Raw genomic sequence first — 56,863 nt, 5'->3', positions numbered from 1 at the left:
TGATTTGTGTCAAGGATTACCGTTCAATCACAGGCTCCAAGCCATTGAGTGGGGGACATTTTGATGGGTCAGCTTGACCACCTTCTTGAAAAAAACCGGGAATGGGCCGACGGGATCAAAGCCGAAGACCCGAAGTTTTTTGATCGTCTGTCCAGCCAGCAGGCGCCTGACTACCTCTGGATTGGGTGTGCCGACAGCCGCGTGCCGGCCAACCAGATCGTGGACCTGATGCCGGGGGAGTTGTTTGTTCATCGGAACGTGGCCAACGTGGTTGTTCACACTGATTTCAACTGCCTCTCGGTGCTGCAGTTTGCGGTCGAGGTGCTGAAGGTCAAGCATGTGATGGTCGTCGGCCATTACGGTTGTGGTGGGGTGCGGGCCGCTCTGCTGAATGAGGGCTTTGGACTGATCAGCAACTGGCTGCGCCATGTCCAGGATGTTCGGGACCGGCACCAGTCAGTGCTTGATGACATCACCAGCGAACAGGATCGTGTTGACCGCCTGTGTGAGCTGAACGTTGTGGAGCAGGTTGGGCACGTGTGTCAGAACAGCATCGTGCAGGAAGCCTGGAAACGCGGGCAGCCTCTGACGGTACACGGGTTTGTTTACGATCTTGCGGACGGCATCCTGCGGGACATGGGGTTGTCCATCTCCAACGAGCAAGACCGTGAACGCATCCAGCAGAACAGTGTTGAGGAACTGGTGCTAAGGCCGGTCCGGGCCGGGCGCCAGAAAAAGGCATAGCGTCAATTGTAAAATGGCGTAAAAAATCGTGAAGGCCGTCACTTCTGAACCCGTGGCGTCATCACAGTTGGTCACCTCCCGTTTTGGTACATTGGTACCTGCAGTAAGCGAGGAGGTTGACCATGAAAGAACTGATGCAAAAAGCGCTGATTGCCCTGGCAAAGCGAAAGCCCGATAACCTCGAATCAGATGTCCGGACCGATGACCGCAAGGCATCCGGCCCTCGCCATGGCGAAGAATGGGGTATGTCTCCTGAGGACGCCCTGCGGGTCGGAACCGTCGCTCGATACAAGTAACGCTCTCACAGTCGTTTCCTCCCGATCGGCCCTTTGATGCAGCCATTTCCGGCGAGACTCAGGGGCTGATTCCGGTTAGAGTATCCCGTTTCAAGAACCAGTCCCGGGATTTTTCTGCCAATGTCCGCCATGCCCAATTCCCATGAAGCCCTGATCCGGAACCGTTCCCGATTGAACGGCCGTGTTGCCCTGCTCGGCGCCAGCACCCCGGCGCTGCTGGCGGAGCTTCCATCCGGCGGCATGGCAATGAGTGAGCACGCCGGGCAGGCGGCTGCGCTGGCGACGCAAAATCACTGGCAGGTGTGCTTTGGTTATGACGACCCTGAGCTGACGGCGTCAGGCTTTGACACGGTGGTGGTGTTCCTGCCGAAAGCCCGGGCAGAACTGGACCTGAGGCTGTCGCTGGCTCGGTGGCTGGCGGCACCCGGCGCCAGCCTGATCGTTATCGGCGAGAAGAAAGAAGGCATTGCCGGAGCCGTGAAGCAATTCAAGGCAATCGCCCCGGCAGCCACGAAAGTCGATAGCGCCCGGCATTGTCAGGTTTGGGCGGCCTCGGACCTCGCCCCCCTGCCGGATTTTGATCTGGCGGAGTGGATGGCGTGGAACACGGTCAGTCTCGCCGGCTGTTCAATCGATGTGTGCGGGCTACCTGGCATCTTCAGCCAGGGTGAGTTGGATGATGGAACGGCGCTATTGCTCGAAACCCTGGTCAGCTCGCCGCTCAAGGCTGAACGGTTGCTGGATTTTGCCTGTGGAGCAGGCGTGATTGGCGCATGGTATCAGGCCTGGCAGCGCGCGCAGGGGAGTGCCCCGAGCATTGTGGATGGCGTGGACGTGCAGTCTCAGGCGGTGATTTGTGCCCGGGCAACCTATGAGCGCACCGGTGCCCAGGGGAACATCATGGCCTCGGATGGTCTGTCACAAGTGGAAGGGTTCTGGCCTGCTATCGTGACCAACCCGCCGTTTCATACCGGCGTGAAAACAGACACGTCGATGACAGAGAATTTCCTGCGCGAGGTCTCTCGCCACCTGAAGTCGCGGGGAGAGCTGAGGTTGGTTGCGAACAGTTTTTTGCCCTACGAATCCCTGATCAAGCGTTTTATTGGTCCGGTGGAGCGTCTTTATGAGGATCGACGTTTTACCGTTTACCGGGCGGTACGACGCTGAGCCGGTGCCTCTTCGTTTCTCGGGACGCTTAACGAAAAAAGCCCCTGGGGTGAGGGGCAAAAGGTTCGCGTCCAAAACAACGGAGCCAACCGGAAAAGGGATGTTGCGTGAACAGGTCCTAATCTAGGGATAATTTCTAGAATAATCAGCCTAGAATGTCGCGATTGTGAAAATCTTCGTTTTGGATGCCTGAAATGACAACTGCAGTGCTCGAATATCCAGAGGGGCGGCTCAGTCTGTCCCGTCCGGGTGGCGACCCGTCACTCCGGGCCTGGGATGCGGCGGATGAATTGTTGCTGGAGGAGGTTTTCCGGCGAGTGGATGCCGGCACCGAACCAAAAGTGCTTGTCGTTGATGATCAGTTTGGTGCCCTGGCTCTCGGCCTTCACCGGTACCAGCCGGACCTTCTCGCCGACAGCGCCACCCTTTTGGAAGCCCTGGCGCACAATGCCCGGATGAATCCCGGGGTATCTGCCAAGGCCACTGTCATGAGCTGGCTCGAGCCGCCAGAGACCAGCTACGACGCGGTTGTCCTGAGAATCCCCCGTCATGCGGATTACCTTGCCTGGCTCCTGCGTTGGGTAAATGGCGTTCTCAAGGATGACGGTCTGTTGTTCGCTGGCGGTATGATCAAGCACCTGCCCGACCGCAGCGTGGAAGTATTTGCCCAGGCCGTGGAGACGGAAATCGTGTGTCCCGCCCGGAAAAAAGCCCGGGTGGTGGTTTGTCGGCGGGGGGCGGCTGGGCTCGACCCCTGGCCGGGGACCTGGAAGGGCTACGGTCCCGACGACCTTGGTTTCACGGTTGCTGCACTGCCGGCGGTGTTTGCCCGGGAGAGGCTGGATATCGGCACACGGTTGTTGTTGCCCCATGTGAAAGCAACTGTGTCCGGTCTGGTATCAAATGCCCGGGTTCTGGACCTGGCCTGTGGCAACGGTGTCGTTGGTTTGAGTGCGTTGGCGGTGCGGCCGAAGATGGCGGTCACTTTCACTGATGTATCGAGCCAGGCCGTGCTCAGTGCTCGTCGTAACGTTTCCGCAGCATTTCCTGACAGTCCGGCAAGCTTCGAGCATGCGGATGGCATCGCCGGCTCCGCCGGGCTGTTCGATCTGATCCTGCTGAATCCGCCTTTCCACGAGGGTGGGGTGGTTGGAGATCACGTTGCGCTTCGCCTGTTCGCCCAGGCAGCGAAACACCTTTCTCCCGGTGGTCGGCTTCTCATGGTCGGAAACCGTCATCTTGGCTACCACCGAAGTTTGCGCAGGTTTTTCCCGCAGGTTCGCCAACTGGACGCGAGCCCGAAGTTTGTCGTTCTGGAAGCAGGGCTTCAGTAGCGGGTCTCGTTCAGGGACTCTTGGGCGGCTGATCGTAGCCCATGCGAGCGAGGGTATCGACGATGGTTTGGGTCTGGCTGTCGATTTCGATGTTGACCTCATCGCCCTCGGTTGCCTTGCCAAAGGTCGTTGCCCGAAGTGTCTCTGGTATCAGGTGCACGTTAAACCGGTTGCCCTGAACTTCGCCAATGGTAAGGCTGGCACCGTTGATGGCAATGTAGCCTTTGGGGAAAATATAGCGGGTCCACTCGTCGGGAACTTCAAACCAGAGCGTGACGTTATTTTCCGGTCGCAGGATTTCCACAATGGTTGCCGTGGTGTGAATGTGGCCAGACAGAAGGTGACCGCCGATTTCGTCGCCGATCCTTGCCGCCCGCTCGAAGTTTATTTCATCACCGGGTTCAAGCCTGCCGAGCGTGGTCAGCCGCAGGGTTTCCTGCATCGCGTCGAAGTACAGGGCGTTGCCGTCCTGGCGGGTGACAGTCAGGCAGGTGCCATTGATGGCGACTGAGGCCCCGATGGTAACTCCGCCCACCTTGTCGTCCGGCAACCGGATCACGAAGGTGTTCAGCCCGGGGGCCGTGGTGATCTCCTCGACGGTTGCTATGCCTTGAACAATACCTGTGAACATTTTCGGACCTCTTGCCGTAAGTGCCTGGTTACCTGCGGGGTGGGGGCCAAGGATAGCGGGCGGTTACGCCATTGCCAAGTTGGTCCGATCGCGACTGCGGTTGTGACGCTGGCTCAAGAATGGCGGTAGACTGTCGATAACCAAATAGAGCCGCACGTTAGGGCTATTTTACCGCCCATTTTCCGGACAGTTGAGTATGGCTGAAAATCAGAGGACCGCACCGCCCGTTACAGACTCTGGCCAAGGGGCCGTATTGCGTCCGGGCCGGGCTGCCGATCCTCTACCATCGACGGTAAAGGATCCCGCCCAGTCTGCTACGCCCCCGGCAATGCCCGCCGGCGCTCCTGCACAGCCTTCTATCGAAGAGACGCCGCCAGTAGAGACCGCTCCCACTGACGACGAGAGTGCCGTCGATTCCGGCGATTCGGGGCACGGTGAGGCGTCGGATGACGGGGTCGAGCAGACAGTGGCCTATTCCAGGCAGCGCCAGCTCAGGCTGATGCTGCGCCAATGCGACCGGATCCTGCTGATGGACTTCGATCAACTGGCCATGACTGACTGGCCGGATAACTATACCCTGGCCGTTGCTCGCAGGCGGCGGGATCTTTGGCTGTTCACTGCGTTGGTGGCGGCCCTCGTATTCCTGAGCGGTCTGACCGGGTTTGTCCCGGCCTGGGTGGCCGGTACCGGCTTTGGTGCGTTCGTTATTATCCTTTTACTGGGTATTCCTTCGGTACGGCGTATCTATGCATCAAGTCCCTCCTATCTGGAGGTAGTGATGAAGCGTCAGCGTATGCTCCGGGATGCGCGAGCCCATGCCGCTCACCTGGAGGCCAGTGACGGCCTGATCTGGCAGTGTGCCCGCATGGCGGATTTCAATCCGGCTCTGAAGAACACCCGTTTCAGCAATTTGCTCCGGTTGTCCGAGCAACGGGTGTTGGCTCGCCGCCTGACACGGCGGGAGCATGTGCGCATGTATCTGATCTATCTGTTAGAGGCCGAAAAGGCCTACGAGCGCGTGCAGAAAGCGTTTTTCGAGGGGAATCAGCAGGCAATTGATCGTGGCTGGCAGGGTGTGGCCGCAGAGCCGGAGCCGAGAACTTGACATAAGTTGACTTCAAACGTATGTTTCAAACAGACGTTTGCTAGAGGCTTTGATAATAAAATGGCGCAGTCTGATACCGTTGACCGGATTCTTGATGCAGCCGAAGAGCTGTTTGCCGACCGAGGTTTTTCGGAGACCTCGCTTCGCATGATCACCAGTAAGGCTAAAGTAAACCTGGCCGCTGTCAATTACCACTTTGGCTCAAAGAATGCGCTCATCCATGCCGTATTCGCCCGTTTCCTGACACCGTTTTCAGCCACGCTGGAAAAAGCCTTTGATGAACTGGAGGACAGGTGTGAAGGGCAGCCGCCGACACTGAACCAGACTCTTTGGGCGTTGACCGAAAGCGCAGTCCGCATGCCGCAGCGCAACGAGAAGGGAATTTCCATCTTCATGCGCCTGCTCGGGCTAGCCTACACCCAGTCCCAGGGTCATTTGAGAAAGTTTCTCGAACAGGAATACGGCGATCCCTTCAGCCGGTTCATGCGCCTGCTTAAGGAAGCAACGCCTCAGTTGTCCGCAGTAGACCGGTACTGGCGTATTCAGTTCATGCTGGGTGCCACCGCCTTTACCATGTCCAGCAGCGACGCCCTCCGGGATATTCTGCAGAACAAATTGGGTGTGGAAACCACGGTGCAGGAAATTGCAGCCCGACTGGTGCCGTTCCTCGCTGCGGGCATGCAAGCCGAAGACACGATGCTGATCCCTCCCTCCGGAAGCAAGGTCTCGGTTGCCTGAGTTCTGTGCAGTCGGTTAGGCTTCCTTCTGGCACCAGCCCGAAGGGAGCTTAACCGGTTTGAGTTTCGACAGTACTACCGCCCCGCAAATCCATATCAGTCTGGATCGTCAGGTCCTGACCCTGGTCAATCGTACCGGCAAGCTGTTGGCCGAGTATCCGATCTCAACAGCCGTTAACGGCCCCGGTGAGCAGGACGGCAGCGGTTGCACGCCCCGTGGTGAACACTACATTCGCGCCAAGATCGGCGACAACCAGCCCATCTACACAGTATTCCGTGGCCGTCGGCCCACAGGTGAAATCCATTCCCCGGAACTGGCTGGCCAGAATCCGGGTCGGGACTGGATTCTGAGCCGAATCCTCTGGCTCTGCGGTCGCGAATCCGGTAAAAACCGCGGCCCCGGGGTCGATACTTTCCGCCGCTTCATATACATTCACGGCACGCCGGAGACCGAGCCCATGGGCGTACCCATGTCTCACGGCTGCGTTCGAATGCGCAATGTCCATGTCATTGACCTGTTTGAACGGGTAAGTGTCGGCACCACCGTTATCATCTATTAAGCCAGATTGAGCAGAGGGATCCGATGATCGGAGACGTAACAGCCATGGTTAACGGCTGGATTCAGAGTTTTGATCTGCTGTCCCAGGGTTGGCGTGTAGGGATTGTGGTTTTCGGGCTGGTCTTTGGCACGGCGACCGTCGCCTACATCGTCAGCCAGATAATCGGGGCATTGGAACACAAGTTCAGCAACACGAAGAACCTCTGGGACGATGCGGTTCTCCACGCCGCCCGCAAGCCCGCGGTGGCCTTCGTCTGGTTGCAGGGCGTTTACTGGGCGGCGGAAGTTGCTCACCGCTACTCGGACGCTCAGATCTTCAAGGCCAACGAGACGATCGTTGAGGTGGGCTTTATCTGGGTTTTCGTCTGGACGCTGCTCCGGCTCATCAAGGAGGGCGAGAAAATCCTGGTCTCCCCCCTGAAAATGAAAACGCCGATGGATTACACGACGGTGAATGCGGTGAGCAAGCTGTCTCGGGCCGTTGTTATCATCACCGCTGTACTGATCGCCATGCAGACCCTTGGCTACAGTGTCTCCGGGGTATTGGCATTCGGCGGCCTCGGCGGTGTTGCGGTCGGCTTTGCTGCCAAGGACCTGTTGGCGAACTTCTTCGGGGGGTTCATTATTCACCTCGATCGCCCTTTCAAGGTCGGCGACTGGGTCCGGTCTCCGGACCGGAACATTGAGGGGACCGTAGAGCACATCGGCTGGCGCCTGACGACGGTCCGAACGTTCGACCAGAGACCGCTGTATGTCCCCAATGCTGCGTTTACCACCATTGCCGTGGAAAACCCCTCCAGAATGAGCAATCGCCGTATCAGTGAAACCATTGGCATCCGCTACGCGGATGTCAGTCAGATGGCCGATATTGTCCGGGACATCCGGTCCATGCTGGAGAACAACGAAGAAATCGATACCAAGCAGACATTGATTGTGAACTTTGTGGCCTTCAACGCCTCTTCTCTGGATATCATGGTTTACACCTTCACCAAAACCACCCAGTGGGTCCATTTCCACGAGGTGAAGCAGAGCGTCCTGCTCAAGATCAGCGAGATTATCGAGGGGTACGGTGCCGAGGTGGCATTCCCGACACGGACCTTGCATTTGCCGGAGGGCGTCCGGTTGGCGGGGGCCAAAGAGGGCAATGACGACGGAGGCGACGACCAGGCTGAGAATAATGAGCCGGTGGCGCAGCGCAAAGCATCTGGGCGGTCACGCCAGACAGCGCGAGTGGGCGATCAGGAAGAAGCGGGAGACGCAGAATGAGCAAGGCAGCGGAGCAGTATCCTGTCGGGATCATTGGTGGCACCGGACTGACCACTCTCTCGGGGCTGGAGATCACCGGAGAGCGGCCCGTGGAAACGGTCTGGGGAGCCCCTTCGGCGCCCCTGGTTGAAGGCTCTCTGGGCGATCAGCCCGTGGTGTTTCTCTCCCGACACGGCAACCCGCACCGGATTCCGCCGCATCAGGTGAACTATCGCGCCAATCTGCAAGCGCTCTACGAAGCGGGCGTTCGCACCGTGGTGGGCGTGAATGCCGTTGGCGGTATTCATCCGGATATGGGGCCCGCGCACGTCGTGATTCCCGATCAGATCATCGACTATACCTGGGGTCGCCCGAGTACCTTCTTCGAGGGTGACCTTGAGGAAGTGACCCACATTGATTTCACCTGGCCCTACGATGCGGACGCACGCGAGATTCTGGTCGCGGCGGCGGCCTCGCTGGGTGTGTCATTCTCGGACTTTGGTGTGTATGGCGCAACGCAGGGGCCGCGGCTGGAGACGGCTGCTGAAATTCGACGAATGGAGCGTGATGGCTGCGACCTCGTGGGCATGACAGGAATGCCTGAGGCCGTTCTGGCAGCGGAGTTGGGGATGCGTTATGTCTGTCTGGGCCTGGTGGTGAACTGGGCCGCGGGCAAATCCGACCACATCATCACCATGGCCGAGATCGAAGAGGCCATCGACAAGGGCATGTCCAGCGTCAAGGGCATGCTTGAGATGTCGATGGCCGGCCTTGGAAAGCTTACTCCGACGCCTCAATCTTTTTAAAGAACACCAGCACGCCGATCGTGGGGGAGTCCAGGAAATGGATTTCCTCACTGCGCATGCGCCGGGTTTCCCGAATCCAGGTCAGCAATTCCACCGGTGGCGCCGACACGGTTGATTGCACGTCTCCCCCGGTTGCCAGTGATCCCAGATCGCTGCTTCCTGCACCGGTTCCATTGACGGTCCCGGCTGCTGGATCCGCTTGATTTCCTTCATCGGGTAGGGCTGACACGGACTGTGGTGCGTCGTTCTTTGAAAGTTGCCAGTGATTCAGATGCACACCCACATGCAGGTAGCGCTGGCGATCAATGGTGATGGTTCCTTCGATCTCACGGGTATTGGCTCCGTCCAGCCAGTCTCCGACAGCCACCCGCAGCGGCTGGCCCTCGTAGTCCGGGGGGAAAGCCTCGTACCAACCCGCTTCTACCAGTACCCGGTAACGACCACTGCGTTCGAGTCGCTGGGCAGCGCCGTGCAGGTACAACTCGCCTTTGGGTGCCAGGTCCAGTGAGGTTTCTGCTGTGCCATCCAGGCCTACCGCTCGGAGGATCTCTTCTGTGTCAGGTGTTGGCTCGACCTTCCGGTCGGCCATTCGCTCATTGACCGCTTCGGGTTGGACGATGCGTTCAAGAACCACCAGTTCCGCCCGATAGTAGTCGTCGGGGATGGTGCCAGTGTTGGTGCCCGCCTCCTGCGACTGTGCCGTCAGCGAAAATGTCAGCAGCAGGGCCGTGATTACTGTGCGTGCCGCAGAGCGGGCGCCGCAATTACCGTCATTCTGCAAGGGTATTACTCCAAGTGTGAATCGGGCGTTCATGAGGCGTTTGCAGCCGTTTTCGCGGGTGCCAGTTCGCCAAGCATTTCGGAAATGCCGTCGAGTTTACCACCGGTGGACGCGTCCTTCAGCCGAAAACGGAAGCTGTTGGCCCCTTCCAGTCGGTACTGGTCCGGTGAGGATTGCACTTTTTTAACCAGAACCAACGGGTCAACGGGCGTCGATCCGCCAAACTCGAGCCTTGCCCACTCCTTGCCGGCATCGACCTGCACAATGCCAAGCCCTTCGGCCTGCAGTCGCAACTCGGTCTGACGCATCAGGTTCTTGGTAGGTTCCGGTAACAATCCGAAGCGGTCAATCATCTCAACCTGAAGTTCTTTTAATGCTGCTTTGTTGTCGACGCTGGCAATACGCTTGTACAGCATCAGCCGGTTATGGACATCAGGCAGGTAGTCTTCGGGAACCAGCGCCGGAATCCGCAGGTTCATTTCCGTGCCGTGACTCAGTGGCAGGTCCGCATTCGGGGTCCGACCTTCACGGATGGCCTTCACCGCCTCGTCCAGCAGTTGCATGTAGAGCGTAAATCCGATGCTTTCAATCTGCCCGCTTTGCTCCTCGCCCAGCAGTTCCCCCGCGCCCCGGATCTCCAGATCATGGGTAGCGAGCATAAAGCCTGCGCCCAGGTCCTGGGATTCGGCAATGGCGTCCAGCCGCTTTTTCGCATCGGAGCTGATGGATCTCGGTGGAGGTGTCAGCAGGTAGGCGTAAGCCTGGTGGTGGGATCTGCCAACCCGGCCCCGGAGTTGATGCAGTTGGGCGAGGCCAAACTTGTCCGCGCGCTCGATGATGATGGTGTTGGCACTGGGGATGTCGATGCCGGTCTCGATGATGGTGCTGCACACCAGCACATTAAAGCGCTTGTGGTAGAAGTCCGACATGATCTGTTCGAGCACCCGCTCCCGCAGCTGGCCGTGGGCCACACCGACGCGGGCCTCGGGTATCAGACGACGCAGATCCTCAGCGGTCTTTTCGATGGTAGCAACATCGTTATGCAGGAAGTACACCTGACCGCCCCGGAGGATCTCCCGCAGGATGGCTTCCTTGACCATGGCGTCGTCCCGCTGGCGGACGAAGGTCTTCACTGACAGGCGTCGGGCCGGCGGGGTGGCAATGATCGACAGGTCCCGCAGGTGCCCCATGGCCATGTTCAGGGTGCGCGGGATTGGCGTGGCGGTCAGGGCCAGCATGTCGACTTCTGCCCGCAATGCTTTCAGTTTTTCTTTTTGCTGAACACCGAACCGGTGCTCCTCGTCGATAATCACCAGGCCGAGATTCTTGAACCTGACATCGCCCTGCAGCAGTTTGTGGGTGCCGATGACGATGTCCGCTTTGCCCGCTTCAATGGCCTCCAGAGCCTTGCTGGTCTGGCCGGAGCTGCGAAAACGACTGAGCAGCTCGACGTTGACGGCGGTATCGGAGAACCGGTCTCGGAATGACTCGTAGTGCTGCTGGGCCAGCAGTGTTGTCGGGACCAGTACAGCTACCTGCTTGCCGGAATAGGTGGCCATGAAGGCTGCCCGCATAGCGACCTCGGTCTTGCCGAAGCCAACGTCGCCGCACACCAGCCGGTCCATCGGGCGTTCGCTGGTCATGTCCTCGAAGACCGCCTGGATTGCGACTTCCTGGTCGGGCGTTTCCTCGAACGGGAAGTCCGCTGCAAAGGCCCGGTATGCCTCTTTCGGATCGTCAAAGCTGAAGCCCTTGCGGGCCTCGCGACGGGCGTAGACATCAAGAAGTTCCGCCGCGGTATCGCGAATTTTCTCCAGTGCTTTCTGTTTGGCGTGACTCCAGCGCTCGTTTCCAAGCTTGTGCAGTGGCGCATGGTCGGTATCGTTTCCGGCATAGCGGGAGATCAGGTGAAGGCTGGAGACCGGCACATAGAGGTTCGAGCCGCCGGCGTATTCCAGCTTCAGGAATTCGTTGGACTCGCCCTCGACGGTGATGGTCTCAAGGCCCTGGTACCGGCCAACGCCATGATCAATGTGCACCACCGGGGCACCAATTCGCAGTTCAGACAGATCCCGATACCCGGCGTCGTCCGCTTCGGTCGGTTTCTGCCGGCGCCGGCGCTGAAGAACCCGCTCGCCGAACAGGGCGGTCTCGGTAATCAGGGCAATGTGCCGTTCCGGAAGTGCCAGGCCTTGTTCCATCGGGGCAATGGTGATGCCCAGCGTGCACTGTTCGTCGTCCAGGAACGCCTGCCAGTTTTCACGGGTAACGGGCTTGAGCTGGTGGTCGCCGAGATTCTCAATCAGCGCTTCGCGGCGTCCTGATGATTCCGCACAGATCAGCACGCGGCCGGTGAACTCATTCAGGTAGCGTTTGAGTCGGCCCGCAGGGTCTGCCGCCCGTCCGTCCATGGCAACGTCCGGAAGACGTTCACTGGCGCAGTTTTCAGCGCCTGCGCCGGTTGCCGGCTCTTCCTGGGTAGTGACCCTTGGGAAGGCTTTCAGGTGGCCAAAGAGTTCATCCTGCTGCAGGAACAGGCGGGTCGGCGGCAGGATCGGCCGCATCCGGTCGTGGCGTCGGTCCTCATAGCGGTTGCGGGTTTCGGAGTCGAAGAGGCTAACCGCTTCGTTCAGGCTCTCGGCCGTAAAGACCTGGGTCTTGCCGGGCAGGTAGTCAAACAAGGTCGCCGTATCGTCGAAAAACAGCGGCAGGTAGTACTCGATACCCGGTGGTGTGATGGCGTTCGATACGTCTTTGTAGATGGGCGCATCTTTGTCGGCATCGGGAAACTGCTCAAACCAGCGGTTACGGAAGCCGGAACGGGCCTCCTTGTGCCACGGAAACTCGAAGGCCGGCAGCAGTTCTATTTGCTCGATTCGGTCGATGGACCTTTGGGTTTCCGGATCGAAAGTGCGCAGGGTTTCAATTTCGTCATCAAACAGGTCGATGCGATAGGGCAGGTTGGAGCCCATCGGATAGATGTCGAGAATTGCGCCTCGGACCGCATATTCGCCGTGCTCATAGACGTTCTCCGCATGGCGATAGCCGGCGGCTTCGAGTTGCAGGCGCCAGGTGTCGATATCCAGCGACTGGCCCACCTCGAGCAGTAAGGTGTTGCCCTGCAGGTAATTGACCGGCGGCAGTCTGTGCATCAGGGTCCGAGCCGGCACAACGAGCACGCCGTGACGGGTGGACGGCAGGCGGTGCAGGGTGCGAATGCGCCGCGAGGTGATGTCCTGATGAGGCGAGAACAGGTCGTAGGGCAGGGTTTCCCAATCGGGCAGCGACAGCAATTCCAGGCCGTCCCCGGTGATGGCAGCGCCTTCCTCGTCGGCCGGCAGGCCCAGGAAGAATCGCATTGCCTGCTCAAGTCGGATGGCATCGCTGGTGCTGCGAGTAATGACAAGCGTCAGTCCTCGGTGGGCACGGGCACTTTCGCAAATAGCCAAGGCGTCGCTGCTGCCATACAATTGTCCCCACGTACGGTGATCTGAGGGTTTATCCGGAAAGGCCGGAGCAATCAGCGCTTGGGGTGTTCTTGGTGTGGATGCACCTTGGCTCATGGGCAGTCAAGTTCTCCTGCTTTGGGTGACCGGGAGACGGCGAGGCGCGTATTCTAACGCCCGCGCGAAGTGGTGTCATGGTTGCGATGCCGGCCACGGGTTTCGGTTTTGGCGCTCGGCAGGTTGCTGTCGGTTGTGTTTACGAAGGTGTAATTAGTCCGTATTTGCCGTTCCGGTGTTTAAGTTGGATAATGTGCGCCCAAATTTCTTACCAGTGCTATACAGAGGTCCCAGCCGTGAGTCACGAACAGATCAATCAGCACCTGTCTAACTGGACGGAAAGAGAGTCTACTGCGGAAACCATGATTCCGTTGATTGGCCGTCTCTACCGCAAGAATAACGTGGTCACGTCCGTTTATGGTCGCGCCATTATCAACCAGTCCGTGATCGATATCATCCGTGCCCATCGCTTTGTTCGCCAGGTCGAAGACAGTGAGCTGTCCGTTCATGACACCCTGCCTATCCTGCAGGCCATGGATACCCTGGAACTGGGTCGTGCGCACGTTGATATTGGCAAGCTGGCGGTCAAGTTCAAAGAGGAGGGCGGCGATCTCGTCGAGTTCCTCAAGCGCGAAATCGGTCCGGTTGTAGGTCAGTACGCGGCCCAGTCCGAAGAAGACGCGAACAATGACACCAAGGACGTGGTGCTGTACGGCTTTGGGCGTATCGGCCGTCTGCTCGCCCGGATCCTGATCGAGAAGGCCGGCGGTGGCAACAATCTGCGTCTGCGGGCCATCGTGGTACGCAATGGTGGCGCCGAGAACGACCTGGAGAAGCGTGCCAGCCTCCTGCGCCGCGACTCTGTGCATGGGCCTTTTGATGGCACCATTACCGTCAACGAAGAAGAGTCGGCGCTGATCGCCAACGGCAACTACATCAAAGTGATCTACTCTGACGGTCCGGACAAGGTGGATTACACTCAGTATGGCATCAACAACGCCATCGTTATCGACAACACGGGCAAATGGCGCGACGAGGCCGGCCTGGGGCTGCACCTGAAGTCCAAAGGTGTGAGTCGGGTCATTCTGACCGCGCCGGGCAAGGGCGATATCAAGAACATCGTCTATGGCATCAACAACGACTGGATCACCGACGACGACAAGATTCTTTCCGCGGCGTCCTGCACGACCAACGCCATTACCCCGGTACTGAAGGCGATTGACGACGAATACGGTATTGAGGACGGCCACGTTGAGACGGTTCACTCCTACACCAACGACCAGAACCTCATCGATAACTACCACAAGGGCAGCCGTCGCGGCCGCAGTGCGCCCCTGAACATGGTTATCACCGAAACCGGCGCCGCCAAGGCGGTTGCCAAGGCGCTGCCCGAGCTCAAGGGCAAGCTGACCGGCAACGCGATCCGGGTTCCGACCCCGAACGTTTCCATGGCGATCCTCAACCTCAACCTGAAGAAGGATGTCGACGTTGAGGGTGTGAACGAGTACCTGCGCGACATGGCGCTGCATTCAGAGCTGCAGAAGCAAATTGACTTCGTGAACTCTCCGGAAGTGGTCTCCACCGACTTCGTCGGTTCCCGTCATGCGGGTGTGGTTGATGCCCAGGCGACCATCGCCGGTGGCAAGCGTCTCATCCTGTACGTATGGTACGACAACGAATTCGGTTATAGCGCCCAGGTCGTCCGTGTCGTGAACCAGATGGCGGGTGTGACTTACCCGATCTTCCCGAAACGTGCACGCGACTGATCGAAACGCGCTTTAGTTAGTGCGTAACGTCTGCAAAAACCCCGGTAACGAAAGTTGCCGGGGTTTTTGTTTGTGGAAACTGTGGCCTGCGGGGGTTTACGTTCGGGCACAAACCCGTTCCGGTTTCTGGTGGAAATAGGTTTCCTTAATCTCTATAATTGGCGCGATTTTGGGTATGTCTGGCACCCAGTTTCTCATCTTTTCCTGCATCGAAAGTCGGGCCGCTTTCAGGCGGTAACCGCTTTCGTTACTTTGGGGCGACCGTCTGGTGCAAACCGGAGAGGAAACCTGGGTCGCAGGGGCCGGGCGTTACTAATCCATAGAATAGTTTCTGATGATTGGATGAGGCTAATGATCAAGATCAAGAAAGGCCTGGATCTTCCCATCAGCGGCGCTCCCGAACAGACCATTACAGAGGGCAAACCCGTTCGCCACGTGGCGTTGATCGGTTTTGACTACAACGGCATGAAGCCGACGATGGCTGTGAAAGAAGGGGACCGCGTCAAGCGCGGCACGCTGCTGTTCACGGACAAGAAGACCGAAGGCGTTCGTTATACATCACCCGCTGCCGGCGTGGTGAAAGAAATCAACCGCGGTGAGCGTCGCGTGTTTCAGTCGGTTGTCATTGAAATCGATGGTGACGAGGCTGAGACCTTTGCCCGATACAACGACGCTGATCTTGCCGGTCTGGAGCGCCAGCAGGTAGTCGACAACCTGGTAGAATCCGGTCTGTGGACTGCGTTCAAGACCCGCCCCTACAGCAAAGTCCCTGTTATCGACAGCGCTCCCCATTCCATTTTCGTGTCGGTGATGGACACCAATCCGCTGGCTGCGGACCCGACCGTCATCATCGGTGAGAACAGCAAGGCGTTCGAGCAGGGGCTGACGATTCTGTCCAAGCTGACCGCAGGCAAGGTGTTCGTGACCGGTAAACCCGGTTCCGATGTCGCTGTTCCCAAGGCCGATAACATTGAAGTGCACCAGTTCGATGGTGTGCATCCGGCGGGGAACGTCGGCACCCACATTCATCACCTGGATCCGGTGTCCGGCAGCAAGACTGTCTGGTCCATCAATTACCAGGACGTGATCGACATCGCCAAGCTGTTCGAGACCGGTGAAGTGCCGGTTGAGCGCATTGTTGCCATTGCTGGCCCGAAGGCGCAAAAGCCGCGTCTGGTTCGCACCCGTCTCGGCGCCAGCCTGCCAGAACTGCTGGATGGCGAAGTTGCCACCGACTGCGAAGTCCGCGCTATCTCCGGTTCTGTCTTCGGCGGTCGCCGGGGGGACGGTCCCTGTGCATACCTGGGGCGCTTTGCCAACCAGGTGTCGGTGCTGGAAGAGGGCACCAAGCGTGAATTCATGGGCTGGCTCTCTCCGGGTCCCAACAAGTTCTCGGTGCTCAACATCTATCTGTCCAAGCTGACTGGCGGCAAACTGTTCAATTTCACCACCACCACCAACGGCAGCGAGCGCGCCATGGTGCCGGTTGGTGCCTATGAACAGATCATGCCTCTGGACATCCTCCCGACCCAGCTGCTCCGTTCGCTGATTGTTGGCGATACCGAAATGGCGCAGAAGCTCGGTGCCCTGGAGCTGGATGAAGAGGATCTGGCGCTGTGCACCTTCGTGTGCCCGGGTAAATATGAATACGGTCCGATTCTCCGCGAGAATCTGACCCGAATCGAGATCGAGGGCTAATACGATGGCTATCAGACAGTTTCTCGATGGAATCGAGCATCATTTTGAAAAAGGTGGCAAGTACGAGCGCTGGTATGCCTTGTACGAGGCCGTTGATACCATCTTCTACACACCGGGCAAGGTGACATCCACCACGGCCCACGTGCGCGACGGTGTTGACCTCAAGCGCATTATGATCACGGTGTGGTTGTGTACCTTCCCGGCGATGTTCTTCGGTATGTGGAACATCGGTTTTCAGGCCAACAGCTTCCTGGCGTCCAATCCGGATGCACTGGTTGGCGACGGCGGCCTGCGTACAGCCTTTATTCAGGCTCTGGCGGTCACAGGAGCCGGAGCGGGCCTCTGGGACAACTTCGTTTATGGTATGGCCTATTTCGTGCCTATCTACTTTGTGACGTTTGTTGTCGGTGGCTTCTGGGAGGTGCTGTTTGCCACCGTGCGTCGCCACGAGGTCAACGAAGGCTTTTTTGTCACATCGGTCCTGTTCGCGCTGATCTGCCCGCCCACCATTCCTTTGTGGCAGGTGGCCCTGGGTATTACCTTCGGTGTAGTGATTGGCAAGGAAGTTTTCGGCGGTACCGGCAAGAACTTCCTGAACCCGGCGCTGACCGGTCGTGCGTTCCTGTACTTCGCCTATCCTGCTCAGATTTCCGGTGATACCGTCTGGACTGCGGTTGACGGTTTCAGTGGTGCGACAGCATTGAGCTGGGCTGCCAGTGGTGGCCTGGACGCGCTGAAAGAGCAGATTGGCTGGATGCACGCGTTCATGGGCACCATTCAGGGCTCCATGGGTGAAACCTCCACGCTGGCGGTGCTGATCGGTGGTATCATCCTGTTGGTTATGAAAATTGCCAGCTACCGCATCGTTGGGGGTGTGCTGATTGGCATGATAGCGACCTCCCTTCTGTTCAACCTGGTCGGTTCGGACACTAACCCGATGTTTGCCATTCCGGCGCACTGGCACCTTGTCATGGGCGGCTTTGCCTTTGGCATGATGTTCATGGCCACCGATCCGGTCTCAGCGGCGATGACCAACACCGGCCGCTGGTGTTTCGGCATTCTGGTTGGCGTGATGACTGTGCTCATCCGTGTAGTTAACCCGGCGTTCCCGGAAGGCATCATGCTCGCCATCCTGTTCGCCAACCTGTTCGCGCCGCTGATGGATCACTACGTGGTTCAGGCCAACATCAAACGGAGGCTTGCTCGTGGCTAAAGCTAAAGAAACCGTCTCCAGAACGCTGATCGTTGCTCTGGTGTTGAGTATCGTGTTCTCCGTTGTGGTGTCCACCGCAGCGGTAATGCTCAAGCCGGCCCAGATCCAGAACCAGAACCTGGACATCAAGACCAACATCCTGTCGTCGGCCGGTATGCTGCCGCAGGGGTCGAGTGCACAGGAAATCGAAGAGCTGTTCGAGCGTTTCGAGGTTCGTCTGGTTGACCTGGATACCGGTGAGTACGTCGAACCGTCAGTGGTCGGCGTCAAGGACCCGATGAAGTACGACATGTACAAGGCCGCCTCGGATCCGGAGCTGTCCACGGACATCCCCTCCTCCGAAGATAAGGCCGGCATCAAGCGTCGCCCGAACATCGCCAAGGTCTATACCATGAGTGAAGATGGTAAGGTGACTCGTGTGGTGCTACCGATTCACGGTTACGGCCTGTGGTCTACCCTGTATGGTTTCATCTCGCTGGAAGGTGACCTGAATACTGTTGAAGGCCTGGGCTTCTATGCCCACGCGGAGACACCGGGTCTGGGTGGTGAAGTCGACAACCCACGCTGGAAAAAGCAGTGGGTAGGCAAGGAAGTCTATGATGGCGAGCTGACCGAGCCCCAGATTCGTCTGGTCAAAGGCGGCGTCAGCGCGGATGCAGCGGACAAAGAGCACAAGGTCGATGCACTCTCCGGTGCGACCCTGACCAGCCGTGGTGTTCAGCAGCTGGTTAACTACTGGATGAGTGACCGGGGCTATGCGCCGTTCCTGCAAAAACTTCGTGAAGGGGAGGTCTGATCATGGCAGATGCATCAGCCAAACAGGTTCTCTTCGAACCAATTTTTAGTAACAACCCCATTGCCTTGCAGATCCTCGGGATCTGTTCGGCGCTGGCCGTCACCACCAGCATGAACGTGACCATCGTCATGTGTCTTGCGGTTATTTCCGTAACGGCGTTCTCCAACCTGGCGGTGTCCCTGGTGCGGTCCCAGATTCCGGGCAGCATCCGGATCATCGTCCAGATGACGATCATCGCGTCGCTGGTGATTGTGGTTGATCAGATCCTTAAGGCCTACGCTTACGAGATCAGTAAGCAGTTGTCGGTCTTCGTTGGCCTGATCATTACCAACTGTATCGTTATGGGGCGGGCCGAAGGCTTTGCGATGAAGAATGGTCCATGGCTGAGCTTCCTCGACGGTATCGGTAACGGTCTGGGTTACTCCGTTCTTCTTCTGTTCGTGGCGTTCTTCCGGGAACTGCTGGGTGCCGGCTCTCTGTTTGGTGTGTCCCTGATGCCGACCGTAAACGAGGGTGGCTGGTACATTCCGAACGGTCTGCTGCTGCTCCCGCCGAGCGCGTTCTTCATCATTGGCCTGGCGATCTGGGGGCTTCGCACCTGGAAGCCGGAGCAGGTTGAAGACGCGGATTACAAGATGTCTCGCCACACCGCCAAGGAGGCCTTCTGATGGAACACTATATCAGTTTGATCGTTAAGGCCGTTTTCGTAGAGAACATGGCACTGGCCTTCTTCCTGGGGATGTGTACCTTCCTGGCGATCTCCAAGAAAATCGAGGCTGCTACCGGTCTCGGCATAGCCGTTGTGGTCGTGCTGACCGTCACCGTGCCGGTGAACAACCTGCTGTATAACAGCATCCTGCGTGAGGGCGCGCTGGATTGGGCTGGTCTGCCGAACGTTGATCTGAGCTTTCTCGGCTTGCTGACGTACATTGGTGTAATCGCGGCCATTGTCCAGATCATGGAAATGGTTCTGGACAAGTATATCCCGGCTCTCTACGCCGCCCTGGGTGTGTTCCTGCCCCTGATCACCGTGAACTGCGCCATTCTGGGTGCGTCACTGTTCATGGTCGAGCGGGACTATACCTTCGGCGAAAGCCTGGTGTACGGCTTTGGCGCCGGCCTGGGCTGGGCGCTGGCCATCATTGCGCTGGCCGGTATCCGCGAGAAGTTGAAGTACAGCGATGTTCCGGAAGGTCTTCGTGGCCTGGGTATCACCTTCATTACCGTAGGTCTGATGTCCCTGGGCTTCATGTCCTTTTCCGGCATTTCTCTGTAACTCACCCGGTGATTCGGTTTAACGAAAAGGCGAGACCATGAATACAGAAATTATTCTCGGCGTGGTCATGTTCACCGTTATCGTTCTGGCGCTGGTCGCAGTAATTCTTGCGGCCCGCTCCAGGCTGGTAAGCACCGGTGATGTGACTATTGAGATCAATGACGATCCCGAACACACCATGAAGACCGGTGCGGGCGGGAAACTGCTGGGTACCCTGGCCAACCAGGGAATCTTCCTGTCCTCAGCGTGTGGCGGCGGTGGTACCTGCGCCCAGTGCAAGTGTAAGGTTCTAGAGGGTGGCGGTGCGATGCTGCCTACGGAAAAGACGCACTTCACCAATCGCGAAGAAAAGGAAGGCTGGCGCCTGTCCTGCCAGGTTCCTGTAAAGCAGGACATGAAAATCGAGGTTCCTGAAGAGTTCTTCGGCGTCAAGAAGTGGGAATGCGAGGTTATCTCGAACCACAATGTGGCCACCTTCATCAAGGAGCTGGTGCTCAAGCTGCCTGAGGGCGAGGAAGTTGATTTCCGTGCTGGCGGCTACGTACAGCTTGAATGTCCTCCTTACGATATCAGCTTCAAGGATTTCGATATCGAAGAAGAGTTCCACGAGGATTGGGACAAGCACGACATCTGGCGCTACCGGGGTGTGAACAAGGAGGAGACCATTCGGGCTTACTCCATGGCGAACTATCCCGAAGAGAAAGGCGTACTCAAGTTCAACATCCGTATTGCCACGCCGCCTCCCGGTACTGATCATCCCCCCGGAATCATGTCGACCTACGTCTTCAACATGAAGCCGGGTGACAAGGTGACGGTGATGGGGCCGTTCGGTGAATTCTTCGCCAAGAAGACCGACGCCGAGATGGTGTTCATCGGGGGTGGTGCCGGCATGGCACCCATGCGGTCGCACATCTTCGACCAGCTGAAGCGCCTGAATTCCAAACGCAAGATCAGCTTCTGGTACGGTGCACGGAGCGTCCGCGAGATGTTCTACGTGGAAGACTTCGACATGCTCCAGGAAGAGAACGACAACTTCGAGTGGCATGTGGCGCTTTCGGACGCGCTTCCGGAAGACAACTGGGAAGGCCCGACTGGCTTCATCCACAACGTGCTTTACGAGAAGTACCTGAAGGACCACCCGGCTCCGGAAGACTGTGAGTTCTACATGTGCGGTCCCCCAATCATGAACGCCTCCGTGATCAAGATGCTGAAAGATCTGGGTGTTGAAGACGAAAACATCATGCTGGATGACTTCGGGGGTTAATCAGCTCAGATGACATCCTGCATGCTTCGACCCGTCAGGGTAGCCCTGGCCAGCATTGTATTGGTGCTGGCCGCGGCCGCTCTGGCGGGTTGTTCGTTTGAGCCCGAAGAAAAGGTCTGGGAAATCTCCGGCCCGATATTTGGCACCAGTTATCACATCAATGTCGTATTGACCGAAGACCAGTCGCGGCTGGAGACTCTGGCAGCAGGGATCGAGACCGAGCTGGAGAAGGTTGATGCCTCCATGTCCACGTGGCGGCCGGATTCCGAGCTGTCGAAGTTCAATAGTGTGGACGACCAATCGACGTGGATTCCAATATCGGAGCCACTGCTTGAGGTCCTGAAGCGCGCTGACGAAGTGTCAGCGCTGACCGACGGAGCCTTCGATGTTACCGTCGGTCCGGTGGTGAATCTGTGGGGGTTTGGCCCGGAGGCGCGCCCCGAGCATGTGCCGTCCGATCAGGAACTGGAAGCCGTCCTGGCCGCGACTGGTCACGATAAGCTTGAGTTGAGGGAGTCGCCGCCGGCGGTACGAACCTCGGTACCCCAGTACATCGATTTGTCGGCTATTGCCAAAGGCTACGGGGTTGACGTCGTTTCCCGTTACCTCGACAGTGAAGGCATCGAAGCGTATCTGGTGGAAATTGGCGGTGAAGTCCGGGTTCGCGGACGCAAACCGGGCGGTGACGCCTGGCGCCTGGCGATAGAGCAGCCGATGTCGGAAGGGCGGCAGGTGAACCGCGTTATCGCGCTGGAGAACCGCGCCATGGCAACGTCTGGTGACTATCGTAACTATTACGAATCGGATGGTCGGCGTTATTCCCATACAATAGACCCGAAAACGGGTAAGCCGATAGCCCATAATCTGGCGTCGGTTACGGTAATCGCTGATAACTGCATGACAGCCGACGCCTTGGCGACCGGCTTTAACGTGATGGGTTACGAGCGGGCGGAAGCGCTTGCCACCAGGGAGAACATCCCGGCCTATTTCATCATTCGGACGGAAGACGGCTTTGAAACGCATCAGACGCCGGCGTTTTCGTCATTTGTGACTCAGTAAAGGGAGGGCAACATGGGTACCTTTCTTCTTGTTTTGTTTATCGTGGTCCTGCTGGTTGCGGCCATGTCCATCGGTGTGATTTTGGGTCGTAAACCGATCAGCGGTACCTGCGGCGGGATTGGAGCGCTGGGTATCAGTCAGTCCTGCGACATCTGCGGTGGCAACACCCAGAAATGCGAGGAGGAGAATCAGCGTGGCGCCAGCGAGGGCAAAACTGCTGACAGCCTTGCTTACGACGCCAGCGAGACCGGCAAGCACTGATACACGTTCAATAATTAAAAATACCTTTCCACGACGTAGATAAGGAGTCACTGCGCGCATGGCAGAACATCATTACGACGTCGTCGTTATCGGCGCTGGGCCTTCCGGTGAAGGTGCGGCGATGAATGCGACGAAACACGGTAAACGTGTCGCTATCATCGAAGACAAGCCCACCGTCGGCGGTAACTGCACCCACTGGGGCACCATTCCTTCCAAGGCCCTGCGCCACTCGGTCAAGCAGATCATCACATTCAATACCAATCAGATGTTCCGCGATATCGGAGAGCCTCGCTGGTTCTCGTTCCCACGGGTACTTCAGAACGCCCAGAAGGTGATCGGCAAGCAGGTAAAGCTGAGAACCCAGTTTTACTCGCGGAACCGGGTAGATCTGATCAACGGTCGTGCCTCATTTCTCGATAGTCACCGGCTGGAAATCCGGGGCAACAAATCGGTTGAGACCCTGCATTTCAAGCAGGCGATCATTGCAACCGGCTCCCGCCCGTATCTGCCGCCTGACGTTGATTTCCGTCACCACCGGATTTACAACTCCGATACCATCCTGAACCTGTCCCACACACCACGGACGCTGATTATTTACGGTGCCGGTGTTATCGGATCGGAGTATGCCTCAATATTTGCCGGCCTGGGGGTCAAGGTTGATCTGATCAACCCGGGAAGCCGGTTGTTGTCCTTCCTGGATGATGAAATCTCCGATGCGCTCAGCTACCACCTGCGAAATAACGGTGTGCTCGTGCGGCACAACGAGCAGTACGAGAAGGTGGACGGCGATGATCACGGCGTGGTTCTGTCCCTGCAGTCGGGCAAGAAAATCAGGGCAGATGCCTTCCTCTGGTGTAATGGCCGCAGCGGCAACACCGAATCGCTCGGGCTCGACAACATTGGTCTGGTGCCAAATGGCCGTGGGCAATTGGCCGTGGATGAGCATTACCGGACCGAAGTGGAGAATGTCTACGCGGCGGGTGATGTGATCGGCTGGCCGAGCCTGGCCAGCGCCGCCTACGACCAGGGGCGGTCTGCGTCCTCAGACATCGTAAAGGACGAATATTTCCGGTTTGTCTCGGACGTACCCACCGGTATCTACACGATCCCGGAGATCAGTTCCGTTGGTAAAACCGAGCGTGAGTTGACCGAGGCCAAGGTTCCCTACGAAGTCGGCCAGGCCTTTTTCAAGGACCTGGCGCGGGCTCAGATCACCGGGGAAGCTGTCGGCATGCTGAAAATTCTGTTCCACCGTGAGAGCCGTGAAATCCTGGGCATCCACTGTTTCGGGGACCAGGCAGCAGAGATCGTTCACATCGGCCAGGCCATCATGAACCAGAAAGGGGATGCCAATTCTCTGAACTACTTCATCAATACCACGTTCAACTATCCGACTATGGCAGAAGCCTATCGGGTCGCGGCGCTGAACGGCCTGAACCGGATCTTCTGATCCGGGGTCAGCCTGCGGAGAGCGCTTCGCCGCCCGATAGGTTGTCGGCTTTGGAGGAGGGCAGGGATAGCAGCGCCCTGGCGCGGTTATCAAAGAATATCCGGGTGCTGGTCGGATAATCGGTGATGATACTGTCCACGCCCATCTCCTCCAGTTGCAGCATGTCGTGGATCCGGTTGACCGTCCAGGTAGAGACGTGCAGCTCCTTGCGGTGTGCATTTGCCACTAGTTCCTTCGAGCACAGCTTCCAGTTCAGGCACAGGTAGTCACAGCCGAGTCTCGTGGCGATATTCAGCGGCCGCGGGAACTTGCGCTCGGCCACCAGCCCGATCCGGATGCGCTTGTTCCGGCGCCGGATCTGCTTCAGGAACCAGGTGTCTGAAGAGGTAATGGCGGCCGTCTCGTAGAGGTCCCGCCGCTGGATAATCTCGGTGACACGGTTGCACAGGATATTCAGGCGGTGCCGGCTATCTTTTTTGACCTCGAGCTGGAGGTGCTGCAGATCATCGAACTGATCCAGCAGATCCTCAAGGGTGGGGATTCCGATCTTCCGGGGCCAGGAGCTGGTGTTGCGCCGAGCGTCCATATCCGCCAGCTCGGCAGCGGTGTAGCTGCTGACATCGCCTTTCTGGCCGGTAGTGCGGTCCACCGACAGATCGTGCACCAGCACCGGTTTACCATCTTTTGACAGGACCAGGTCCAGCTCAAAGTGGCGAATTCCGTGCCGGTAGGCATGGACGAAACCGGGCAGGGTATTTTCCGGAGCTTCTCCCTTGGCTCCTCTGTGTCCGTACACAATCATTCTGTGGCTTCACCTTTAAGGCGTTGGTAAATGGCTTGTCGTTTCTTCCAGGTGTCGTGGCAGAGCCGGATGTCCTCTAGGTAGGCGGGCAACTCGTTCATCAGAAGGGCCTGGGGCCCGTCTACCAGGGCTTTCTCGGGTTTGGGGTGGAAGTCCACCAGAACCATATTGGCCCCCGCAATGACTCCCTGCGCGGTGGCATGCATGACATCCAGCACGCCGTCCGGTGATTTCTCCCGACTGCCCACTGAGTGGGACGGATCAACGCACACTGGCATCCGGGTCAAGCGTTTGACTGCTGGCACATGGGCGAAGTCGACCATGTTCCGGTGGGGCTGGCCGGCTTCGGTTTTCATCCCCCTCAGGCAGAAAATGACGTTGGCGTTGCCTTCGCTTGCCAGGTATTCGGCGGCATTCAGGGATTCGTTCAGGGTAATCCCGAACCCACGCTTGAGCAGGACCGGGTAGGTGCTCTGGCGGCCGATTGCCTTGAGAAGTTCAAAATTCTGGGTGTTTCGCGTGCCAACCTGCAGCATGACTCCGGTCGGACGTCCGAGCTTTTCGAGGCAGGTATCGATTTCCTCAATATGGCTCTCATGGGTGATCTCCATGGCGACCACCTTGATGCCATGCTTGCCCGCTTTCTCGAAAACCCAGGGCAGGCAGCCTTTTCCGTGCCCCTGGAACGAGTAAGGATTGGTACGAGGCTTGTAGGCCCCCATCCGGGTACAGACTTCGCCATTGTCCTCCAGAGCCTGCATCATCATTTCCACATGCTCCGGAACATCGACCGCACAAAGACCCGCAAACACGTTCAGGTTGGACTGACTGAACTCGACGCCATTGTAGGTAAAGCCGCTTTGGCGGCGATCATCCCGGTGGCGTCCGAGTATGCGGTAGTCATCGGAAATCCGGATCGCACGTTCGACGGCGGGCAGGGCCTCTATTTCTTCCTTGTCGAGGGATTTGGTATCCCCCAGCAGGTAGATCTCGGTCAGGCGCTGGCTGGCGCCCTGGATTTCATGGACCCGAACAGACACCCCCGGCAGGTTTTCCAGATAGTGCATGGTCTGGCGATAGGCATCGTCGTCCAGCGAGGTGTTGGGGTGAAGAATGGCTAACATGCTTTCTCCTTGTCTTAACCGGAACTCTCCGCCCGGTGCCGTGCCTGCATGTACTCCCGGTGATTAAGATGCAGCAGGTCTGCCATGCGGCGTATCAGGTGTTCTTCGTACTTGTCGATGCGGCCGTCCGCAAACGCCACCCGCCAGATACTCTCGAGCAGCACCTGCTTGGCATGCTGATTCAGGTGCTCATTGATCTGGCCGGTGAACTCGTACATGGAGGTCGCGTCTTCGGCATGGTCGAGGGCATCCTCAAGGATCTCCTCTGCCTCCTCCCGGGTTACCTGGTGCGCCTTTACTGCGCAGTCCACGATGGTCTGCAGTTCCCGCTCGTCCTCATTCTGGTCGATCCGGGAAAGCTGCACCATCAGCGCCGTGGCTGCAACCGCGAGCTGATGCGGGTCAGGTTCGGATGCTCCCGTCTCCGGGCCGGCAAACAACTTTTTCAGATGCTCTATCATGATGGGACAGCAAGGCTCCGTTCACATTGAATTCAGGCCGCTTTGGCCAACTGCCGGACGCGGTGTTCCAGTTCAATTTGGTCGGCGGTGAAGCGCCGGATACCGTCCGCGAGCTTCTCGGTTGCCATCGCGTCTTCGTTGGATTCCCAGCGGAACAGGCGCTCGTTGATGGTGCCGGGCCGGTCCGGTGAGCTGGCACCCTCAGCCGACAGTTTGCGAGTCAGATTGGTATTGTCGTCCTGCAGTTCCTGCAGGAGAGTCGGGCTGATCGTCAATCGATCACACCCTGCGAGCATTTCGATTTCGCCGATGTTGCGGAAACTCGCTCCCATGACCACTGTGCCGTAACCGTTGGCCTTGTAGTAATCGTAGATTCGAGAGACTGACAGGACGCCCGGGTCTTCGGCAGCGGGGAAGCTGTCACGGCCGCTGTTGGCCAGGTGCCAATCCAGTATCCGGCCAACAAATGGCGAGATCAGGAAGGCGCCGGCCTGGGCGCAGGCAGCCGCCTGGATGAAGGAAAACAGCAGGGTCAGGTTACAGCGAATGCCTTCCTTTTCCAGTTGCTCGGCGGCACGAATACCTTCCCAGGTGGAAGCGATCTTGATCAGCACCCGGCTGGTATCGACGCCCTGCCTGTCGTAGAGGTCAACCAGACGGCGGGCCCGCTCCAGCGTGCCGGCCGTGTCGAAGGACAGCCGTGCGTCTACTTCGGTGGAGACCACGCCCGGAATCAGATTCAGGATCTCCCGTCCGGCCAGTACTGCCAGCGTATCGGTAGCGACGGTGAGCTGTTCGGCGTCGGAGCCGCCATGACGACGGGCTTCCGTAACTGCCTTGTCCAGCATGGGCCTGTAGGCATCGGATGCGGCCGCTTTCAGCAGCAAAGAAGGGTTGGTGGTGGCATCTTCCGGCCGCCACTTGGCAATGGCGTCGAGGTCGCCGGTATCGGCCACCACGGTAGTCATGGTCTTCAGTTGTTCAAGCTTGTTCGTCATTCGTCCTGTCGTCCCGGCTGATCTGTTATTGATGCATCCGACTCCCGGATGCTGGCTCTATGCCTACAATAACGGGCCGCTCTGACAGGAACAAGACAACAAAAGGTCTGGGGTTGATTAAGCTTCGGCAATGGCAGAGCGTTCCGGTTCCCTGACCTTCTCGAGCGCTGTCTGTATGACTTCCAGTCCGGCCCCGGGTTTGTGGGCATTTTCGCTGATGTAGCGCCGGAACTGACGGCCTCCGGGCACACCGTGGAACAGACCGAGCAGGTGGCGTGACATATGGGTGAGAAATACGCCGCGCTCAAGTTCACTCTCGATAAAGGGATACATGGCCCTGAGCGCCTCATGGCGAGAACGGCTTGGCGCGGCATCACCAAAGAACTCCGCGTCAACGCCCGCCAGTAGCCAGGGGTTGTGATAGGCCTCCCGGCCCAGCATCACGCCGTCAGTACGTTCAAGGTGCTCGTGACACTCGTCAAAGGTCTTGATGCCCCCGTTGATAATGATTTCGAGCTCCGGGTACGTTTCTTTCAGGCGGTAGACCCAGTCGTACTTGAGCGGTGGGATATCGCGATTCTCCTTGGGGCTCAGGCCTTCAAGGATCGCAATCCGGGCATGAACGATGAAAGTCCGGCAGCCTGCTGCCGCGACTTTTTCAATGAACTCGCAAAGGTCATCCCAGGATTCCCGGCCGTCAATACCGATGCGATGCTTGACCGTTACCGGAAGGCTGGTTGCTTCGATCATCGCACTCACGCCCTCGGCCACCTTGTCAGGGTGGCCCATCAGACATGCGCCAATCATGTTGTTCTGCACCCGGTCGCTGGGGCAGCCGACGTTCAAGTTTACCTCGTTAAATCCAAACTGCTCGGCCAGTTTCGCACAATGAGCGAGTTCGCCGGCATTGCTGCCACCCAGTTGCAGTGCCAATGGGTATTCCGCCGGATCGTGACGCAGGAACCGTTCGGTGTCGCCGTGGATCAGGGCGCCGGTAGTCACCATTTCCGTGTAGAGCAGGGTGTTGCGGCTCAGCAAGCGGGCCAGATACCGGTAATGACTTGTGGTCCAATCCATCATCGGGGCCACGCAGAAGCGGCGTGAGGGGCCGGAATTGTGAATAGCGGCGTCCAGTGATGGCGTTGCTGACATGTTGGTAACCTGTTTTCAGCTGATAAACAATATCTTGGGGGTTATTACGGTGATAATGCCTGTGTAGTTTAACAGGCTTGACCGACAGATTTCCGTAGGGCTTTGGCGAAACTGCCAGCTCTTGATCTTTATGAATCCCCGTTATGGTTCCCTCAACTACTATGAAGACGTATTTTCATAAGGGGCGAATCAAAATCGAGACAACCATGAATAACAATTGGCTTATCGGTGTTGACTTGGGTGGCACCAAAACCGAGGTCATCTTGATGGACCGGCAGAGTAAGGAACATTTCAGGAACCGCGTCCCCACCCCCGCAGATGATTACTCCGCTACTCTCGAAACCATACGCGTGCTGGTGCAGGAAGCCGAAGCCCAGGCAGGCTCAACCGCAATCCCCGTAGGCATGGGCATACCTGGCAGCGTTTCCGGTATTACCGGCTGCATAAAGAACAGCAACTCCACCTGGTTAAACGGTCAACCGATGCAGGAGCACCTCTGCAACCTATTGCAGCGGCCCGTCACCCTCACCAACGACGCCAACTGCCTGGCTCTCTCAGAGGCCACTGACGGAGCAGGGAAGAGCCACCACACCGTATTTGCAGCCATACTGGGAACGGGCTGTGGGGCAGGCATCAGCGTGAACGGCCAGATACTCACTGGCCCCAACGGCGTAGCCGGGGAGTGGGGGCATAACCCACTGGCCTGGACCTCACAGGCTGAACTGGAACAACGCCCATGCTTCTGCGGTCGCCGTGGCTGCAACGAAACCTTCGTCTCCGGAACGGGGCTATCGCTCACCCACCGACTGATCACCGGAAAACACCAGCCCGCCCGAAACCTCGTCGATCAGGCTCACAACGGGGACCATCAAGCCTGCGAAACAATGAACCAGTACCTGGAACACCTGGCTCGCGGCCTGGCGGCTGTGATCAATGTGTTGGACCCGGGCATTATTGTGCTGGGTGGGGGGATGAGTAACGCCGAGCCAATATACGAGGACTTGCCAGGTCGACTGTCTAAATATGTGTTCGGTGGCGAGTGCACAACCCCTATCAAGCGGGCGGTTCATGGGGATTCCAGTGGAGTTCGGGGAGCCGCTTGGTTGGGAGGGGAAAACCTTAGCTAAGTCTGGGAGACCTCCCTGAGCAACTTTGATCAATAACAAAAAAGGAAAAGTAACCTTGACCAAGTCCATTTTCATTACCGGAGCAGGTGCCGGAATCGGCCGGGAAACCGCACGTCTGTTCGCTTCAAAAGGCTGGTTTGTTGGCGCAGGGGATCTCGATCAACCGGCGCTTAACGACCTTCAGGCTGAACTGGGTGAGAGTGTATGCTCCATTCATGTTATGGATGTAACCGATGAAAAGGATGTCATTGGCGCCCTGTCGAAATTCGCAGATTGCACCGGTGGCACCATTGACGCGTTGCACAATAACGCGGGTATCTTAAGAGTTGGCCGCTTTGAATGCATTGATATCGCGGATCACAGGGCGGTGATTGAGATCAATGTGATTGGCCTGATGAATGTTTTGCAGGCAGCCTTCCCCTATTTGAAAGCCACGCCGGGTTCAGTGGTCGTTAATATGAGTTCGGCCTCGGCGGCTTATGGGACACCGGATTTCGCCTCATACTCGGCCAGTAAGCACGCCGTACGCGCCCTCACCGAGGCACTGGATATCGAATGGGAAGCGCATGGAATCCGGGTCTGCGATATTATGCCGCCGTTTGTCAAAACCGGTATGGTCGAAGCCAACGCCGGTGCGTCGCAGCTCTTCAGCAGCCTCGGCATCAACCTCAAGCCCGAGGACGTTGCCAGAGAGGTGTGGGAGCAGGTGCGTTCCCCGCGCCTGCATCGGCCCGTCTCGGCCCAATTCAAGGCACTCTGGCCGGTCGCGCGCTCGGCTCCGGCCTCGGTTACACGGGCGGTCCTGAAGAAGCTGCGTCAGGGCTGATGCTTCCGGTTTGTTTATGGGACGGGTGGCTGTCCATTTGTTATGCTGCATAGCTTGCTAATCACGGGGCGGCGCGAGCGTGGCTCCTGACTGCCTAGGAGTTCGCATTCATGCCGGTAATGGTTCAGGCGCTTGTTCCGGTTTTCGTCCTGATTTTGCTTGGCCACCTGTTTCGGCGCTGGGACTTTCCTGGCGGTGATTTCTGGCCCCGTGCAGAGCGCTTTACCTACTACGTTCTATTTCCTGCCATGCTGGTGTTCAAGCTGGGGCAGGCGCGGTTGCCGGCCTCCGCATACACCGACATTGCGCTCCTGGTCTGCGCCATGCTGGTGGCCATGACGCTGGCGCTGAGCATTGCCCAGTGGTTCTGGAAATGGAGTGGGCCGGTGTTTTCCTCGGTTTTCCAGGGTGCTATCCGGTTCAATTCCTACGTTGGCCTTGCCGCCGGTGGCATGTTGCTGGGAGATGAGGGCCTGTCCCTCGCTGCCATTGCCGTCGCCATTATGGTGCCGTTGCTCAACCTCCTTTGCATCCTGATGTTTTCCTTGGTTGCCAGTCAGGATCGGGCCCGGTTCGGGCCGGTGATGAAGGCCATTGTCACCAATCCGCTAATTGTCGGATCGGTGATCGGTGTGGTCTGGAGCTTTTTCGAAATCGGATTCCACCCCCTGGTGGCGGGCATCCTGGCACCGCTCAGCAACCTGGCTCTGCCCATGGGGTTGATGACGGTGGGGGCAGGGTTGCAGATGAAGGCGCTCCGGGGGGCGTCGATGCCGTTCCTGGTGTCATCTGTTCTCAAGCTGTTCGCCTTTCCCCTGATGGCGGCGGGACTGGCCCTGATGCTGGGGCTGGACGGGTTGCTGGTGCAGGTGGTTATCTTGCTGGCGACGCTGCCCACCGCCACTTCAGCCTACATTCTGGCAAGGCAACTGGGTGGTGATGCGCCCCTGATGGCGGGCATCATCAGCGGCCAGACGCTGTTCGCCATGGCGTCCATTCCGCTAATGCTCGGTATTCTCTGGTAAACACTTCAACACGGCGTCGGCAATGCTGAGCTGGAAGTCCTGGTAACCCTTCGCGCTGACTTGAATGTCAGTCGCCAAGGGGTCCCAGGTGCTGAAGGTCACATCCAGGCCCCGCGTGATGGACGTCCACCACTGTTGGTTAAACTGCGGCTCGGTCAGCAGGCACGGATGCGTTGCTTCACGCAATTTGGTCTGAACCTGCGCCACGTGTCGGGCGCCGGGTGACAGCTCCGGATTGAGAGTGAGTACGTCGGCAAGCGGCAGTTCGTAGTGCTCGGCAAAGCGGGTGAATGCACTGTGGTAGGCGAACAGGCTGAGGCCATGTGCCGGTGCCAGCTTTTCCCGGATGGTGGCTTCCGTCTCGGCCAGACTCGCTTCGAAACGAGCCAGGTTTTTGTCCAGAATCTCCTGGTTAGCGCCGTCGAGCCCGGCAAGGGCCTGGTGGATCTGTTTCGCCATGTCCAGCGCCAGCATGGGGTCGAGCCAGATATGTGGGTCCTCACCGTCACCATGCTCGTGGGCATGGGTCTCTCCGGCTTGATCGTCCCCGTGCTCGTCGTGCCCGGCACTTTCTTTGGCATGAGCGTCATCCGCGGTCGTGAGGGCAACGGTGCGGTCCCGGAATTCGTCGCCATTCAGTATGCGGCTCAGAAAGCTTTCGACATCTGGTCCGACCCAGAAGATCACATCGGCATTTTCCAAAGCCCGGCGCTGGGAGGGTCGCATGCTGTAGGTATGGGGGCTGGAGCCGGCCTGAACCAGGGTGCTGGTGGTGACATCGTCCCCCGCAATTGCGTGGACCAGAAGCTCCACTGGTTTGATCGAGGTGACAACTTCAGTCGCGCTGATCCCGCCAGACAAGGTGAGTAGCAGGCCCGCGGCAAGGGTATTGAGCGCTTTGGTGTGGATTCGGAGCATGGCCGGAAGATCCTGTAGCAATAAAATAGAATGTTATAATGTTACATTAAAAGAAAGTGTGGTCCAACAGCTGCGTTGGTGTTGCCTGGTTTGGTTGTCGATACTGGGGAGTTATGCGAAATCCGGAGTGGGTCGGTATAATGCCGGGTTTATTAACGGCCACCGACATTTCAGGAAGGTTTCATGACAGTACGTACCCGAATTGCTCCATCACCCACCGGTGATCCTCACGTTGGTACCGCCTACGTGGCCCTGTTCAATCTCTGCTTTGCACGTCAGCACGGCGGTCAGTTCATCCTGCGTATCGAAGACACCGACCAGGCTCGCAGCACTGCCGAATCCGAGCGTGACATCCTTCAGGCACTGCGCTGGTTGGGGCTGAACTGGGACGAGGGCCCCGACGTCGGTGGTACCCATGGTCCGTATCGTCAGTCCGAGCGCAAGGACTCGTACAAGCAGTATGCGGAAGACCTGGTAACGGCAGGCCATGCCTTCTACTGCTTCCGCACGCCGGAAGAGCTGGAAGCCATTCGGGAAGAGCGCAAGGCTCAGGGTCTGAACCCCGGCATCAAGGGGGATCTGGAGTTGCCGGAAGAGGAGGTGAAGCGTCGCCTGGACGCGGGTGAAGCACACGTGATCCGGATGAAGGTTCCAGACGAGGGAATTTGTGAAATCCAGGACATGCTGCGCGGCACCATTGAAATCGACTGGGCGCAGGTCGATTGCCAGATCCTCCTGAAATCGGATGGCATGCCCACCTATCACCTCGCCAACGTGGTAGACGATCACAGAATGGGCATTACCCACGTGCTGCGTGGTGAGGAGTGGATCAACTCCGCCCCCAAGCACAAGCTGCTGTACCAGTACTTTGGCTGGGATATGCCGGAACTCTGCCATCTGCCGCTGCTGCGTAATCCGGACAAGAGCAAGCTGTCCAAGCGCAAGAATCCGACCAGTATCAATTTTTACGAGCGCATGGGATTCCTGCCGGAAGCTGTGACCAACTACCTCGGCCGCATGGGCTGGTCGATGCCGGATGAGCGCGAGAAATTCACGCTGGACGAAATGATTGAGAACTTCGATATCCAGCGCGTTTCCCTGGGCGGTCCGGTGTTCGACGTGGAGAAGCTGCGCTGGCTCAACGGCCAGTGGTTGCGTGACGAACTCACCGAAGAGCAGTTTATGGAGCGTATGCGCCAGTGGTGGTTCAACGAGGACGCCTTGAAAGCGCTGGTGCCGCACATCAAGGGCAGGGCAGAGGTATTCTCTGATGTTGCTCCGATGGCCAACTTCATGTTCTCCGGCATGCTGGATTTGAGCCCGGACGATTTTGCCCACAACAAGCTGGACGAGACGCAGATCAAGCGGGTCCTGCAGTTCACTCTGTGGAAGCTGGAAGCTCAGCGGCACTGGAGCAAGGAAAACATCTTCGCGGACATTAAATCCCTTGCCAAGGCCATGGAGCTGAAGATGGGGGACTTCATGTTCTCGATCTTCGTTGCCGTTGCCGGCACCCCGAATTCCTGGTCAGTTATGGACTCCATGGATCTGCTGGGTCCCGACATGACCCGTTCCCGTTTGCGCCATGCCCTGGAAGTGCTGGGTGGGTTTTCGAAGAAAGAGACCAAGAGGGTGGAGAAAGAGTACGCCGCATTGGGTGCTTAATAACCGCTTTGGCGAAGAAATGAACGGCTTGAGCAGGGATGTTCAGAAAACTTGAAAAAAGTGCGGTTCAGAGGTTGACGCCCATAGGGCGGATCCTTAATATACGCAGCCGTTGAGGGGCCATAGCTCAGCTGGGAGAGCGCAACACTGGCAGTGTTGAGGTCGGCGGTTCGATCCCGCCTGGCTCCACCAATTTCTAGTCCCCTTCGTCTAGTGGCCTAGGACTCCGCCCTTTCACGGCGGCAACAGGGGTTCGAACCCCCTAGGGGACGCCAATTCGGCTTGACGGTTTAGTCCACCGGATAGCCATCAAAAAAACCGCCTTCGGGCGGTTTTTTTGTGTCTGAAGAAAACACAGGCTAAGGCCCCAGGGATGCTTGGGGCTCAGTGCACCGGTGCTAGCGCGCGGCGATGGCCCCCTTGCCGACGCCCTCGTAGGCTTTGACCCGGATCGTGTCGGTTGGAAATTCCAGTTTCAGCTTGTCCGCGATATGGGCCGCGATCAATTCCACCGTCGTATCCGTATCCAGCATGTAAACTCGATCCTCGGGCAGCGTGAGCGCAAACTCGCCCTGGTTCGCCTCGTATTCGAAGGTGACATAGCGAACGCCGTCGTTGCCCACATGGCGCCTGACTACGTCTTCCTCGGAGCCCACGTAAATGTCGCGCCAAAGCTTGGACCAACGGCGTTCCAGATCGTGATCCCGATGGCCGTTCCGGTCGATCCGGATGGGAGAGCGATGGCCATGGGCAATTCGCTGGCAGTTGCCCAAATGCTTCTTAAGCCCGTGTACGTAATGATAGTAGGCGCCCTCAATTACCTCTTCCCGCAGATTGATCTCCACTGTCGTGACATTTGCGGGCAGGACCGCCTTGAGTTCGTGCTCCAGCAGGCTGGCAACCACAGACGGTACGACTCGCTCGGCCGAAAGCCAGACCACCGCCTCGTCCGGAGAGCGATGGATGATTTCGCTGCCGTCGGTCAGGGCCCAATGAAACGTGTCGGGTTCCTCCTCGTTCCAGGACAGGCCTTCGTATCCGCGGGGAACGACAAGCCGGTGGTCCACGCGCTCGTCAATGACCCGTTTGATGGTCCGCTTCACGTTGCTGAAGTCGAATACCATACCCTGATCATCAAGGTCGCCGCCCAGCACCACGTCCGCAATCCAGCTTTCGCCTACCAGGCCGCGAGTTGGCTCCAAGTATGCGAAATCAATGACGGTGAGGTTGTCCACAAAGAGGTGATTCATTGAAAGTCCGGGCGGGTATGGTTGAATGATGGCGGAATTCTAGCAAAAATCATTGAAACCGGCAGTCTGGTTCTGCTCCAGACTTCACGTAACTGACTAACGAGACGCTTATCATAAACTTCTCCCCGCGCGTAACCGATCAGGAATTTCCGACACTTATCCTTGCTGCAGGCGCCTCGAGCCGTTACGGGCGACCCAAAATGCTGCTTCCCCTGGCGGGACAGGAGGGGATTCTGCTGGACCGGGCCATCGAATTGGGGCGGGTCCTCAGTAAGGACGTCAGGGTCGTTTGTGGGGCCTGGTATCCGCTGATCCGGTTTCGCTGCTCCTCGCAACCGACCGCCTGGCTAAGATCACCGGACTGGCACCAGGGATTGTCAGCATCCCTGGCGACTGGCCTGGCCAGTTTGGGACCCAGAGCCCGGGGAGTCTTCGTTCTGCTGGCGGACCAGCCGCTGTTGGACGTAGATTCATTGAGGGCATTTGGCGAGGCCGCCAGGTTTGTACCAAACCAGCCAGTCGCTGCGGATTACGACGGTCGGCCCGGCGTGCCGGCGTATCTGCCACGATGGCTGTGGCCCGAGGTGATGGAACTGGAAGGTGATTGTGGCGCTGGCCAGTTACTGGCCAGCGTCCGGGCGACCCGGGTTGATATTCCCGGAGTCCACGAAGATGTGGACACCCCGGCGGACTGGCGGCAGATAAGGGTGAGACTCAGCCAAACAGGCCGGATAGCCAGGCAATCCCGACGCTGAATATTCCCAGGCTGACCGCCAGGCCCACCGTGTAGATCTTGGAGGATGCCGAGCGCTGCTGGGCGACGAAGAGATCAATGGTTCGCTGGGCGATATCCTCGGCAGTTTCCCGGGATATCTCATGGGCCTGCTGGATAGCCTCCGACTGAAGGGTTTGCCAGAACTCGGTGTCGATGGTCTGTACGCTGGTGATGTGGTCCTTCAGTTCGGCCATGTGGTCTGCGGTGAACCCGGAATTGCTTTTCAGTTCCCGCTTCAGGTCCGCCAGTTCGCGAGCCAGGTTGAGGTTTACTTCGGCAGCCACTTCGTCCCGGAGGTGCCTGGTGCGCTCCTCGACCAGGTTGGCCATGCCAGTCAGCCGCTCTTCTACGGCTTTCTCCTGCCGGCTTCGGGACTCATCCAGTGCCCGCTTCAGATGGTCAAATTGCTCGTCAAACAGCGAGCTGAGCAGTTCGTGCAGGCGGTTGTTGATGTGGGTTTTGACGGCGGAACGCGCAATCTGCTCGATCAGGTCGCCGGTCAGAGGCACCACATTCGATGAACTGCTGTCCGGAATGGCGACATCGTCTTCGGTTTTCATCGACAGTTCGACAGAGGCATCGTCGGGGATATTCAGCAGATCATCCTCCGGGTCGGTCTCAGCGCAATCGACATCCGGTGGCTCTGGCAGGGTGCCTTCGGTGACGTCACGGTTCAATTGCTCGAGAACCAGGGAAAGGCCTTCGGTCTGTGGCGGCTTGGTGAGGATGTTGTAAACGCCGAAGTTCTTGGCCTCTTCCATGAACGTTGGTGACTTCTTGGAGGTGCACATGATGATCGGAATGGCGGCGGTGTCAGGGTTGCCCTTGATTGCCTTGGTTGCTTCTACCCCGTTCATTCCGGGCATCAGATGATCCATGAAAATGACATCCGGGCGACCGGAGCCGTTCAGGAAATCCAGTGCTTCCTCGGCCGATCCTGCCATGTTCACTTCCATGTCACGACTTTCCAGCAGCTTGCTCAGGGCAAACCGTGCCACCTTGGAGTCGTCCACCAGCAGAGCGTTCTTGATCGCCATGTCACTACCTCAATCGTTTACTGCAAACGCGTATGTGATCGGGCTGATGCCAGTTACCAGCCTTCCAGTTTCGGGCATTGAGTGGCCCGATAGCTCTTGTCCCGATAGCAGACACCGGGTTCGGTTGTGCGGGCGGTGAAGATTTCACCGGCCGCCGTTGTCAGGCGGACCTTTCCGTAGGGCTCGCCGTGTCGGAAGGTTGCCTCGATGGAGCTGCCGTTGGGATTCAAAAGCAGGCCCTTGCCGTGGAACTTCCCTTCAATGTATTCGCCCTCGTACTTCTTGCCATCGGCAAAGACCTCGGCGCCGGTTCCGTGAAATTTACCATTGGAGAATTCGCCCTCGTAATGGCGGCCATCAGGGTAGGTCAGCGAACCGCGGCCATGGAACTCGTTGTCGCGGAAGGCTCCCACGTACAGCATGCCGTCCGCGGTGGTCAGAGAACCGTGGCCGTTCAGGTTCCCGTCTTTCCAGAAGCCGGTCAGGATGTCGCCATTGGCCTTGGTGAGCGTGCCCTTGCCGCCAAACCGGTTGGCGCTGAACTCCCCGGCGTAGCGCGCGCCATCGGCGCCGCGCCAGGTGCCTTCCCCGTCCCGCTGGCCTTCGCTCCAGGCGCCGTCGTAGCGGCTACCATCGGGATACCAGGCCGTGCCTTCGCCGTGGAATTTTCCGTCAACGAAGTGGCCCTCGTAGCGCAGTCCCTCTTTATCTTCGTAAGTGCCGTCTCCGGTTTTCACACCGCCGACCCAGGTTCCCTTTCGGTAATTGACGGTGGTGTAGGCCTCGAGCTTGCCCACCAGAGTCATCTCGCTGCCGGCCTCGAGGGCAACGTTCCGGCTCCAGTCCTTGAATCCGGGTTTACTGATGGTGACATCGTAACGGCCGGGTTCGAGTTCCAGATCGAGTCGGGTGGCGCCATACGCTTCGCCATTGATGGTTACGGTGTCACCCACCACATTTGAGCGTAGAACGAGGGTTCCCGTGGTCGGGGCCGGCTTGGCCGGCTCTGGTTCCGGTGTTGGCGGAACATCGGTCCGGGTTGCCATGGCCGCGGGTGGTTCCGCGACGGCCAGCACGGTTGTTTCCTCCGGCATAGGCGGCACGCTGAATGGCTCTGCCTCCACCTTCGGCCTGCGTGGCTGCTCGGTTGTTTCCGGCTCGGCTATGGTGGCAACCGTCTCGGTTTCGATTTGCTGGGACCCGGGCGCCTGGGCGGGCTCGGCAAAAACATGGGGTTGAGCCGCTTGGGGCTCGGGTTCGTCCGCCACCGTCTTTAGGGTCTGCTCAATGGCAGGAGGCTCTGCCGTCACCAGGGGCGTCCTGTCGGCCCGGACGGAGGCGAATCCGGCAGTAACCAGAAGCATCAGGGCCAGTGCGTTGATGAACAGAAGCGGTCTGAAATCGACCATGGTGGAACCTCTTGAACCTGCATTCTCAGAATTCTGTTTACCTCTGCATCTTAACCAGTGCGTGCAAACTTATGTAACAGAAAGTGTCTGAAGTTAACGAGAATGCAGGCCAAATCACACTTTGTCCGGAAGCTGGTCATGGTTGAGTTGTTCCCACGACCTCATGTACACATCGGCTTCATATTCATAGGGGGAGCGAAATGGGGTTAACACGAAGTCAAAGACCAGGAAAATAAAGCCGATCGACGCCCAGGCGATGGTCAGGGTGCTGATCGTGGTTGCCTGAACTTCGGGGTTGGAATTCGTGAAGTCCTGGAGCAGGGGGATCAGATCCGATGCCATGACCACCGGATTGAAGCTGGCGAGCACAAAGGGAATCCAGAAAGCGATAAAAATCGGGAAGAAGCCGAAGGACCACAAAATCCGCCGAAGCAGATAGATCGCAACTTCGCGCCAGAAACGTTGCCTGATTTCCGGAACCCTGCGGATGCGTTCGAGGTATCTCCGGCGTTCAGCCCAGTACACGGCCACTTCGGGGGCATCCACGGCCTTGGTGTGTGGTGAATAGGTGGTCATGAATTGGGGGGCTACCTTATCGCTTGTGGACTGTGCATGATAATCGATACTCCGTGTTACCCTACAAGTCTCTTATTGTTAAAGACAGGATAGTTCGAATGGCTTCAGAGATCGAGAACGCAGTCCATCCGGCGTTTGAAAAGCTTCGCAGTCACCGGATTGGCACCCTCAATCTGGACGTTGAGGAGTATCGTCACAAGAAGACCGGAGCCCGCCACCTGCATCTGGCAGCGGACAACGATGAGAACGTATTTTTCGTGGCGCTTCGGACCTTCCCCATGGATTCGACCGGCGTTGCCCACATTCTGGAGCACACTGCACTCTGTGGCAGTGAACGGTACCCGGTGCGTGACCCCTTCTTCATGATGATCCGTCGCTCACTGAACACCTTCATGAACGCGTTCACCAGCAGCGACTGGACTGCCTATCCGTTTGCCAGTATGAATCGGAAGGATTTCGACAACCTGCTGTCGGTGTATTTGGATTCGGTCTTTTTCTCCAAGCTGGACCAACTGGATTTCGCCCAGGAAGGCCATCGGCTGGAATTCGATACGCCGGATAATCCTGATACCGACCTGGTCTATCGTGGCGTGGTCTACAACGAAATGAAGGGGGCCATGAGTTCGCCTACCTCCCAGTTGTGGCAGAACCTCAGCAGTCACCTGTTTCCGACCACCACCTATCATTACAACAGTGGCGGCGAACCGGACCACATTGTCGATCTGAGTTACGACGACCTGGTGAGGTTCTATCGTCATCATTACCACCCCAGCAACGCCATTTTCGCCACGTACGGCAACATTCCGGCGAGCGAACACCATGAGCGTTTCGAGGAGCTGGCCCTGAAGCGATTTGACCGTCTGGACATCGAACTGCCGGTGCGGGACGAGAAGCGCATGTTTTCCCCGGTGAGGGTCGAGCAGGGTTATGCCGTGAATGAAGGTGAGGGCACCGAGAAGAAGACTCACATCGTTGTGGGTTGGTTGCTGGGCCACAGCTTCGATCTGCAGGAAAATCTCGAAGGTCAGCTACTGTCTGCCGTTCTGCTGGAGAACAGCGCGTCGCCGTTGATGCGGGCCCTGGAAACCACCGATCTCGGGCATGCGCCATCACCGATGTGTGGTCTGGAGGATTCCAACCGGGAGATGACCTTTGTTTGCGGCATCGAAGGCAGTGAACCGGAAAGACAGAAAGAGCTTGAGACGCTGATTGAGGGCACCTTGCTGAAGGTGGCCGAGGAAGGCGTCAGCGAGGAGCGCCTCGAGGCCATTTTGCACCAGCTCGAACTGCATCAGCGCGAGATCGCCGGAGATCAGTTCCCCTACGGCCTGCAGTTGATCATGAGCGCCATTGCACCGATGGTACACGGCGGTGATCCGGTGGAGTTGCTGGACCTTGAGCCGGTGCTGGAATCCCTGCGTGAGAAAATTCGGGATCCCCAGTATGTGCCGAACCTGATCCGCCGGAAACTGCTGGAGAATCCGCATAGGGTCACTCTGACCCTGCGCCCGGACGAAAAGCTTGAGAGCCATCGCCAGCAGGCCATCCGTGAGGCTCTGGCCCGTCGCAAGGCCGAGTTGACGGACGAGGAGATTCAGCAGATTGTCGAGCGTGCTGCGGCGCTGGAAAAGCGCCAGATGCGCAAGGACGACGACTCCATCCTGCCCAAGGTAGACCTGTCCGATGTGCCGCTGCAGATGCCGGAGCCGGAGTCCCGTTACGACGGCGACATCTCCGCCACGGTTTATTCCCGTGGCACCAACGGCCTGGTGTATGAGCAGGTTGTGGTGCCAGTGCCGGCGCTGACCGAGGAAGAGCTGTTGCTGGTGCCGTATTACACCACGCTGATCTCGGAAGTAGGGTGTGGCGATCTGGACTACCTGCAGATGCAGGATCGTATTTCGGCAGAATCCGGAGGCATTGGTGCTTCCTTCAGTGCCAAGGGAAAGGTCGACGATGTTCAGGATCTGTCCGGATACATTGTCTTCAATGGCAAGGCATTGGCCCGGAACCGGAGCGAACTGACGGCTTTGCTGCGGGACGTGTACACCAGTGCCCGTTTCGATGAGAAAGATCGCATTCGTGAAATCATTGCCCAGATTCGGACCCGACGGGAGCAAGCCGTAACCGGTAGCGGTCATGCCCTGGCAATGGGGGCGGCTGCCCAGGGTATGAGCCCGGGTGCCTGGTTGTCGTTTCGACTTGGCGGCCTCGCCGGTATTCGTGGAACCAAGCAGCTGGACCAGGCACTGAATGACCCGCAGGAGCTGGACGGACTGTGTGCGAAACTGTCGGCCTTGCATGACCGGATTCGCAATCAGAGTCGCGAATTCCTGATTGTTGGCGAGGAGGATCAGTTACCGGCGATGGTGGATGATCTCAAATCCTGCTGGCAGGGTGAAGCCGGTACCGAGATGTCTCCGTGGAAAATCGAACCGGTTAATTACACCACCCGCGAAGCGTGGTTGACCTCCACCCAGGTGAACTTCTGTGCCAAGGCCTACAGTACCGTTCCGGTGGACCACCCCGACGCTGCCGCACTGACGGTACTGGGGGGCTTCTTGCGCAACGGCTACCTGCATAGGGTCATTCGCGAGAAGGGAGGTGCCTATGGCGGCGGTGCCGGCCAGGATAGCGTGAATGGTACCTTCCGGTTTTTCTCCTATCGGGATCCCCGCCTGGCTGAAACCTTGGACGATTTTGATCGGGCACTGGAGTGGTTGCAGACCACCGACCACGATTACCAGGAGCTGGAAGAGTCCATCCTGGGCGTGATCGGCCAGTTGGACCGCCCGCGCTCCCCGGCCGGGGCCGCTCGTCACGCGTTCCACAACAAACTGTTCGGGCGCAGCCCGGAGCAGCGCGCCCGATTCCGCGAGCGCGTGCTGGCAGTGACACTGGATGATCTCAAACGAGTGGCCAGCACCTGGCTGATGCCGGAGAATGCCAGTATCGCGGTTGTCACCAGTCCCGAAAACCGCAAGGTTGCAGAGGAGCTCGGCCTGGCGATTGAGGAAATGTAACGCCGGGTATGGTGGCCGGTGTGATGAAAAAAGAGGGCCTTCGGGCCCTCTTTTTTGTGCATTAACCGGACTGCGTTAGCGGTTACGCTTGAGGCCGGTGGTCACCATGATGCGGGTTGAGATCTCCTCGACCGAATAGGCGGTGGTGTTGAGATACGGAATCCGTTCCCGCCGGTACATCAGCTCGATTTCCTCGATTTCATGCATGCACTGTTTCAGTGACGAGTACCGGGAATTCGGTCGGCGCTCGTTGCGGATGGTGGCGAGGCGCTCCGGTTCGATGGTCAGCCCGAAGATTTTCTGTTTATGGGGCTTCAGCGGCGCCGGCATCTGCTGATCTTCCAGATCCTCTTCGGTAATCGGGTAATTGGCCGCCTTGACCCCATACTGGAGCGCGAGGTACAGGCAGGTGGGGGTTTTGCCACTGCGCGAGGCCCCGACCAGGATCAGGTCCGCTTCATCGTAATGACGTATCCGCGCACCGTCGTCGTTGTCGAGGGCGAAATTGACTGCGTTGATGCGCCGCTCGTAGCTGCCTTCGTTATTGATGGAGTGAGACTTGCCGACGGTATAGGAAGAGGAGGACTGAAGCTCCTGCTCCAATGGGCTGAGGAAGGTCCCGAAAATGTCCACCATGAAGCCGTCTGCTGTGGCAATCACCTCCCGGATATCGCTGTTGACGATGGTGTCGAATACCAGTGGCGAGGCGTTGTCGGTTTCGGCGGCCTTGTTGATGCGCGTCACCATGTCCCGGGCCTTTTCCTCGTCGTCGATGTAAGGCACAGTCACGCGTTCAAATTCGATTTTCTCAAACTGGGCCAGCAGGCTGTGGCCGAGGGCCTCGGCGGTCAGACCGGTGCCGTCGGAAATGAAGAAAGCGGTGCGTTTCATGGTTTATCGTCCGGCTCCGTATTTGGCGGGTTCCCTAGGTAATTGCTGCAGGTTACAGTATCATACACGCCAAGTTCGAGACTCCGCAGTGGATATTGCCCGCTTTTGCCGCTAGATACCGCTGGCCCGGTTATGCTCTTTGCTTCACAGACTCAAGGGAGACGTGCTTTGGAAGATTACATTATCTGGTTTGATCACCTGGGAATGTCCGATGTTGACCGGGTGGGCGGAAAAAACGCCTCTCTCGGGGAAATGATCAGTAATCTCGCCAACGCAGGTGTTACCGTTCCCGGCGGTTTCGCCACGACAGCTCACGCTTATCGCGAATTCCTGGCCACCGATGGCCTGAAAGACAAGATCGACACTGCCCTCGACGCCCTCGACGTAAATGATGTCAACGAACTGGCCCGAGTGGGTGCCGAGATTCGTCAGTGGATCATTGATACCGATTTCCCGGATGTCTTGGAAAATGCGCTCGAAGAGGCCTACGCCAAGCTTCAGGCGGGCAATGAGCATATGGCCGTTGCGGTGCGATCTTCCGCGACCGCCGAAGACCTGCCCGATGCGTCGTTTGCCGGTCAGCAGGAAACCTTCCTGAACGTTGTTGGGCTGCAGCAGGTACGTACGTCTGTAAAAGAGGTGTTTGCCTCCTTGTTCAACGATCGGGCGATCTCCTACCGGGTTCATCATGGCTTCGATCACAAACTGGTAGCACTGTCTGCCGGTATCCAGAAAATGGTGCGCAGTGAGACGGCGGCCAGCGGCGTGATGTTCACGCTCGACACCGAATCCGGTTTCCGGGACGTGGTATTCGTTACCGCGTCCTACGGCCTGGGTGAAACTGTGGTTCAGGGCGCCGTGAACCCCGACGAATTCTACGTCCACAAGCCGACGCTGGCCGATGGACGGCCTGCCGTATTGCGTCGTAACCTCGGCAGCAAGGCCATTAAGATGGTGTACCACCCCAGCCCTGACGCCGGTGAGTTTGTCGAGACCGTGAAGGTTGAGCAGGAAGAGCGGAATCGCTTCTGTATCACCGATGCGGAAGTGGAAGAGTTGGCCAAGCAGGCCATGATCATCGAGAAGCACTATGAGCGTCCCATGGACATCGAATGGGCGAAAGACGGGGACGATGGCCGCATCTACATCGTTCAGGCCCGTCCGGAAACGGTCAAGAGCCGCTCCTCTGCCAATGTCATGGAGCGTTATCTGCTGAACGAAACCGGGAAGGTGTTGGTTGAAGGCCGCAGTATCGGACACAAGATCGGCAGCGGCCCGGTGAAGATTATCACCAGCATCAAAGAAATGGATCGAGTCCAGGCAGGTGACGTTCTGGTTACCGACATGACCGACCCTGACTGGGAACCGGTCATGAAGCGCGCGTCGGCCATCGTCACTGATCGCGGCGGTCGTACGTGCCACGCGGCCATCATCGCCCGCGAACTGGGTATCCCTGCGGTGGTCGGGTGCGGTGATGCCACCGAGCTTCTGAAAGACGGCCAGGAGGTCACGGTATCCTGTGCCGAAGGCGACACCGGTATGATTTACGAGGGTGCGCTGGACTTTGAGCTGCGTGAAAATACCGTCGATTCCATGCCCAATATTCCGTTCAAGATCATGATGAACGTGGGCAACCCGGACCGCGCTTTTGATTTCCAGGCACTGCCGAATGAAGGCGTTGGTCTGGCCCGCCTCGAATTCATCATCAACCGCATGATCGGTGTGCATCCGAAGGCGTTGCTGAACTTCGACGGCTTGCCTCGCGACATCAAGCAGACGGTTGAAAAGCGTATTTCTGGCTACAACTCGCCAGTGGATTTCTACGTGGACAAGCTGGTGGAGGGTATCTCCACTCTGGCCGCCGCCTTTGCACCCAAGAAAGTGATCGTCCGCCTGTCGGATTTCAAGTCCAACGAATACGCCAATCTGATCGGTGGAACGCTCTACGAGCCGGACGAAGAGAACCCGATGCTTGGTTTCCGGGGCGCATCGCGTTACATCTCCGAGACCTTCCGGGACTGTTTCGAGCTGGAGTGTCGGGCGCTGAAGAAGGTGCGTAACGAGATGGGCCTGACCAACGTGGAAGTCATGGTGCCGTTCGTGCGGACAGTGGGCGAAGCGGAGCAGGTCGTGAACCTGCTGGCCGAGAACGGTCTGAAGCGGGGCGAAAACGGCCTGCGCGTGATCATGATGTGCGAATTGCCGGCCAATGCCCTGTTAGCGGATCAGTTCCTGGAGCATTTCGATGGCTTCTCCATTGGCTCCAACGACCTGACCCAGCTTACCCTCGGCCTCGATCGGGATTCCGGTATCATCGCGCACCTGTTTGACGAGCGTAATGACGCGGTCAAGGCGCTGCTGTCCAACGCTATCCAGGCGTGCAAGAAGGCCGGCAAGTATATTGGCATCTGCGGCCAGGGGCCGTCGGATCACCCCGATTTGGCCAAGTGGCTGATGGACCAGGGCATCGATACCGTGTCGCTGAATCCGGACTCGGTGCTGGATACCTGGTTCTTCCTGGCCGACGAGAAGATCGACTGAGCCCATTGCAGGAATAAGGAGAGCGAGACGTGACAGAGATCATTACACCCGACCTGTGTGACGAGTTTCCCGAAGTCCAGGTCCTTGAACCTGGCTTCAATAACTACGGCGGCAACAAGGCGTTCGGGGGCGAAATCGTCACCGTGAAATGTTTTGAAGACAACTCAGTCGTGAAAGAGCAGGTGGGTCAGCCCGGCAATGGGCGGGTCATGGTTGTTGATGGCGGCGCGTCAAAGCGTCACGCTTTGCTTGGCGACATGCTGGCGGAGAAGGCCGCGAACAATGGCTGGGCGGGCCTGATCATTTACGGCTGTGTGCGGGACGTTGATGAAATCGGCAATACCGCCCTGGGCGTTCAGGCGCTGGGTACGCATCCGCGTAAGAGCGAAAAGCGTGGTCTGGGGGATCTGAATGTAGCGGTTACCTTTGGTGGGGTGACCTTCCATCCGGGTCACTACGTTTATGCCGACAACAACGGCATCATCGTTTCCGAGAAGCCTCTGGTCTGAGGCACTCAATGCGGCGGAGCACAGCAGCAACTGCGTTCCGCCCAGTTTTTGCTCAGCTTACCTCGTTAATGGTTGTGCCCAGCAGGTAACCCTCACGATCCTGTTCGCAGCGCAATACCTCGCAAACTGTTTCCAGTGGCGGGATCTGGTCGCCAGTAGGGTGGAGCAGCGTTTTCAGTTCTTCACCCACGGCCACCGGTCGCTTCACGAACAGCTGCATTCCAGCGGCGCTGAGGTCCCGGCAAATGCCGGTAAACTTCTCGCCATTGCTATCCGTCAACTCGATCTCTGAGTTCACCTGCATTCGGTGAAAGTCCCGCTTCTCCGAGTAATCCCGCATGGCATCAGGCCCAGTTGTCGGTTTTCCGTGTTGGTTTAAGCATCGGAATGATCAGCGCCAGGAGTACGCCCCCGAGAACGAGGCCTGCGCCAAGCAACATGAAATCCGATTCCTTGCCGGCTTCCAGACGCTCATTTTCCGCCGTCAGCACTTCCAGGTCATTGCGGATCCTTTGATTTTCTTCACGCAATTCCCGGTTACGGCGCTCCAGCTTGATTGAGTCCGCCGCGATACGCTTGATGCGTTGAAGCTCTTGCTGCAGCTCCTGAGAGCGATCCGACAGTGAGGACTCGGAACTCTGCAGGGAATTGCGTTCCTTGGTTACTTCGGAGAGTTGTTCCTTCACCTGCGACAGCTCGTTTCGGGTCTGCTCCAGTTCGCGATTCGCCCGCTGGAGGCGGTCAGCGGCAATCGGTGTGTCGCTCAGATACTGGCTGGAGACCCAGCCTTCGGTGCCCTTGGGAGTGCGTACGCGCGTGTAACCGGATTCTGTGGTTTCCAGTACCTCCAGCGGAGTCCCGCTCGGAACGGCATTTTCGATGATCCGGAACTGGGTGCCGGCCCCGGCTCGAACGGGCAGGTACAGCTGGTCATCAACCCAGACGGTTTTTGCCTGGGCAACTGCGACGGAAGACACAACAAACAGCACACTGATAAGAAGACGGAAAGGCGTCACTGGATACGATCCCTGAGTTAGACGGTTAAAAAGCAGTCATGAATCAAAGGCGCAATTTTGTCACAGATAATAGGCCATTCAAGCGGACCCGCATTACAATAAACTCATGCGGCTGGTGCCGGCAATTACGGCAGTACGGCCTTGAATGGTTTCACGGTCACTTTCTCGTAGACGCCGGCAGCAATGTAAGGGTCCGCATCGGCCCAGGCCTGGGCAGCTTCGAGGGAGTCAAATTCCGCGACGACCAGGCTGCCGCTGAAGCCGGCTTCACCGGGATCCGGGGTGTCGATCGCGGGATGAGGTCCTGCCACCAGCAGGCGGCCTTCGGCTTTTAGCGCTTCCAGGCGTTCAAGGTGTGCAGGCCGCGCAGACTGACGCATGGGCAGGCTGTTTTCGACGTCCTCGCTGATAATCGCGTAGTACATTCAGCTCTCCATTGTACCGATGGTTGCCGGGCGTAGGCCCGGCAACGGGATGTAATACAGAATCGGTGGCTGGCTGGTACACTGGTGAACAAACGGGTAAGACGACCAGCCAACTGATTCGGGATTTTCTGTGACTATACCGCAAGCCTCCGCTCTGTGCATTGATCTGCATTGCCACAGTACAGCCTCTGACGGAGCCCTGGAGCCTTCCGCACTGGTGAATCGAGCCGTGGAGCGTGGGGTAACCCATCTTTCACTGACCGACCATGACACGATTTCAGGTCTGTCAGAAGCTCGTACAGCTGCCAGTGAGCGAGGCCTGGTAGTGATTCCGGGCGTTGAGCTCTCCTGCCTCTGGAAGAGCCGTACCATTCACATTGTGGGTCTGGATTTTAATCCGGACGATGAGTCGTTTCTGGCAGCTTTGGAGCGTCAGAATGACAATCGGTGGGCGAGGGCGCGCATGATTGCCGACCGGTTGAGCAAGCTCAAAGTTCCAGATCTGTTTGACCGTGCCACGGCCGTTTCGGGCGGCGATGTGCCCGGTCGCCCCCATTTCGCTCAGGTTCTGGTTCAGGCGGACGTGGTCAGTAACACGGCTCAGGCCTTCAAGCGCCACCTTGGGAATGGAAAGCCCGGTGATGTCAAAGCCTACTGGCCGGAATTGGAGGAGGTAGTGGGCTGGATCAATGTAGCTGGCGGCATTGCCGTGTTGGCGCACCCGCGGAAGTATCAGCTGACAGCCACGAAACTGAGGGAACTGACGGCCGATTTCCGTCGCGCCGGCGGCCGGGCGATTGAAGTCTCGACGTCCGGTCAGTCCAGTGGAGATCTGGGTTTCCTGGCGGAACTGTGTCGCCGGGAGGGCCTACTGGCGTCCCAGGGTAGCGATTTTCATTTCCCGGGCGCGCCCTGGTGTGAGCTCGGAAAAATCATGAAAATGCCAGACGGGCTTGAGCCGGTCTGGCATCATTTCACAACGCCTGTGGAGTTTCCCGCGCCGGTCTAGTCCGGCGCGTGGAACAGCAGGTAAAGGTCGGTAAGAGAATCCGGAATGGCATCCGCCATCTGGCGTGACAGTTTGTCGCTGTTGCGGACCTTCTGGAAGTCCTCGTCGTCAAACAGTCCGGAGAGGGTGAGCATAGGCACGAGCAGATCGGCCGTCTCTTCCTCACTTGCTGTTTCCAGCCATTCGTCCTCATGCTCCAGGAATGTGTCCACGAACCCGGCGCACCAGTTTTCCAGCGCATTCATGGGGTCGCCATCTTCCGGTTCCGGAAGCTCGAGTGCCTGCCCCATATCCAGGGCATGAGCCATGTCCTCCGAGAGCTTTTTGACACAGCGGGCGAAGACCTCTGGAACCTCGCCGCCGGGCACCGCCTGGGTGCCCGTGGCGAGGCGGAAGATGTCTTCCGCGCTCAACTTTGCCGGGCCGACGACACTGGCACAGACGACTCCATGCAGGCCGAAGAAGTCCAGGGCTTCGTCTCCCCAGGGTTCGGCAAACAGGATGTCTTCCAGCGCTTCGATGTCGGAATTGGATAGCATTCGTTAGTTACTCCCGGCTTTCTTGGCCTCTTCCGCGGCGCGTTGGCGCTTGCGGACTTCTCTTGGATCATTGTAGGCACGACCCGGGGTCACCGGAACATCAATGGCAGGTTGTTCCTGTGACTTGGCCTCGTCGGCATCGGCAGTTTCTGTTTTGCCCACTTTCTCGCCTTCCTGTTTTGACTCGGGTTCCGGCGTGGTCGTGGGTTTTGGCTCAGGAGCCCTGGTTTCGGGCGCCGTCTGATCAGAAGCCTTCTGCTCAGGTTGGCTCTGCTGCTCAGGCGCTTTGGTTTCCGGAGACTCGGTGCCGGCCTTTGGCTTGGCCTCGGGTGCCGGCTTGGCCGGAGTCGACGGTTCAACGTCGGCCTGCTTTTCCGAAGGCGATATTTGGGCCTTTGCTTCGGTTTCGGTCTTTGCTTCCGTCTTGGCAGGCGCGGCTTGCCCGGTCGTGGCGGCTGATTCGGCGTCCGCCTTGCCGGCTTTGGGGGCAGCGGCTTCTGCGGGTTTTGCCGACGGCTGATCAGTCTCTGCGGCCTTGCTCTTGTTGGCGTCCGACTGGTCCTCTGACTTATCGGCCGACTTCGGCTTTCGGTCAGCACGGGCATTGGTGCCGGCCTCGGCTTTTGCCGATTCAGACTTCCCCGCTGGCACCTCTTTGGCAGTGGTTTCGCCACCCCTGGTCGCCTCGGTCTTTGCCTTAGGCTTGTCAGCCGCTTTTGGCTCAGCCGGCTTCTCCGTCCTGGCTTCTGCTGGTGTCTCCGGCTTGGTCTCTGCCGGTTTCTCAGCGCTGGCTTCTGCGGTTTTTTCAGCTTGCGCCGTGGTTGCTTGAGGCTCGGTTTTGGCCTGCTTCGGCTGATCGGCTTTTTCCGGCGTCGCCGCCTTGGCGCGATCGTTCGGGCGCTCCCCGGTTTGCTTCACGTCCGGCTTGCCAGTGGATTCCAGCGGTTGCTCAGGCTGGGTGTCCTTCTGATGCTTCTCGCTACGTTCGGCTTTACGTTCTGCCGGCGTTGAAGCAGGCGTTTCCGTTGGAGAACCATCACGGCTACGTTGGCGACGGGGCTTGCCACGCTTTTCGCCTCCGGCGCTCTTTTCGGCGCTGGCTGGCTTCTTCGCGGGACCCTGCTGCTGATCCTTCTGCTCGCGAGTCTCCTTCTGTTCGCGTTGGGGTTTGTTGCGCCCCTGGCCGCGGCCTCTGCCTTGGCCGTCTTTGCGACCTTCACCGCCTTTGCTGTCACCGGACTTGTCGGCGGCCGGTCGGCTCTGGTTGGGGCGGTTCTGATCGTCGCTACGGTTGCGTCCACGGCCGCGACTGTCGTCGCCACGGCTCGGCTGTCCACCCTGGCGCCGGTCGCTTCCGGTGCGATTGCCAGCTGAGCGCTGGTCGTCGCGGGCAACCCGGGATTTGCGGCGGTCCTGGCGACCCTGGTTCCGGCGATCTTCGCGCACGGCCCGGTTCTTGTCGCGGGTCTCAGTCGGTTGTTCGTCCTCACCGCCAAAGAAACCGGCGATTTTGCGACCCAGACGGCGGAAAAGTCCTTCTTCCTGAGCCTGAGGCTCGGCAGGCTTGGCGGCCGGCTTGGGTGCGGGGGCGCTCGGTTGGATTGCCTTGACCGCGGCCTGTTCGCGTGCCGGACGCTCGGGTGCCGGAGCCTCAAACACCTCTTCTTCACGCTCGCTGTATTCCTGGGCCACCTGGTGGCTGGAGATATGCTCAGGTGTGGTTTCATCGTCGCGCATGCGCAGGATTTCGAAGTGAGGTGTCTCCATGTGAGGCACCGGCACTACGACGACGCTGACTTCCTGGCGGGCTTCGATGTCGGCCAATTGCTTGCGCTTTTCGTTCAGCAGGAAGGTGGCCACGGACACCGGAACCACCGCCCGGACTTCGCCCGTCTTTTCCTTTGAGGATTCCTCGTAGATCAGGCGCATGATGCTCAGCGCCAGGGACTCGATCCCCCGGATGGTGCCCTGACCCTCGCAACGAGGGCAGACTTCACTTCGGGTCTCGCCGAGTGACGGGCGCAGGCGCTGTCGCGACATTTCCAGCAGGCCGAAGCGGGAAATCTTGCCAACCTGAACCCGGGCCCGGTCAATTTCCAGGGCTTCACGCATCTTCTGCTCGACTTCCCGCTGGTGTTTGGCCGGGGTCATGTCGATGAAGTCGATGACGATCAGGCCGCCCATATCGCGCAGGCGCAGCTGGCGAGCAATCTCTTCTGCGGCCTCAAGGTTGGTCTGGAACGCTGTTTCCTCGATATCGTGCCCTTTGGTGGCACGGGAGGAGTTGATATCGATCGAGACCAGGGCCTCGGTTGGGTCGATGACAATGGAACCACCTGAGGGAAGCTTTACCTCCCGCTGGAAGGCGGTCTCGATCTGGCCTTCGATCTGGTAGCGACTGAACAGAGGGATCTCGTCCTTGTACAGTTTGATCTTGTTCTCGAAGGTCGGCATGACGGCGCGAACGAAGTTGAGGACATCTTCATACACCCCGTTGGCGTCGATCAGTACTTCGCCGATGTCCTGGCGAAGGTAGTCACGTACCGCGCGAATAATGACGTTACTTTCCTGGTGGATCAGGAACGGCGCTTTGCGCTCGCCGGCGGCCTGGGTAATGGCTTCCCAGAACTGAACCAGGTAATCAAGGTCCCACTGGAGTTCTTCCGTGGTTCGCCCGATACCGGCCGTGCGGACGATGATGCCCATGGATTTGGGCACCTGGACGTCGTTCATGGCCTCTTTGAGTTGGGCGCGCTCATCACCCTCGATACGCCGTGAAATACCTCCGGCGCGAGGGTTGTTAGGCATCAGTACCAGGTAGCGCCCGGCCAGGGAAATGAAAGTGGTCAGGGCCGCGCCCTTGTTGCCGCGTTCTTCCTTGTCAACCTGGACAATGACTTCCTGGCCTTCGGATACCACATCCTTGATGTTGATCTTGCCTTCGATCTGGCCGGGGGATTTCTTGAAGTACTCCTTGGAGATCTCCTTCAGAGGCAGAAAGCCGTGGCGCTCGGCGCCAAAGTCAACAAAGGCAGCTTCAAGGCTGGGCTCGACGCGCGTAATGCGGCCTTTGTAAATGTTGGCTTTTTTCTGCTCGCGGGAGCTGGATTCGATGTCGAGGTCGAACAGACGCTGGCCGTCGACCAGAGCTACGCGCAACTCTTCGGGATGAGTTGCATTGATGAGCATTCTTTTCATGGAAAGAAAGGGTTCCTGTCGTTTGATTTTGACAGAAAACCGGAGGGGATCGCATCAGCGAAGCGGGATGTGCGTGCCGCGGGGCTCTTCTACAGCAAGAGCAGGCCGGCGGCCAGACGAATCAGACCCTTATGGGGTGCGATTCTCTTGGTCTGAGACCACCGACTGTCCGACTGCCGGTAGGCAGCGAGAGGTCGTGTGAGGTTCGTGTCTGTTGACGCATGTTATCCGTTTTCAGGTTCACTCAGGTGCCTGGGTCTCACGTCGTATTCGTAAGCTGGACGGCCCGGCCCTGCGTGGCAATGATTCTTCGTGATGTTGCCCGTCGGTTTTCCGCACGGTTTTCCACTTCTCCCGAAGGCAGGTTCACAGCCGTCATCGGTCTGTCCTGGAGCTCCGGGAGCATTTCCTCCGCCGATCCCGATAATGATTGGGTATGCGGCGTTCAAACTCTCGAATAGTGTCGGTATACTTCTGCCGCTCCGGCTTCTGACTGGAGTTCGTCAGGCCGTAGACAAACGGCAGAGCACGCCGGAATATAACAGTATTCGGGTGGCCGTTCAATCCCGTACACACGCCTATTAAGGAATTCCATGTCTCGCAAGCCCGCGACAAGAAAAACCACCCGGAATGAGGGGCCCGAAGCGCATTCCGGTGGCCGGAAGGAGGTGCGCCAGGCGGTTCAGTGGGTCACGGTCGATGAGGACAATGAAGGGCAGCGCGTCGACAACTTCCTTCTGGCGCAGCTGCGCGGGGTGCCGAAAAGTATCATCTACCGGGTGGTGCGTAAGGGCGAGGTGCGCGTTAACAAGGGGCGTGTAAAGCCCGATACCCGGTTGAAAGCCGGTGACCAGGTCCGTATCCCGCCGGTGACCCGGAAGGAAAGGCCGGCGCAAGTGGCACCGGGCAGTCGGGTTCAGGGCGTGATGGAGGCTGCGGTCGTTTTCGAGAACGACCAGATGCTGGTGGTTAACAAGCCGTCGGGCATCGCTGTGCACGGAGGCAGTGGTCTCAGCTTTGGTCTGATTGAGGTGTTGCGCTCCGCGCGGCCGGAGGCTCGCTTCCTGGAATTGGTGCATCGGCTCGATCGGGATACGTCCGGCCTGATTATGGTTGCCAAGAAGCGGTCGGCACTTCGCTACCTGCAGGATGAGTTGCGTCAGAAACGAATCCGGAAGCATTATCATGCGTTGGTCGCGGGCCATTGGTCGGATTCGGTTGGTCGGGTGGATGTGCCGCTTCTGCGCTACGAAATGCCCAATGGCGAGCGTCGGGTGAAAGTGGATGATGCGGGCAAGGACTCGCTGACGCTCTTTCGCTGCCTGGCGCGGTATGAGGGTTACAGTCTGGTGGAGGCGTCGCCGATTACGGGCAGGACCCATCAGATCCGGGTTCACAGTGCCTGGGCGGGTCATCCGATTGCCGGTGATGACAAGTATATGGATGATGTGAGTCTGAAAGCTTTCCGCGCTATTGGCGGTCAGCGGCTCATGCTTCACGCCCGCGCGCTCGAGTTTGCCCTGCCGGTAACCGGAGAGGCGATGCGCCTGGAAGCGCCCTACGACGATGCATTCAACGACGTGCTCAGAAAGCTCGAAGCGCGTAACAGGAATCGATAAATGAAGGTCAAGGTCGTTATTTTTGATTGGGACGGGACCCTCGTGGATTCCGTCGAGCACATTGCTGAAAGCCTGCATCAGGCCGCTACCGATCTGGGGTATCCGCAGCTCGAGCGGGAGGCCTACCGGGATATTATCGGGCTTGGAATGGTGGAGGCGCTGGAAAAGCTCTATCCCGGAATCAGTCGGGAAGAAATGAACGCCATACGCGAAGGCTACGGCCGGTATTTCTTCAGCAAGGTCACTACGCCGCAAAATGTCTTTGATGGCATGGCAGACGTCGTCACCGATCTCCGTGGTTCGGGGTGCGGCTGTTCAGTTGCCACCGGTAAGAGTCGGCGCGGACTGGATATGGCCCTGGTTTCCAGTGGTCTTGGTGACCATTTTGATATCACCCGGTGTGCTGACGAGACCCGATCCAAGCCTGATCCTGCCATGCTTGAGGAAATTATCCGTTTTTACGGAATCGAGCCGACGGAAGCCGTGATGATCGGCGACACCCGGTACGATCTGGATATGGCTCAACGCCTGGGGATGCCGTCAATCGGAGTCGAGTGGGGGGTGCACAAGCGCGACGTCCTTGAGGATTATGCTCCCCACGCCATCGTCGACACTGTGGTCGATCTTCGCCGTGTGCTGGGGCTCTGAAGTTTCAATCAAAATAATGTTGCTGACAGGATGTATGCATGACTGACTGGGATTCCGATAAGACACCTGAGTGGGGTGACAAGCCCGTGGCGCCGGAAGATGGCGGCAAACCTCACGCTGGCCGGAGGGGACCGAACTTGCCACCGGAGAGTGGGCGCGACTGGAAGCTGATTGAAAAGCTGGTGATGTCGCTTCAGTCTGAACAGCGTCGCAGTCGGCGTTGGGGCATCTTCTTCAAGTTCCTGACCTTTGGGTATCTGATTGCCCTTCTGCTCCTGTTCAAGTTCCCGCTGGGCGACACAATCGATACAGCGACCGGCAAGCACACCGCCTTGATCGAGGTGAATGGCACGATTGCGGCTGATGAGCTGGCCAGTGCCGATAATATTGTGGGCGCGCTGCGTTCCGCCTTTGAAGAGAAGAATGCGGTTGCTGTGGTGTTGCGGATCAATAGTCCTGGTGGAAGTCCGGTGCAGTCGGGCTATGTCTACGATGAAATCAAGCGCCTGCGGGCGGAATACCCTGACAAAAAGGTGTATGCAGTGATTTCGGATATCGGAGCGTCCGGCGCCTATTACATAGCGTCTGCGGCTGATGAGATTTACGCCAATCGTGCCAGCCTCGTCGGGTCTATCGGTGTGGTGGCTGGCGGCTTCGGTTTTACCGGCGTCATGGAGAAGGTGGGTGTAGAGCGTCGGCTATACACCGCGGGCGAGAACAAGGCGTTCCTTGATCCGTTTTCGCCGGAGCAGGACGAAGAAGTGGCCTTCTGGCAGGACGTTCTCGAGAGCACTCACAGCCAGTTCATTGAGGCGGTCAAGGCCGGTCGTGGTGATCGCCTTGCGGACGATGACCGGCTTTTCAGTGGTCTGGTCTGGAGTGGTGAGCAGGCTGTGGAACTGGGTCTGGTCGACGGTCTGGGTAGCTCGTCCTGGGTGGCCCGCCAGATCGTAGGCAAGGAAAATCTGGTGGATTACAGTCGGCACAAATCGCCGTTGCAGGACCTTGTCGACCAGCTCGGCGTTGCCTTTGGTGAAGGGTTTGCCGGCCAAATGCTTGAGTCCCGCCTGGAGCTCCGCTAGGCGGGGTATCTGAGGGGCTGCTCAAATCTCGAGTAACGGGTTTCGTCCCCAGTTTCTCAGTATGTCGTTCAGCGCGATCAAAGGCAGGCCTATGAGACTGTTCGGGTCGCGCCCGTCCATGCGGCTGAACAGGGAGATGCCAAGCCCCTCCATGCGGAAGCTCCCTGCGCAGTCGTAGGGTTGCTCCCTGCGAAGGTAAGCGTCAATCTCTTCGAAACTAAGGTCTCTGAAGTGCACCGCAAAGGGTTCGCAGTGGTTCTGGATGTTTCCGGAGCCGGTGTCGAGCAGGGTCAGGCCGGTCATGAACAGTACTTCGTGGCCGCTGCTCTGGCTCAGTTGCCGGATTGCCTGTTCGTGATTTCCGGGTTTGTTAAGCAAGGTGCCGTTTGGCAGGCAGGCGACCTGATCAGAGCCGATTATCCAGTGCGCAGGATAGCTATCGGCAAGGCTACGGGCCTTGGCCTCTGAAAGTCGGGTGGCCAGCTGGTCTGCGGTTTCCCCCGGTTCCGGGGTCTCATCAATGTCGGGGCTTGCGGTCTCAAAGGGCAGGCCCAGCCTTTTCAGCAGGTCCCGGCGGTAGGGTGACGAGGAGGCCAGCAGCAGAGGGGAAGAGGGCATCGAGAGATTCCTTGTCGCGTTTGTTGGTGTCGCACGGGCCAGCTTATCGTAAAATACACCTATCTTCCGCCAACCCCCTGGCCAAAAGACAACGAAGTCTTTGACACCAGCGGGCCGCGCCCCTAAAATTGCGCGCCTATGTCAAAAGCTCCGCACGCCGAGTTGCCCAAGTCCGTCGATCCCTACCGATTGGCGGAACATAACAGCACACTGGAGGGAGAAATCCCCCTCAGTGCGTTGTCTCGTTTCCGGGAAGCAGTGCTGGGTGTTGATGAAGGCGCCGTCTGCAGTGTCAGGCTCTCCTTTTACATGGATGCCGAGCGCCGCCGCATTGCATCAGGAGAGCTGGAGGCTCCGGTCAGACTGGAATGTCAGCGTTGCATGAATGCCATGCAAACGACGCTGGTATCCCGGTTTACTCTGGGGCTCGTGACCAGCGATGAGCAGGCGCAGCAGTTGCCGAAAGATCTGGAACCGTTCCTGACGGATGACTTCAGTGCGGATCTCTGGTCCATGGTTGAGGACGAGCTGTTGTTGGTGCTGCCGGCATTCCCGTTGCACGACCGGAACGAGTGTCCGGCTCGGGAAGAGTTGGAGGCCTATGAGCCTGACAGTTCGTCCGCGCAGCCGGAGGAGCCACGAAAAGAGAATCCCTTCAGCGTGCTGGCGGATCTCAAGAAGACGAAACATTAAGCGGGTGCGGGCTCTGTTCGGGAGTCGGCGCCGTACAACGAACACACGTTCTATTTACGTTAACAGGTCAGGAGCATAATCATGGCTGTACAGAAAAACCGTAAGACCCGTTCCAAGCGTGGCATGCGTCGTTCGCACGACGCCCTGAGCGCTACCGCTCTGTCCACCGACGCGACTACCGGCGAAGTTCATCGTCGTCACCACGTCTCCCCGGAC

General features: G+C 58.3%; 53 protein-coding genes and 2 tRNA genes (1 of these 55 only partly in view). 35 read left to right on the top strand and 20 right to left on the bottom strand.

All coding sequences use genetic code 11. The annotated features are described in order from the left end of the window. Positions 1–63 precede the first annotated feature (63 nt). From can to K0B93_RS04940, 4 genes are all read left to right on the top strand, one after another. Positions 64–744, top strand: coding sequence for a carbonate dehydratase (gene can / locus K0B93_RS04955; protein WP_219866153.1), 681 nt, complete (start codon positions 64–66; stop codon positions 742–744). Positions 745–866: 122 nt separating this feature from the next. Then, entirely contained in the window at positions 867–1,040 is a 174-nt protein-coding gene (locus K0B93_RS04950; RefSeq protein WP_219866152.1) for a hypothetical protein, read from the top strand. A gap of 120 nt (positions 1,041–1,160) precedes the next feature. Then, entirely contained in the window at positions 1,161–2,207 is a 1,047-nt protein-coding gene (locus K0B93_RS04945; RefSeq protein ID WP_219866151.1) for a class I SAM-dependent methyltransferase, read from the top strand. 194 nt (positions 2,208–2,401) lie between these two features. Beyond that, the gene (locus K0B93_RS04940) at positions 2,402–3,541 is read left to right on the top strand and encodes a class I SAM-dependent methyltransferase (RefSeq protein ID WP_219866150.1); all 1,140 of its coding nucleotides are present in this window, start codon (positions 2,402–2,404) and stop codon (positions 3,539–3,541) included. A 10-nt stretch (positions 3,542–3,551) separates the two neighbouring features. Here the strand turns inward: K0B93_RS04940 and K0B93_RS04935 are convergent, their stop codons facing one another. Continuing rightward, complete coding sequence (locus K0B93_RS04935) at positions 3,552–4,172, bottom strand: riboflavin synthase subunit alpha (protein WP_219866149.1); 621 nt, start codon at positions 4,170–4,172, stop codon at positions 3,552–3,554. A gap of 196 nt (positions 4,173–4,368) precedes the next feature. Here K0B93_RS04935 and K0B93_RS04930 point away from each other — a divergent pair, with 196 nt between their 5' ends. From K0B93_RS04930 to K0B93_RS04910, 5 genes are read left to right on the top strand one after another with little or no spacing between them, the layout of a single operon-like run. After that, entirely contained in the window at positions 4,369–5,277 is a 909-nt protein-coding gene (locus tag K0B93_RS04930; RefSeq protein WP_219866148.1) for an MFS transporter, read from the top strand. Between the two features lie 60 nt (positions 5,278–5,337). Continuing rightward, the gene (locus tag K0B93_RS04925; RefSeq protein WP_219866147.1) at positions 5,338–6,015 is read left to right on the top strand and encodes a TetR/AcrR family transcriptional regulator; all 678 of its coding nucleotides are present in this window, start codon (positions 5,338–5,340) and stop codon (positions 6,013–6,015) included. Between the two features lie 58 nt (positions 6,016–6,073). After that, entirely contained in the window at positions 6,074–6,574 is a 501-nt protein-coding gene (locus K0B93_RS04920) for a L,D-transpeptidase (RefSeq protein ID WP_219866146.1), read from the top strand. A gap of 23 nt (positions 6,575–6,597) precedes the next feature. After that, on the top strand, positions 6,598–7,839 hold the full coding sequence (locus tag K0B93_RS04915) for a mechanosensitive ion channel family protein (RefSeq protein WP_219866145.1): 1,242 nt from the start codon (positions 6,598–6,600) through the stop codon (positions 7,837–7,839). Further along, positions 7,836–8,624, top strand: a complete 789-nt coding sequence (locus K0B93_RS04910) for an S-methyl-5'-thioinosine phosphorylase (RefSeq protein ID WP_219866144.1) — start codon at positions 7,836–7,838, stop codon at positions 8,622–8,624. The genes K0B93_RS04915 and K0B93_RS04910 overlap by 4 nt, the downstream gene beginning before the upstream one ends. Here K0B93_RS04910 and K0B93_RS04905 read toward each other — a convergent pair. Together K0B93_RS04905 and mfd are read right to left on the bottom strand one after the other, a co-directional pair. Next, entirely contained in the window at positions 8,599–9,405 is an 807-nt protein-coding gene (locus tag K0B93_RS04905; protein ID WP_228743310.1) for a CsiV family protein, read from the bottom strand. The two genes, K0B93_RS04910 and K0B93_RS04905, sit on opposite strands and share 26 nt — an antisense overlap. Before the next feature lie 29 nt (positions 9,406–9,434). After that, a complete protein-coding gene (gene mfd, locus K0B93_RS04900) occupies positions 9,435–12,968 on the bottom strand; it encodes a transcription-repair coupling factor (protein WP_219866142.1) in 3,534 nt (1,177 codons plus the stop codon). A 236-nt stretch (positions 12,969–13,204) separates the two neighbouring features. On the opposite strand from mfd, the gene K0B93_RS04895 reads away from it, so the two are divergent. The 10 genes from K0B93_RS04895 to sthA all read left to right on the top strand — a co-directional run bounded on the left by K0B93_RS04895 (position 13,205) and on the right by sthA (position 23,691). Further along, entirely contained in the window at positions 13,205–14,674 is a 1,470-nt protein-coding gene (locus K0B93_RS04895; protein ID WP_219866141.1) for a glyceraldehyde-3-phosphate dehydrogenase, read from the top strand. A 351-nt stretch (positions 14,675–15,025) separates the two neighbouring features. Continuing rightward, entirely contained in the window at positions 15,026–16,372 is a 1,347-nt protein-coding gene (locus tag K0B93_RS04890; RefSeq protein ID WP_219866140.1) for a Na(+)-translocating NADH-quinone reductase subunit A, read from the top strand. A 4-nt stretch (positions 16,373–16,376) separates the two neighbouring features. Continuing rightward, the gene (locus K0B93_RS04885) at positions 16,377–17,585 is read left to right on the top strand and encodes an NADH:ubiquinone reductase (Na(+)-transporting) subunit B (protein ID WP_219866139.1); all 1,209 of its coding nucleotides are present in this window, start codon (positions 16,377–16,379) and stop codon (positions 17,583–17,585) included. Further along, a complete protein-coding gene (locus K0B93_RS04880) occupies positions 17,578–18,381 on the top strand; it encodes a Na(+)-translocating NADH-quinone reductase subunit C (protein WP_219866138.1) in 804 nt (267 codons plus the stop codon). The genes K0B93_RS04885 and K0B93_RS04880 overlap by 8 nt, the downstream gene beginning before the upstream one ends. Positions 18,382–18,383: 2 nt before the next feature. After that, positions 18,384–19,049 (top strand): NADH:ubiquinone reductase (Na(+)-transporting) subunit D, encoded by a 666-nt coding sequence (locus tag K0B93_RS04875; RefSeq protein WP_219866137.1) that lies wholly within the window; start codon positions 18,384–18,386, stop codon positions 19,047–19,049. Beyond that, positions 19,049–19,657 (top strand): NADH:ubiquinone reductase (Na(+)-transporting) subunit E, encoded by a 609-nt coding sequence (nqrE, locus tag K0B93_RS04870; RefSeq protein WP_219866136.1) that lies wholly within the window; start codon positions 19,049–19,051, stop codon positions 19,655–19,657. Before K0B93_RS04875 ends, nqrE begins: the two co-directional genes overlap by 1 nt. Before the next feature lie 37 nt (positions 19,658–19,694). Then, a complete protein-coding gene (gene nqrF, locus K0B93_RS04865; protein WP_218634827.1) occupies positions 19,695–20,921 on the top strand; it encodes an NADH:ubiquinone reductase (Na(+)-transporting) subunit F in 1,227 nt (408 codons plus the stop codon). A gap of 9 nt (positions 20,922–20,930) precedes the next feature. Continuing rightward, positions 20,931–21,980, top strand: a complete 1,050-nt coding sequence (locus K0B93_RS04860; RefSeq protein ID WP_219866135.1) for an FAD:protein FMN transferase — start codon at positions 20,931–20,933, stop codon at positions 21,978–21,980. Positions 21,981–21,992: 12 nt separating this feature from the next. Next, positions 21,993–22,241: a (Na+)-NQR maturation NqrM gene (gene nqrM / locus K0B93_RS04855; RefSeq protein WP_219866134.1), complete on the top strand. Its 249-nt coding sequence runs from the start codon at positions 21,993–21,995 to the stop codon at positions 22,239–22,241. 58 nt (positions 22,242–22,299) lie between these two features. Beyond that, the gene (gene sthA / locus K0B93_RS04850) at positions 22,300–23,691 is read left to right on the top strand and encodes a Si-specific NAD(P)(+) transhydrogenase (protein ID WP_219866133.1); all 1,392 of its coding nucleotides are present in this window, start codon (positions 22,300–22,302) and stop codon (positions 23,689–23,691) included. 7 nt (positions 23,692–23,698) lie between these two features. Here the strand turns inward: sthA and K0B93_RS04845 are convergent, their stop codons facing one another. From K0B93_RS04845 to dusA, 5 genes are all read right to left on the bottom strand, one after another. After that, positions 23,699–24,493, bottom strand: a complete 795-nt coding sequence (locus K0B93_RS04845) for a glycerophosphodiester phosphodiesterase (RefSeq protein WP_219866132.1) — start codon at positions 24,491–24,493, stop codon at positions 23,699–23,701. After that, a complete protein-coding gene (locus K0B93_RS04840) occupies positions 24,490–25,617 on the bottom strand; it encodes a 3-deoxy-7-phosphoheptulonate synthase (RefSeq protein WP_219866131.1) in 1,128 nt (375 codons plus the stop codon). Before K0B93_RS04840 ends, K0B93_RS04845 begins: the two co-directional genes overlap by 4 nt. A gap of 14 nt (positions 25,618–25,631) precedes the next feature. Then, on the bottom strand, positions 25,632–26,078 hold the full coding sequence (locus tag K0B93_RS04835; RefSeq protein WP_219866130.1) for a TerB family tellurite resistance protein: 447 nt from the start codon (positions 26,076–26,078) through the stop codon (positions 25,632–25,634). A 32-nt stretch (positions 26,079–26,110) separates the two neighbouring features. Next, positions 26,111–27,076, bottom strand: a complete 966-nt coding sequence (gene tal / locus K0B93_RS04830; protein ID WP_219866129.1) for a transaldolase — start codon at positions 27,074–27,076, stop codon at positions 26,111–26,113. A gap of 117 nt (positions 27,077–27,193) precedes the next feature. Beyond that, the gene (gene dusA, locus K0B93_RS04825; RefSeq protein WP_219866128.1) at positions 27,194–28,228 is read right to left on the bottom strand and encodes a tRNA dihydrouridine(20/20a) synthase DusA; all 1,035 of its coding nucleotides are present in this window, start codon (positions 28,226–28,228) and stop codon (positions 27,194–27,196) included. 206 nt (positions 28,229–28,434) lie between these two features. Between dusA and K0B93_RS04820 the strand changes: the two genes are divergently transcribed. The 3 genes from K0B93_RS04820 to K0B93_RS04810 all read left to right on the top strand — a co-directional run bounded on the left by K0B93_RS04820 (position 28,435) and on the right by K0B93_RS04810 (position 31,206). Further along, complete coding sequence (locus tag K0B93_RS04820; RefSeq protein WP_219866127.1) at positions 28,435–29,355, top strand: ROK family protein; 921 nt, start codon at positions 28,435–28,437, stop codon at positions 29,353–29,355. Positions 29,356–29,410: 55 nt separating this feature from the next. Continuing rightward, a complete protein-coding gene (locus K0B93_RS04815; protein ID WP_219866126.1) occupies positions 29,411–30,181 on the top strand; it encodes an SDR family oxidoreductase in 771 nt (256 codons plus the stop codon). Positions 30,182–30,291: 110 nt separating this feature from the next. Next, positions 30,292–31,206, top strand: a complete 915-nt coding sequence (locus K0B93_RS04810; protein WP_219866125.1) for an AEC family transporter — start codon at positions 30,292–30,294, stop codon at positions 31,204–31,206. On the opposite strand, the gene K0B93_RS04805 is transcribed toward K0B93_RS04810, so the two are convergent. Next, positions 31,183–32,124, bottom strand: coding sequence for a zinc ABC transporter substrate-binding protein (locus tag K0B93_RS04805; protein WP_219866124.1), 942 nt, complete (start codon positions 32,122–32,124; stop codon positions 31,183–31,185). The genes K0B93_RS04810 and K0B93_RS04805 overlap by 24 nt on opposite strands. A gap of 183 nt (positions 32,125–32,307) precedes the next feature. On the opposite strand from K0B93_RS04805, the gene gltX reads away from it, so the two are divergent. The 3 genes from gltX to K0B93_RS04790 all read left to right on the top strand — a co-directional run bounded on the left by gltX (position 32,308) and on the right by K0B93_RS04790 (position 34,064). Then, the gene (gltX, locus tag K0B93_RS04800; protein ID WP_219866123.1) at positions 32,308–33,789 is read left to right on the top strand and encodes a glutamate--tRNA ligase; all 1,482 of its coding nucleotides are present in this window, start codon (positions 32,308–32,310) and stop codon (positions 33,787–33,789) included. Positions 33,790–33,905: 116 nt separating this feature from the next. Continuing rightward, positions 33,906–33,981: transfer RNA gene (locus K0B93_RS04795), tRNA-Ala, on the top strand. Between the two features lie 7 nt (positions 33,982–33,988). Further along, positions 33,989–34,064 (top strand) — tRNA-Glu (locus K0B93_RS04790). Positions 34,065–34,187: 123 nt separating this feature from the next. Here the strand turns inward: K0B93_RS04790 and K0B93_RS04785 are convergent. Next, positions 34,188–35,039: a 6-carboxytetrahydropterin synthase gene (locus K0B93_RS04785; RefSeq protein WP_219866122.1), complete on the bottom strand. Its 852-nt coding sequence runs from the start codon at positions 35,037–35,039 to the stop codon at positions 34,188–34,190. 92 nt (positions 35,040–35,131) lie between these two features. Here K0B93_RS04785 and K0B93_RS04780 point away from each other — a divergent pair, with 92 nt between their 5' ends. Then, complete coding sequence (locus K0B93_RS04780; protein WP_219868031.1) at positions 35,132–35,794, top strand: nucleotidyltransferase family protein; 663 nt, start codon at positions 35,132–35,134, stop codon at positions 35,792–35,794. Here the strand turns inward: K0B93_RS04780 and K0B93_RS04775 are convergent. The 3 genes from K0B93_RS04775 to K0B93_RS04765 form a co-directional block, all read right to left on the bottom strand. After that, a complete protein-coding gene (locus K0B93_RS04775) occupies positions 35,754–36,851 on the bottom strand; it encodes a response regulator (protein WP_219866121.1) in 1,098 nt (365 codons plus the stop codon). The two genes, K0B93_RS04780 and K0B93_RS04775, sit on opposite strands and share 41 nt — an antisense overlap. A gap of 53 nt (positions 36,852–36,904) precedes the next feature. Next, on the bottom strand, positions 36,905–38,260 hold the full coding sequence (locus tag K0B93_RS04770; protein ID WP_219866120.1) for a PEGA domain-containing protein: 1,356 nt from the start codon (positions 38,258–38,260) through the stop codon (positions 36,905–36,907). Between the two features lie 114 nt (positions 38,261–38,374). Next, positions 38,375–38,836, bottom strand: coding sequence for a hypothetical protein (locus K0B93_RS04765; RefSeq protein ID WP_219866119.1), 462 nt, complete (start codon positions 38,834–38,836; stop codon positions 38,375–38,377). Between the two features lie 98 nt (positions 38,837–38,934). On the opposite strand from K0B93_RS04765, the gene K0B93_RS04760 reads away from it, so the two are divergent. After that, a complete protein-coding gene (locus tag K0B93_RS04760; RefSeq protein WP_219866118.1) occupies positions 38,935–41,859 on the top strand; it encodes an insulinase family protein in 2,925 nt (974 codons plus the stop codon). Positions 41,860–41,934: 75 nt separating this feature from the next. Here the strand turns inward: K0B93_RS04760 and K0B93_RS04755 are convergent, their stop codons facing one another. Next, positions 41,935–42,750, bottom strand: coding sequence for a pyruvate, water dikinase regulatory protein (locus K0B93_RS04755; protein ID WP_219866117.1), 816 nt, complete (start codon positions 42,748–42,750; stop codon positions 41,935–41,937). 168 nt (positions 42,751–42,918) lie between these two features. Between K0B93_RS04755 and ppsA the strand changes: the two genes are divergently transcribed. Then, positions 42,919–45,291, top strand: coding sequence for a phosphoenolpyruvate synthase (gene ppsA / locus K0B93_RS04750; RefSeq protein ID WP_219866116.1), 2,373 nt, complete (start codon positions 42,919–42,921; stop codon positions 45,289–45,291). A gap of 29 nt (positions 45,292–45,320) precedes the next feature. Next, a complete protein-coding gene (gene rraA / locus K0B93_RS04745) occupies positions 45,321–45,800 on the top strand; it encodes a ribonuclease E activity regulator RraA (RefSeq protein ID WP_219866115.1) in 480 nt (159 codons plus the stop codon). 52 nt (positions 45,801–45,852) lie between these two features. Here the strand turns inward: rraA and K0B93_RS04740 are convergent, their stop codons facing one another. The 3 genes from K0B93_RS04740 to K0B93_RS04730 form a co-directional block, all read right to left on the bottom strand. Further along, the gene (locus tag K0B93_RS04740; RefSeq protein WP_219866114.1) at positions 45,853–46,140 is read right to left on the bottom strand and encodes a PilZ domain-containing protein; all 288 of its coding nucleotides are present in this window, start codon (positions 46,138–46,140) and stop codon (positions 45,853–45,855) included. Positions 46,141–46,144: 4 nt separating this feature from the next. Then, entirely contained in the window at positions 46,145–46,816 is a 672-nt protein-coding gene (locus K0B93_RS04735) for a TIGR04211 family SH3 domain-containing protein (RefSeq protein ID WP_219866113.1), read from the bottom strand. A 125-nt stretch (positions 46,817–46,941) separates the two neighbouring features. Then, positions 46,942–47,241 carry a YciI family protein gene (locus K0B93_RS04730; protein WP_219866112.1) on the bottom strand — a complete coding sequence of 100 codons (300 nt, stop codon included), beginning with the start codon at positions 47,239–47,241 and terminating at the stop codon, positions 46,942–46,944. Positions 47,242–47,371: 130 nt separating this feature from the next. On the opposite strand from K0B93_RS04730, the gene K0B93_RS04725 reads away from it, so the two are divergent. After that, positions 47,372–48,250, top strand: coding sequence for a PHP domain-containing protein (locus tag K0B93_RS04725; protein ID WP_219866111.1), 879 nt, complete (start codon positions 47,372–47,374; stop codon positions 48,248–48,250). On the opposite strand, the gene K0B93_RS04720 is transcribed toward K0B93_RS04725, so the two are convergent. Continuing rightward, positions 48,247–48,789 (bottom strand): YecA family protein, encoded by a 543-nt coding sequence (locus tag K0B93_RS04720; protein ID WP_219866110.1) that lies wholly within the window; start codon positions 48,787–48,789, stop codon positions 48,247–48,249. The two genes, K0B93_RS04725 and K0B93_RS04720, sit on opposite strands and share 4 nt — an antisense overlap. A gap of 3 nt (positions 48,790–48,792) precedes the next feature. Beyond that, positions 48,793–51,987 (bottom strand): ribonuclease E, encoded by a 3,195-nt coding sequence (gene rne, locus K0B93_RS04715; RefSeq protein ID WP_219866109.1) that lies wholly within the window; start codon positions 51,985–51,987, stop codon positions 48,793–48,795. Positions 51,988–52,580: 593 nt separating this feature from the next. Between rne and rluC the strand changes: the two genes are divergently transcribed. From rluC to K0B93_RS04700, 3 genes are read left to right on the top strand one after another with little or no spacing between them, the layout of a single operon-like run. Further along, entirely contained in the window at positions 52,581–53,606 is a 1,026-nt protein-coding gene (gene rluC, locus K0B93_RS04710) for a 23S rRNA pseudouridine(955/2504/2580) synthase RluC (protein ID WP_228743309.1), read from the top strand. Then, positions 53,607–54,254 carry an HAD family hydrolase gene (locus K0B93_RS04705; protein WP_219866108.1) on the top strand — a complete coding sequence of 216 codons (648 nt, stop codon included), beginning with the start codon at positions 53,607–53,609 and terminating at the stop codon, positions 54,252–54,254. Positions 54,255–54,292: 38 nt separating this feature from the next. Then, positions 54,293–55,336 carry a S49 family peptidase gene (locus K0B93_RS04700; protein ID WP_219866107.1) on the top strand — a complete coding sequence of 348 codons (1,044 nt, stop codon included), beginning with the start codon at positions 54,293–54,295 and terminating at the stop codon, positions 55,334–55,336. A gap of 21 nt (positions 55,337–55,357) precedes the next feature. On the opposite strand, the gene K0B93_RS04695 is transcribed toward K0B93_RS04700, so the two are convergent. After that, positions 55,358–55,954: a Maf family protein gene (locus tag K0B93_RS04695; protein ID WP_219866106.1), complete on the bottom strand. Its 597-nt coding sequence runs from the start codon at positions 55,952–55,954 to the stop codon at positions 55,358–55,360. Between the two features lie 138 nt (positions 55,955–56,092). Between K0B93_RS04695 and K0B93_RS04690 the strand changes: the two genes are divergently transcribed. Both K0B93_RS04690 and rpmF read left to right on the top strand, forming a co-directional pair. Next, positions 56,093–56,647 (top strand): YceD family protein, encoded by a 555-nt coding sequence (locus K0B93_RS04690; RefSeq protein WP_219866105.1) that lies wholly within the window; start codon positions 56,093–56,095, stop codon positions 56,645–56,647. 81 nt (positions 56,648–56,728) lie between these two features. Beyond that, positions 56,729–56,863, top strand: the 5' portion of a protein-coding gene (rpmF, locus tag K0B93_RS04685) for a 50S ribosomal protein L32 (RefSeq protein WP_219866104.1). Its footprint extends 45 nt past the window's final position; the window shows 135 of its 180 coding nt (coding positions 1–135); its start codon is at positions 56,729–56,731; its stop codon lies off the right edge, out of view.

The sequence above is a fragment of the Marinobacter sp. F4218 genome, from assembly GCF_019443085.1.
GTDB lineage: Bacteria > Pseudomonadota > Gammaproteobacteria > Pseudomonadales > Oleiphilaceae > Marinobacter > Marinobacter albus.
The sequence above is the reverse complement of the archived record's forward strand: the minus strand, read 5'-3'. Positions and strand labels throughout refer to the sequence as shown.

Bases quoted from the DNA above. Each gene is read 5' to 3' on its own strand.
- can (WP_219866153.1), top strand. From the start codon at position 64: ATGGGTCAGCTTGACCACCTTCTTGAAAAAAACCGGGAATGGGCCGAC.
- K0B93_RS04950 (WP_219866152.1), top strand. From the start codon at position 867: ATGAAAGAACTGATGCAAAAAGCGCTGATTGCCCTGGCAAAGCGAAAG.
- K0B93_RS04945 (WP_219866151.1), top strand. From the start codon at position 1,161: ATGTCCGCCATGCCCAATTCCCATGAAGCCCTGATCCGGAACCGTTCC.
- K0B93_RS04940 (WP_219866150.1), top strand. From the start codon at position 2,402: ATGACAACTGCAGTGCTCGAATATCCAGAGGGGCGGCTCAGTCTGTCC.
- K0B93_RS04935 (WP_219866149.1), bottom strand. From the start codon at position 4,172: ATGTTCACAGGTATTGTTCAAGGCATAGCAACCGTCGAGGAGATCACC.
- K0B93_RS04930 (WP_219866148.1), top strand. From the start codon at position 4,369: ATGGCTGAAAATCAGAGGACCGCACCGCCCGTTACAGACTCTGGCCAA.
- K0B93_RS04925 (WP_219866147.1), top strand. From the start codon at position 5,338: ATGGCGCAGTCTGATACCGTTGACCGGATTCTTGATGCAGCCGAAGAG.
- K0B93_RS04915 (WP_219866145.1), top strand. From the start codon at position 6,598: ATGATCGGAGACGTAACAGCCATGGTTAACGGCTGGATTCAGAGTTTT.
- K0B93_RS04910 (WP_219866144.1), top strand. From the start codon at position 7,836: ATGAGCAAGGCAGCGGAGCAGTATCCTGTCGGGATCATTGGTGGCACC.
- mfd (WP_219866142.1), bottom strand. From the start codon at position 12,968: ATGAGCCAAGGTGCATCCACACCAAGAACACCCCAAGCGCTGATTGCT.
- K0B93_RS04890 (WP_219866140.1), top strand. From the start codon at position 15,026: ATGATCAAGATCAAGAAAGGCCTGGATCTTCCCATCAGCGGCGCTCCC.
- K0B93_RS04885 (WP_219866139.1), top strand. From the start codon at position 16,377: ATGGCTATCAGACAGTTTCTCGATGGAATCGAGCATCATTTTGAAAAA.
- K0B93_RS04875 (WP_219866137.1), top strand. From the start codon at position 18,384: ATGGCAGATGCATCAGCCAAACAGGTTCTCTTCGAACCAATTTTTAGT.
- nqrE (WP_219866136.1), top strand. From the start codon at position 19,049: ATGGAACACTATATCAGTTTGATCGTTAAGGCCGTTTTCGTAGAGAAC.
- nqrF (WP_218634827.1), top strand. From the start codon at position 19,695: ATGAATACAGAAATTATTCTCGGCGTGGTCATGTTCACCGTTATCGTT.
- K0B93_RS04860 (WP_219866135.1), top strand. From the start codon at position 20,931: ATGACATCCTGCATGCTTCGACCCGTCAGGGTAGCCCTGGCCAGCATT.
- nqrM (WP_219866134.1), top strand. From the start codon at position 21,993: ATGGGTACCTTTCTTCTTGTTTTGTTTATCGTGGTCCTGCTGGTTGCG.
- sthA (WP_219866133.1), top strand. From the start codon at position 22,300: ATGGCAGAACATCATTACGACGTCGTCGTTATCGGCGCTGGGCCTTCC.
- K0B93_RS04845 (WP_219866132.1), bottom strand. From the start codon at position 24,493: ATGATTGTGTACGGACACAGAGGAGCCAAGGGAGAAGCTCCGGAAAAT.
- K0B93_RS04840 (WP_219866131.1), bottom strand. From the start codon at position 25,617: ATGTTAGCCATTCTTCACCCCAACACCTCGCTGGACGACGATGCCTAT.
- K0B93_RS04835 (WP_219866130.1), bottom strand. From the start codon at position 26,078: ATGATAGAGCATCTGAAAAAGTTGTTTGCCGGCCCGGAGACGGGAGCA.
- tal (WP_219866129.1), bottom strand. From the start codon at position 27,076: ATGACGAACAAGCTTGAACAACTGAAGACCATGACTACCGTGGTGGCC.
- dusA (WP_219866128.1), bottom strand. From the start codon at position 28,228: ATGTCAGCAACGCCATCACTGGACGCCGCTATTCACAATTCCGGCCCC.
- K0B93_RS04820 (WP_219866127.1), top strand. From the start codon at position 28,435: ATGAATAACAATTGGCTTATCGGTGTTGACTTGGGTGGCACCAAAACC.
- K0B93_RS04810 (WP_219866125.1), top strand. From the start codon at position 30,292: ATGCCGGTAATGGTTCAGGCGCTTGTTCCGGTTTTCGTCCTGATTTTG.
- K0B93_RS04805 (WP_219866124.1), bottom strand. From the start codon at position 32,124: ATGCTCCGAATCCACACCAAAGCGCTCAATACCCTTGCCGCGGGCCTG.
- gltX (WP_219866123.1), top strand. From the start codon at position 32,308: ATGACAGTACGTACCCGAATTGCTCCATCACCCACCGGTGATCCTCAC.
- K0B93_RS04785 (WP_219866122.1), bottom strand. From the start codon at position 35,039: ATGAATCACCTCTTTGTGGACAACCTCACCGTCATTGATTTCGCATAC.
- K0B93_RS04775 (WP_219866121.1), bottom strand. From the start codon at position 36,851: ATGGCGATCAAGAACGCTCTGCTGGTGGACGACTCCAAGGTGGCACGG.
- K0B93_RS04770 (WP_219866120.1), bottom strand. From the start codon at position 38,260: ATGGTCGATTTCAGACCGCTTCTGTTCATCAACGCACTGGCCCTGATG.
- K0B93_RS04765 (WP_219866119.1), bottom strand. From the start codon at position 38,836: ATGACCACCTATTCACCACACACCAAGGCCGTGGATGCCCCCGAAGTG.
- K0B93_RS04760 (WP_219866118.1), top strand. From the start codon at position 38,935: ATGGCTTCAGAGATCGAGAACGCAGTCCATCCGGCGTTTGAAAAGCTT.
- K0B93_RS04755 (WP_219866117.1), bottom strand. From the start codon at position 42,750: ATGAAACGCACCGCTTTCTTCATTTCCGACGGCACCGGTCTGACCGCC.
- K0B93_RS04740 (WP_219866114.1), bottom strand. From the start codon at position 46,140: ATGCGGGATTACTCGGAGAAGCGGGACTTTCACCGAATGCAGGTGAAC.
- K0B93_RS04730 (WP_219866112.1), bottom strand. From the start codon at position 47,241: ATGTACTACGCGATTATCAGCGAGGACGTCGAAAACAGCCTGCCCATG.
- K0B93_RS04720 (WP_219866110.1), bottom strand. From the start codon at position 48,789: ATGCTATCCAATTCCGACATCGAAGCGCTGGAAGACATCCTGTTTGCC.
- rne (WP_219866109.1), bottom strand. From the start codon at position 51,987: ATGAAAAGAATGCTCATCAATGCAACTCATCCCGAAGAGTTGCGCGTA.
- rluC (WP_228743309.1), top strand. From the start codon at position 52,581: ATGTCTCGCAAGCCCGCGACAAGAAAAACCACCCGGAATGAGGGGCCC.
- K0B93_RS04705 (WP_219866108.1), top strand. From the start codon at position 53,607: ATGAAGGTCAAGGTCGTTATTTTTGATTGGGACGGGACCCTCGTGGAT.
- K0B93_RS04700 (WP_219866107.1), top strand. From the start codon at position 54,293: ATGACTGACTGGGATTCCGATAAGACACCTGAGTGGGGTGACAAGCCC.
- K0B93_RS04695 (WP_219866106.1), bottom strand. From the start codon at position 55,954: ATGCCCTCTTCCCCTCTGCTGCTGGCCTCCTCGTCACCCTACCGCCGG.
- K0B93_RS04690 (WP_219866105.1), top strand. From the start codon at position 56,093: ATGTCAAAAGCTCCGCACGCCGAGTTGCCCAAGTCCGTCGATCCCTAC.